At 66.7% G+C, this 54,869-nt stretch carries 53 protein-coding genes and 1 CRISPR repeat array (2 of these 54 cut by a window edge); of the genes, 25 read left to right on the top strand and 28 right to left on the bottom strand.

Annotated features, from left to right (window positions below):
• Positions 1–1,794, bottom strand: the 5' portion of a protein-coding gene (gene ptsP / locus LE197_RS00525; protein WP_151155365.1) for a phosphoenolpyruvate--protein phosphotransferase. 1,077 nt of this gene lie to the left of the window's left edge; the window shows 1,794 of its 2,871 coding nt (coding positions 1–1,794); it begins with the start codon at positions 1,792–1,794; its stop codon lies beyond the left edge, outside the window.
• Positions 1,795–2,121: 327 nt separating this feature from the next.
• Here ptsP and cra point away from each other — a divergent pair, with 327 nt between their 5' ends.
• Together cra and LE197_RS00515 are read left to right on the top strand one after the other, a co-directional pair.
• Entirely contained in the window at positions 2,122–3,111 is a 990-nt protein-coding gene (gene cra / locus LE197_RS00520) for a catabolite repressor/activator (protein WP_003104372.1), read from the top strand.
• A gap of 10 nt (positions 3,112–3,121) precedes the next feature.
• On the top strand, positions 3,122–3,901 hold the full coding sequence (locus LE197_RS00515) for a TatD family hydrolase (protein WP_033943023.1): 780 nt from the start codon (positions 3,122–3,124) through the stop codon (positions 3,899–3,901).
• Here LE197_RS00515 and LE197_RS00510 read toward each other — a convergent pair whose 3' ends face one another.
• Positions 3,902–4,204 (bottom strand): barstar family protein, encoded by a 303-nt coding sequence (locus LE197_RS00510; RefSeq protein ID WP_003111769.1) that lies wholly within the window; start codon positions 4,202–4,204, stop codon positions 3,902–3,904. It lies immediately after the preceding gene.
• Positions 4,189–5,109, bottom strand: a complete 921-nt coding sequence (locus LE197_RS00505; RefSeq protein ID WP_003092132.1) for a LysR family transcriptional regulator — start codon at positions 5,107–5,109, stop codon at positions 4,189–4,191. Before LE197_RS00505 ends, LE197_RS00510 begins: the two co-directional genes overlap by 16 nt.
• Positions 5,110–5,204: 95 nt before the next feature.
• On the opposite strand from LE197_RS00505, the gene LE197_RS00500 reads away from it, so the two are divergent.
• The gene (locus LE197_RS00500) at positions 5,205–5,498 is read left to right on the top strand and encodes a putative quinol monooxygenase (RefSeq protein WP_003104358.1); all 294 of its coding nucleotides are present in this window, start codon (positions 5,205–5,207) and stop codon (positions 5,496–5,498) included.
• Between the two features lie 21 nt (positions 5,499–5,519).
• Positions 5,520–6,533 (top strand): zinc-binding alcohol dehydrogenase family protein, encoded by a 1,014-nt coding sequence (locus LE197_RS00495; protein WP_003104356.1) that lies wholly within the window; start codon positions 5,520–5,522, stop codon positions 6,531–6,533.
• A 57-nt stretch (positions 6,534–6,590) separates the two neighbouring features.
• On the opposite strand, the gene LE197_RS00490 is transcribed toward LE197_RS00495, so the two are convergent.
• From LE197_RS00490 to mmsA, 3 genes are all read right to left on the bottom strand, one after another.
• Positions 6,591–8,477, bottom strand: a complete 1,887-nt coding sequence (locus tag LE197_RS00490; RefSeq protein ID WP_151155363.1) for a propionyl-CoA synthetase — start codon at positions 8,475–8,477, stop codon at positions 6,591–6,593.
• A gap of 101 nt (positions 8,478–8,578) precedes the next feature.
• Positions 8,579–9,475, bottom strand: a complete 897-nt coding sequence (gene mmsB / locus LE197_RS00485; RefSeq protein ID WP_003119529.1) for a 3-hydroxyisobutyrate dehydrogenase — start codon at positions 9,473–9,475, stop codon at positions 8,579–8,581.
• Positions 9,476–9,490: 15 nt separating this feature from the next.
• A complete protein-coding gene (mmsA, locus tag LE197_RS00480; protein ID WP_031633810.1) occupies positions 9,491–10,984 on the bottom strand; it encodes a CoA-acylating methylmalonate-semialdehyde dehydrogenase in 1,494 nt (497 codons plus the stop codon).
• Positions 10,985–11,115: 131 nt separating this feature from the next.
• Here mmsA and mmsR point away from each other — a divergent pair, with 131 nt between their 5' ends.
• Both mmsR and LE197_RS00470 read left to right on the top strand, forming a co-directional pair.
• Positions 11,116–12,039: an MmsAB operon transcriptional regulator MmsR gene (gene mmsR / locus LE197_RS00475; RefSeq protein WP_003122160.1), complete on the top strand. Its 924-nt coding sequence runs from the start codon at positions 11,116–11,118 to the stop codon at positions 12,037–12,039.
• 126 nt (positions 12,040–12,165) lie between these two features.
• Positions 12,166–12,342 carry a hypothetical protein gene (locus LE197_RS00470; protein ID WP_003104346.1) on the top strand — a complete coding sequence of 59 codons (177 nt, stop codon included), beginning with the start codon at positions 12,166–12,168 and terminating at the stop codon, positions 12,340–12,342.
• 7 nt (positions 12,343–12,349) lie between these two features.
• Here LE197_RS00470 and LE197_RS00465 read toward each other — a convergent pair whose 3' ends face one another.
• Complete coding sequence (locus LE197_RS00465) at positions 12,350–13,528, bottom strand: multidrug effflux MFS transporter (protein ID WP_003092150.1); 1,179 nt, start codon at positions 13,526–13,528, stop codon at positions 12,350–12,352.
• Between the two features lie 365 nt (positions 13,529–13,893).
• Between LE197_RS00465 and nalD the strand changes: the two genes are divergently transcribed.
• Entirely contained in the window at positions 13,894–14,532 is a 639-nt protein-coding gene (gene nalD / locus LE197_RS00460; protein WP_003092152.1) for an efflux system transcriptional repressor NalD, read from the top strand.
• Here the strand turns inward: nalD and LE197_RS00455 are convergent.
• On the bottom strand, positions 14,511–14,708 hold the full coding sequence (locus tag LE197_RS00455) for a heavy-metal-associated domain-containing protein (RefSeq protein WP_003092153.1): 198 nt from the start codon (positions 14,706–14,708) through the stop codon (positions 14,511–14,513). The two genes, nalD and LE197_RS00455, sit on opposite strands and share 22 nt — an antisense overlap.
• 182 nt (positions 14,709–14,890) lie before the next feature.
• Between LE197_RS00455 and LE197_RS00450 the strand changes: the two genes are divergently transcribed.
• Positions 14,891–15,421, top strand: a complete 531-nt coding sequence (locus LE197_RS00450; RefSeq protein ID WP_003092155.1) for a cytochrome b — start codon at positions 14,891–14,893, stop codon at positions 15,419–15,421.
• Positions 15,422–15,519: 98 nt separating this feature from the next.
• A complete protein-coding gene (locus LE197_RS00445; protein ID WP_003092157.1) occupies positions 15,520–15,942 on the top strand; it encodes a hypothetical protein in 423 nt (140 codons plus the stop codon).
• 853 nt (positions 15,943–16,795) lie between these two features.
• A CRISPR array of direct repeats spans positions 16,796–18,263; the repeat unit is 28 nt; unit sequence TTTCTTAGCTGCCTATACGGCAGTGAAC.
• 271 nt (positions 18,264–18,534) lie between these two features.
• On the opposite strand, the gene LE197_RS00440 is transcribed toward LE197_RS00445, so the two are convergent.
• The 4 genes from LE197_RS00440 to ybaK all read right to left on the bottom strand — a co-directional run bounded on the left by LE197_RS00440 (position 18,535) and on the right by ybaK (position 22,226).
• Positions 18,535–18,849: a hypothetical protein gene (locus LE197_RS00440; RefSeq protein WP_003113065.1), complete on the bottom strand. Its 315-nt coding sequence runs from the start codon at positions 18,847–18,849 to the stop codon at positions 18,535–18,537.
• 377 nt (positions 18,850–19,226) lie between these two features.
• A complete protein-coding gene (locus LE197_RS00435) occupies positions 19,227–20,012 on the bottom strand; it encodes a PhzF family phenazine biosynthesis protein (RefSeq protein WP_003159513.1) in 786 nt (261 codons plus the stop codon).
• A 195-nt stretch (positions 20,013–20,207) separates the two neighbouring features.
• On the bottom strand, positions 20,208–21,692 hold the full coding sequence (gene glpK, locus LE197_RS00430; protein ID WP_033937536.1) for a glycerol kinase GlpK: 1,485 nt from the start codon (positions 21,690–21,692) through the stop codon (positions 20,208–20,210).
• Between the two features lie 63 nt (positions 21,693–21,755).
• The gene (gene ybaK, locus LE197_RS00425; protein WP_003092163.1) at positions 21,756–22,226 is read right to left on the bottom strand and encodes a Cys-tRNA(Pro) deacylase; all 471 of its coding nucleotides are present in this window, start codon (positions 22,224–22,226) and stop codon (positions 21,756–21,758) included.
• A gap of 264 nt (positions 22,227–22,490) precedes the next feature.
• On the opposite strand from ybaK, the gene glpF reads away from it, so the two are divergent.
• The 5 genes from glpF to LE197_RS00400 all read left to right on the top strand — a co-directional run bounded on the left by glpF (position 22,491) and on the right by LE197_RS00400 (position 28,127).
• Complete coding sequence (gene glpF / locus LE197_RS00420; protein WP_003092166.1) at positions 22,491–23,330, top strand: glycerol uptake facilitator protein GlpF; 840 nt, start codon at positions 22,491–22,493, stop codon at positions 23,328–23,330.
• A gap of 39 nt (positions 23,331–23,369) precedes the next feature.
• Positions 23,370–24,887 carry a glycerol kinase GlpK gene (gene glpK / locus LE197_RS00415; protein ID WP_003092168.1) on the top strand — a complete coding sequence of 506 codons (1,518 nt, stop codon included), beginning with the start codon at positions 23,370–23,372 and terminating at the stop codon, positions 24,885–24,887.
• 205 nt (positions 24,888–25,092) lie between these two features.
• A complete protein-coding gene (locus LE197_RS00410; protein ID WP_003092173.1) occupies positions 25,093–25,848 on the top strand; it encodes a DeoR/GlpR family transcriptional regulator in 756 nt (251 codons plus the stop codon).
• A gap of 278 nt (positions 25,849–26,126) precedes the next feature.
• Positions 26,127–27,665 (top strand): glycerol-3-phosphate dehydrogenase, encoded by a 1,539-nt coding sequence (glpD, locus tag LE197_RS00405; protein ID WP_016852578.1) that lies wholly within the window; start codon positions 26,127–26,129, stop codon positions 27,663–27,665.
• A gap of 132 nt (positions 27,666–27,797) precedes the next feature.
• Positions 27,798–28,127, top strand: a complete 330-nt coding sequence (locus tag LE197_RS00400) for a GlpM family protein (RefSeq protein WP_023082210.1) — start codon at positions 27,798–27,800, stop codon at positions 28,125–28,127.
• Between the two features lie 16 nt (positions 28,128–28,143).
• Here LE197_RS00400 and LE197_RS00395 read toward each other — a convergent pair whose 3' ends face one another.
• Positions 28,144–29,130, bottom strand: coding sequence for an alpha/beta fold hydrolase (locus LE197_RS00395; RefSeq protein ID WP_003098462.1), 987 nt, complete (start codon positions 29,128–29,130; stop codon positions 28,144–28,146).
• Between the two features lie 298 nt (positions 29,131–29,428).
• On the opposite strand from LE197_RS00395, the gene metR reads away from it, so the two are divergent.
• Positions 29,429–30,349, top strand: coding sequence for a transcriptional regulator MetR (metR, locus tag LE197_RS00390; protein WP_003109716.1), 921 nt, complete (start codon positions 29,429–29,431; stop codon positions 30,347–30,349).
• A gap of 5 nt (positions 30,350–30,354) precedes the next feature.
• On the opposite strand, the gene LE197_RS00385 is transcribed toward metR, so the two are convergent.
• From LE197_RS00385 to LE197_RS00360, 6 genes are read right to left on the bottom strand one after another with little or no spacing between them, the layout of a single operon-like run.
• A complete protein-coding gene (locus LE197_RS00385; protein ID WP_226033849.1) occupies positions 30,355–31,605 on the bottom strand; it encodes an OprD family porin in 1,251 nt (416 codons plus the stop codon).
• Between the two features lie 50 nt (positions 31,606–31,655).
• Positions 31,656–32,861, bottom strand: coding sequence for a 3-oxoadipyl-CoA thiolase (locus tag LE197_RS00380; protein ID WP_033968515.1), 1,206 nt, complete (start codon positions 32,859–32,861; stop codon positions 31,656–31,658).
• Positions 32,862–32,883: 22 nt separating this feature from the next.
• Positions 32,884–34,416, bottom strand: a complete 1,533-nt coding sequence (locus LE197_RS00375) for a 3-hydroxyacyl-CoA dehydrogenase (RefSeq protein WP_196752317.1) — start codon at positions 34,414–34,416, stop codon at positions 32,884–32,886.
• Positions 34,413–35,210 carry an enoyl-CoA hydratase gene (locus LE197_RS00370; RefSeq protein ID WP_012613738.1) on the bottom strand — a complete coding sequence of 266 codons (798 nt, stop codon included), beginning with the start codon at positions 35,208–35,210 and terminating at the stop codon, positions 34,413–34,415. The genes LE197_RS00375 and LE197_RS00370 overlap by 4 nt, the downstream gene beginning before the upstream one ends.
• Before the next feature lie 59 nt (positions 35,211–35,269).
• Positions 35,270–36,457: a CaiB/BaiF CoA transferase family protein gene (locus LE197_RS00365; protein WP_003143270.1), complete on the bottom strand. Its 1,188-nt coding sequence runs from the start codon at positions 36,455–36,457 to the stop codon at positions 35,270–35,272.
• A gap of 38 nt (positions 36,458–36,495) precedes the next feature.
• Positions 36,496–38,223, bottom strand: a complete 1,728-nt coding sequence (locus LE197_RS00360) for an acyl-CoA dehydrogenase family protein (RefSeq protein WP_003098471.1) — start codon at positions 38,221–38,223, stop codon at positions 36,496–36,498.
• 113 nt (positions 38,224–38,336) lie between these two features.
• Between LE197_RS00360 and LE197_RS00355 the strand changes: the two genes are divergently transcribed.
• Entirely contained in the window at positions 38,337–39,224 is an 888-nt protein-coding gene (locus LE197_RS00355) for a LysR substrate-binding domain-containing protein (protein ID WP_003092195.1), read from the top strand.
• Between the two features lie 218 nt (positions 39,225–39,442).
• Positions 39,443–40,852 carry an MFS transporter gene (locus LE197_RS00350; RefSeq protein ID WP_073666600.1) on the top strand — a complete coding sequence of 470 codons (1,410 nt, stop codon included), beginning with the start codon at positions 39,443–39,445 and terminating at the stop codon, positions 40,850–40,852.
• Here the strand turns inward: LE197_RS00350 and LE197_RS00345 are convergent.
• The 3 genes from LE197_RS00345 to LE197_RS00335 all read right to left on the bottom strand — a co-directional run bounded on the left by LE197_RS00345 (position 40,849) and on the right by LE197_RS00335 (position 44,349).
• A complete protein-coding gene (locus tag LE197_RS00345) occupies positions 40,849–41,922 on the bottom strand; it encodes a bifunctional transcriptional activator/DNA repair enzyme AdaA (RefSeq protein WP_010793352.1) in 1,074 nt (357 codons plus the stop codon). The two genes, LE197_RS00350 and LE197_RS00345, sit on opposite strands and share 4 nt — an antisense overlap.
• Before the next feature lie 89 nt (positions 41,923–42,011).
• Positions 42,012–43,334 (bottom strand): APC family permease, encoded by a 1,323-nt coding sequence (locus LE197_RS00340; RefSeq protein ID WP_226033848.1) that lies wholly within the window; start codon positions 43,332–43,334, stop codon positions 42,012–42,014.
• Between the two features lie 199 nt (positions 43,335–43,533).
• Complete coding sequence (locus tag LE197_RS00335) at positions 43,534–44,349, bottom strand: carbon-nitrogen hydrolase family protein (protein ID WP_003092205.1); 816 nt, start codon at positions 44,347–44,349, stop codon at positions 43,534–43,536.
• A gap of 127 nt (positions 44,350–44,476) precedes the next feature.
• Here LE197_RS00335 and LE197_RS00330 point away from each other — a divergent pair, with 127 nt between their 5' ends.
• The gene (locus LE197_RS00330) at positions 44,477–45,262 is read left to right on the top strand and encodes a helix-turn-helix transcriptional regulator (RefSeq protein ID WP_003092207.1); all 786 of its coding nucleotides are present in this window, start codon (positions 44,477–44,479) and stop codon (positions 45,260–45,262) included.
• 27 nt (positions 45,263–45,289) lie between these two features.
• Here the strand turns inward: LE197_RS00330 and ykgO are convergent, their stop codons facing one another.
• On the bottom strand, positions 45,290–45,442 hold the full coding sequence (gene ykgO / locus LE197_RS00325) for a type B 50S ribosomal protein L36 (protein ID WP_003092209.1): 153 nt from the start codon (positions 45,440–45,442) through the stop codon (positions 45,290–45,292).
• Positions 45,442–45,705, bottom strand: coding sequence for a type B 50S ribosomal protein L31 (locus tag LE197_RS00320; RefSeq protein WP_003092213.1), 264 nt, complete (start codon positions 45,703–45,705; stop codon positions 45,442–45,444). The genes ykgO and LE197_RS00320 overlap by 1 nt, the downstream gene beginning before the upstream one ends.
• 243 nt (positions 45,706–45,948) lie before the next feature.
• Here LE197_RS00320 and LE197_RS00315 point away from each other — a divergent pair, with 243 nt between their 5' ends.
• Positions 45,949–47,559 carry an FMN-binding glutamate synthase family protein gene (locus tag LE197_RS00315; RefSeq protein WP_003098476.1) on the top strand — a complete coding sequence of 537 codons (1,611 nt, stop codon included), beginning with the start codon at positions 45,949–45,951 and terminating at the stop codon, positions 47,557–47,559.
• A gap of 69 nt (positions 47,560–47,628) precedes the next feature.
• On the opposite strand, the gene LE197_RS00310 is transcribed toward LE197_RS00315, so the two are convergent.
• Positions 47,629–48,000 carry a diacylglycerol kinase gene (locus tag LE197_RS00310; protein ID WP_003092226.1) on the bottom strand — a complete coding sequence of 124 codons (372 nt, stop codon included), beginning with the start codon at positions 47,998–48,000 and terminating at the stop codon, positions 47,629–47,631.
• A gap of 71 nt (positions 48,001–48,071) precedes the next feature.
• Complete coding sequence (gene erdR, locus LE197_RS00305; RefSeq protein ID WP_003092229.1) at positions 48,072–48,725, bottom strand: response regulator transcription factor ErdR; 654 nt, start codon at positions 48,723–48,725, stop codon at positions 48,072–48,074.
• Between the two features lie 132 nt (positions 48,726–48,857).
• On the opposite strand from erdR, the gene LE197_RS00300 reads away from it, so the two are divergent.
• Entirely contained in the window at positions 48,858–49,784 is a 927-nt protein-coding gene (locus tag LE197_RS00300; RefSeq protein WP_003119360.1) for a DMT family transporter, read from the top strand.
• Between the two features lie 3 nt (positions 49,785–49,787).
• Here LE197_RS00300 and LE197_RS00295 read toward each other — a convergent pair whose 3' ends face one another.
• Both LE197_RS00295 and LE197_RS00290 read right to left on the bottom strand, forming a co-directional pair.
• Positions 49,788–50,504, bottom strand: a complete 717-nt coding sequence (locus LE197_RS00295; RefSeq protein ID WP_003098478.1) for a tRNA-uridine aminocarboxypropyltransferase — start codon at positions 50,502–50,504, stop codon at positions 49,788–49,790.
• Between the two features lie 320 nt (positions 50,505–50,824).
• A complete protein-coding gene (locus LE197_RS00290) occupies positions 50,825–51,139 on the bottom strand; it encodes an ArsR/SmtB family transcription factor (protein ID WP_008294929.1) in 315 nt (104 codons plus the stop codon).
• Positions 51,140–51,250: 111 nt separating this feature from the next.
• Between LE197_RS00290 and LE197_RS00285 the strand changes: the two genes are divergently transcribed.
• The 5 genes from LE197_RS00285 to LE197_RS00265 form a co-directional block, all read left to right on the top strand.
• A complete protein-coding gene (locus tag LE197_RS00285; protein ID WP_226033847.1) occupies positions 51,251–51,967 on the top strand; it encodes a permease in 717 nt (238 codons plus the stop codon).
• Positions 51,892–52,284: a permease gene (locus LE197_RS00280; protein WP_008294181.1), complete on the top strand. Its 393-nt coding sequence runs from the start codon at positions 51,892–51,894 to the stop codon at positions 52,282–52,284. The genes LE197_RS00285 and LE197_RS00280 overlap by 76 nt, the downstream gene beginning before the upstream one ends.
• A 12-nt stretch (positions 52,285–52,296) precedes the next feature.
• On the top strand, positions 52,297–53,574 hold the full coding sequence (locus tag LE197_RS00275; protein ID WP_000610830.1) for an ISL3 family transposase: 1,278 nt from the start codon (positions 52,297–52,299) through the stop codon (positions 53,572–53,574).
• 180 nt (positions 53,575–53,754) lie between these two features.
• Positions 53,755–54,846, top strand: coding sequence for an ABC transporter ATP-binding protein (locus LE197_RS00270; RefSeq protein ID WP_019682178.1), 1,092 nt, complete (start codon positions 53,755–53,757; stop codon positions 54,844–54,846).
• A gap of 4 nt (positions 54,847–54,850) precedes the next feature.
• On the top strand, positions 54,851–54,869 hold the beginning of the coding sequence (locus LE197_RS00265; RefSeq protein WP_003159504.1) for an ABC transporter permease. The gene runs 875 nt beyond the window's last position; only the first 19 of its 894 coding nucleotides appear in the window; the start codon lies at positions 54,851–54,853; its stop codon lies beyond the right edge, outside the window.

The following is a 54,869-nucleotide window of genomic DNA, read 5'->3' as shown; positions in this document are numbered from 1 at the left end:
GCCGGCGCCGACCAATGCCGGAATGCCGAGGGCGCGGGCGATGATCGCGCTGTGCGAAGTGGCGCCGCCGCGCGCCGTGAGGATGCCGGCGACCCGCTGGGCGTCGAGGCGGGCGACATCGGAGGGGCCGACCTCGTCCATCACCAGGATGTACGGCTGCTCCGGCTCGCGCGGCGCCTCCACCCCGCAGAGCCTGGCCAACACCCGCCGGCCGAGGTCGCGGAGGTCGGCGGCACGCTCGGCGAGCAAGGCGTCGTGCAGCGCCTCCTGCTGCGCCGCGCTGTCTTCCACTACCCGACTCCAGGCCGCCTCGGCGCTTTCGCCGCGATTCAGGCGCAGTTGCACCTGCTCGGCCAGTTCCGGATCGTCGAGCATCTCCCGGTGGGTGACGAAAATCTCGCGGATCGCCTTCACCGTGCTGCGTTCGACCAGGCCGACGATCTCCTCGTCCACCGCCCGCTTGGCCCGCAGCAGGCGCTCGCGTTCATGGGCCGGCGACTCGCCACGCGGCTGGAACTCGAAGCGCTGCGCCACTTGGACATGCGCCGGACCACTGGCGATGCCCGGCGACGCGGCGATCGCCTGCAGGCGCTCGCCGGCGCGCAGCGGCGCCGGCCGGGCATCCTCTTCCGCCTCGCCGACGGCATCGGGCAAGGCCTCCTCCGCCAGCGCTTCGACCTCCTCGCCGAGCCCCTCGCGCACCGCGGCCAGCAAGGCTGGCAGCGCGTCCTCGGCGATCGCCGGCTCGGCGCTGAACTCCAGCGTCTGGCCGCGTCGCGCGCCGAGGGCGAGCAGCTTGCTCAGGCTCTTCGCCGAGACGGGGGCCGCCTCGCTGTCGGCCAGGCGTACCCGGATCTCGCCGGCGAAGCCCTTGGCCAGCTGCGCCAGCGCCTGCGCCGGGCGGGCATGCAGGCCATGCGGGTTGGCCAGGACCGCTCGCGCGCTGGGCCAGTCCGGCGGCAGCTCGCCACCGAGCGCCGCGAGTACGCTGCGGCTGCTGGTGGCGCGCACCAGCTCGGCGCCACGCCCTTCCAGCAACAGGTCGCACAGGCGTTCGAGCAGCGCCTGGTGCGCTTCGCCCAGGCTGGCCAGGCAGAACAGCCCGGTGACCGGTTGCCCCTGGTGCTGCAACGGTTGCGCCGGAGTGACGAAGGCCAGCCCGGGGCGCTTCACCAATTGTTCGCTGTGCAACCAGCACAGCCCGTCGCCCAGCGGCAACGGTTCGGTCTGCTGGAGCACGGCGGCGAAGCCGTTCTCCACGCAGCCGGCCTTCTTCAACAGGCGCGCGCCGAGCCAGGCCAGTTCGTCGAGGTCCTCGGCGTTCTGGCCGAGGCCGACCAGTTGTGCGTCCAGCGCCAGTTCCTGCGGCGCGCCCTGCAACAGGCCGAGGACTTCCTCGGCGCTGGCGGCCGCGCTCAGCGCCGGTCCCAGGTCGGCCTCGCCGAGGGCACGGGTGAGCAATTGCAGGAGCTGCAGGTGTTCGTCGGACTTCGCCGCGATGCCGATGGCCAGGTAGACCTGCTGGCCATCGCCCCAGTCCACTCCCTCGGGGAATTGCAGCAGGCGCACACCGGTGCTGAAGACCAGCTCGCGGGTATCCGGGGTCCCATGGGGTATGGCGATGCCCTGGCCGAGGTAGGTGGAGCCTTGTGCCTCGCGCGCCTTCAGGCCCTCGGCATAGCCGGGCGCGGCCAGGCCGTCGGCGACCAGCGCCGCGCCGAGCAGGCGCAGGGCTTCGGCCTTGTCCGCGGCGCGCTGGCCCATGCGGATCTGCCGGGTATCGAGTTCGAGCATGGAAACCTCCTCAGGAGCGAACGGCTCCCCGTCTCACGTCCGGATCGTCCCGCCGCGCCGAGGCGCGGGCGCGGGATGTGCCGGCGGTAGCGGAAAGCGGCTCGCGGGATCCTTCCGTACAGCCTGGGGCGGTGATCCGCTTGTTGTCATTGACCTGCCATAGCGTAGGCGGCGCCGCGTTCGGGCTGCGCGAGGCAGCCTGGGGCAGGGGGCGCCGGCTTCGCCGGAATCTTTTGCTGAATCGATTCACTTAATTAAATTGGCACGTTACCCGATAATGATTGATCCTTGAAGCCCAACTTGTCGTCGCCTCCAGTAGAGATCGGTTTGAAACTCAGTGATATCGCCCGCCTGGCCGGGGTCTCGGTGACCACCGCCAGCTACGTCATCAATGGCAAGGCCGCCCAGCGGCGCATCAGCGCCGCCACCGTCGAGCGCGTGCTTGCCGTGGTCGAGGAACACGGCTACCAGCCGGACCAGCAGGCCGCCGGCCTGCGCCGCGGGCAGACCCGCACCCTCGGCTTCATCCTCCCGGACCTGGAAAACCCCAGCTACGCCCGCCTCGCCAAGCAACTCGAACAAGGCGCCCGGGCGCGCGGCTACCAGTTGCTGATCGCCTGCTCCGACGACGAGCCGGAGACCGAGCGCCAGGTGGTCAACCTGTTCCGCGCGCGCCGCTGCGACGCGCTGATCGTCGCCAGTTGCCTGCCGGCCGGGGATGATACCCATGCCCGGCTGGTCGCCGAAGGCCTGCCGGTGGTGGCCATCGACCGCCAGCTCGACCCGCAGCGCTTCGCCTCGGTGATCAGCGACGACCAGGACGCCGCGCGCCGCCTCACCGAAACCCTGTTGCAACCGGCGCCGCGCCATATCGCCCTGCTCGGCGCGCGGGCGGACCTGATCATCAGCCACGACCGCGCCGCCGGCTTCCGCCAGGCGCTGAAGGACTTCCGCGGCGAGGTCATCGTCGAGCATGCCGAGGTGTTCAGCCGCGAGTGCGGACGCCGCCTGATGGAGCAATTGCTCGAGCGCCTGGGCTACCTGCCCGACGCCCTGGTGACCACTGCCTATGTACTCCTCGAAGGCGTCTTCGATGTGTTCCAGGCGCGCGCCGACGGTTGGCCCGAAGGCTTGCGGGTGGCGACCTTCGGCGACACCCAGTTGCTCGACTTCGTGCCGCTGAAGGTCAACTCGATCTACCAGCAGCACGCGCTGATCGCCGCCAACGCCCTCGAACTGGCGCTCCGCGCGGTCGAGGAGAACGACTACCGGCCGGGCCTGCACGCCGTCCCCCGGCAACTCAAGCTGCGCGACTGAGCCGGCCGCCATGCGCCTGGTCGACACCCACAACCACCTCGACTTCCCGGACTTCGACGCCGACCGCGCCGCGCTGCTGCAACGCAGCCGCGCGCTGGGGGTCGAGCGCCAGGTGGTGCTCGGCGTCTACCGCGAGAACTGGCAACGGGTCTGGGACCTGGCGCAGGCCGAGGATGGCCTGTACGCGGCGCTCGGCCTGCACCCCGTCTACCTGGCGCGGCACCGCCCGCAGCACCTGGACGACCTGCACCAGTGGCTGCAACGCCTGCGCGGCGAGACGAAGCTCTGCGCGGTCGGCGAGATCGGCCTGGACTACTACCTGGAACACCTCGACCGCGACGCCCAGCAGGCGCTGTTCGAGGCCCAACTGCGGCTGGCCGCGGAATTCCGCCTGCCGGCGCTGATCCACGTGCGCCGCGCCCACGCGGCGACCATCGCCACCCTCAAGCGCATCCGCCTGGAGCGCCGTGGCATCATCCATGCCTTCGCCGGCAGCCGCGAGGAAGCCCGCGAGTACCTCAAGCTCGGCTTCCGCCTCGGCCTCGGCGGCGCGCCGACCTGGCCGCAGGCCAACCGCCTGCGCAAGGTGGCGGCGGAGCTGCCGGCCGAGGCCATCGTGCTGGAAACCGATGCGCCGGACATGGCGCCATCGATGCATCCCGGCCAGCGCAACAGTCCGGAGCACCTGCCGGACATCTGCCGCGCCCTCGCCGAGCTGCGCGGGGTCGACGCCGAGGAACTGGCGGCGAGCAGCAGCCGCAACGCCGCCGAGCTGTTCGGCTGGGACTGATCAAGCGTCGCGCAGGACTTCCGGCGCCAGTTGCGGGTACGTCTCGCGCAACGCCTCCAGGCAGGCCGAAAGCTGCGCCGCTTCCTCCGGCAGGCGCCGGGCGAAGTCGCTCCAGCCTTGCAGACGCAATCGCCGGGGCATCGGCACCAGGCCGCTGATGGCGTCCCAGAAGGCATCCCAGTTGCATCCGTACCACGGCGGCAACGCCAGGGCCTCGCGCAGGCGTTCGTGCAAGCGCGCGGCGCTGTCCACGTCCGCCAGCTCGATGGCCAGGCTCGCCGCCCGGTTCAGTTCCTCGTCCATGGAGCCTCCGCCAGCAATGCGTCGCAACGCTCGCGCACGAACGCGCGCAAGAGGGTCACCGGACGGGTCAACTGGGCGCGGTGGGTACACAAGAGGTTCATCGGCGTCGCTTCGCCCTGCCACTCCGGCAGCAGCAGGCGCAGGCGCCCGGCGCGCACGTCCTCGGCCACGTCCAGCCAGGACTTGTAGACCAGCCCCTTGCCGGCCAGGGCCCAGCGCCGCACCACGTCGGCGTCGTCGCAGACCCGGTCGCCGGCGACCGTCAGGGTCAGGCTGCGGCGGCCCCGCTGGAACGCCCAGCGGTCGTGTACCCGGCCGCCGAGTTGGTAGAGCAGGCAATTGTGCTCGCGCAGGTCGTCCGGCTGGCGCGGCTCGCCGCGCTCCGCCAGGTAGCCCGGCGCGGCGCAGAGCACTCGCCGGTTGTCCGGCGCCAGCGGCAGGGCGACCAGGCTGGAGTCGGCCGGTGCGCCGTAGCGGATCGCCACGTCCACCGGTTGCCGGTAGAGATCGGTCACCCGGTCGCCGAGCAGCAGGCGCAGGCTCAGTTGCGGATAGCGCGCCTGGAACTCGTCGAGCCATGGCAGCAGCAGGTTGCGGCCGAAGTCGGAGGGCGCGGAAAGCTGCAGTACCCCGGCGATCTGGTCCTTGCCGCCCTGCAGCAACCGGCGCCCCTCCTCCAGGCTGCGCAACGAGGCGCGGGCATGCAGGAGGAACGCGTCGCCCTCGGGAGTCAGGCGCAGGCTGCGGGTGGAGCGGGCGAACAGGCGTACCTCCAGCTCGCTTTCCAGGCGCTTCAGCGCCGCGCTGGCCACCGCCGGGGAAATCTCCAACTGGCGCGCGGCGGCGGACAACGAGCCGCTGTCGCTGGTGTGGACGAACACCTGGAGGTCGTCGTAACGCAGCATTTTCAAGATTCCTTTGAAAGAGTCTTCCCTGATAGCCTGTTTTTCAGCGATTTGAAATAGCCCATCCTGACTCCGCCCCATCGAAGGAACCCACCATGAGCACACCCCTCACCCTGATCGCCACCATCACCGCCGCCCCCGGCCACGCCGAGGCCCTGGAACGCGAATTGCGCGCCCTGGTCGCCCCGTCGCGCGCCGAGGCTGGTTGCCTGCAGTACGACCTGCATCAGGACCGCCACGACTCCCACCTGTTCTACATGATCGAGCAGTGGCGCGACGACGCCGCCCTGGAGCGGCACCAGAACACCGAACACTTCCTGCGCTTCAGCCGCGGCAACGAAGCCCTGCTGCAGAACGTGAAGATCGACCAACTCTATCGCCTCGCCTGAGGCCCGTTTCCCGGAGTTCCCATGAAAGCTGTCGGTTACTACCAATCCCTGCCCATCGACCATCCCGACGCCCTGCTCGACCTCGAACTGCCCGAGCCCACGCCGGGCCCACGCGACCTGCTGGTGGAGGTCCGCGCCATCTCGGTCAACCCGGTGGATACCAAGGTCCGCCAGCGCGCCCAGCCGGAAGCCGGCCAGGCCAAGGTGCTGGGCTGGGACGCGGCGGGCGTGGTGCGCGCGGTCGGCAGCGAGGTCAGCCTGTTCCGTCCTGGCGATCGGGTCTGGTACGCCGGGGACATCACCCGCCCCGGTAGCAACAGCGAGCTGCATCGGGTCGACGAGCGCATTGCCGGGCACCTGCCGAAAAGCCTCGACTTCGCCCAGGCCGCGGCCCTGCCGCTGACCACCATCACTGCCTGGGAACTGCTCTTCGAGCGCTTGCAGATCGCCGAAGGCAAGGCCGACCAGGGCCAGAGCCTGCTGGTGGTCGGCGCCGCCGGCGGGGTCGGTTCGATCCTGGTCCAACTGGCCCGGCAACTGACCGGCCTGAACGTGATCGGCACCGCTTCGCGCGCAGAGACCCAGGCCTGGGTCCGCGACCTCGGCGCGCACCATGTGATCGACCACGGCAAGCCGCTGGCCGAAGAGCTGAAGCGGATCGGTGTCGCCGAGGTCAGCCACGTCGCCAGCCTGACCCACACCGACCAGCACCTCGAACAGATCGTCGCCGCGCTGCGCCCGCAAGGCCGCCTGGCGCTGATCGACGACCCGGCGTCGCTGGACATCGGCAAGCTGAAGCAGAAGAGCCTGTCGCTGCACTGGGAGTTCATGTACACCCGCTCGATGTTCCAGACCGACGACATGATCGAGCAGCACCGGCTGCTGGAGCGGGTCGCCGGGCTGATCGACGAAGGCGTGTTGAAGACCACCGTCGGCGAGCATTTCGGCCGCATCGACGCGGCCAACCTGCGCCGCGCCCACGCGCTGCTGGAGAGCGGCCGGGCCAAGGGCAAGATCGTTCTCGAAGGGTTCTGAACGGCAGGACCACGGGGCGCGGCGTTTTCCACCCTACCGCCGTGCCCCTGGCCTTTGCTATCCCGCCTTGCGCACCCTCAGCGCAGCCTCGATCTCGCCAAGGATCGTCGGGTCGTCGATGGTCGATGGCGCCGCGTAGTCCTCGCCATCGGCGATCTTGCGCAGCACCGCGCGGAGGATCTTCCCGGAGCGGGTCTTCGGCAGCCGCTTGACCACCACCACCCGCTGGAAGCAGGCCAGCGCGCCGATCTGTTCGCGGACCAGCGCCACCAGCTCGCGCTGCAGTTGCTCGGCGGCGATCCCGGCATCGTCCTTGAGCACCACCAGGCCCAGCGGCACGTGGCCCTTGAGTTCGTCCCGCACGCCGATCACCGCGCACTCGGCAACCGCCTGGTGCTGCGCCACGCGTTCCTCCATCTCGCCGGTGGAGAGGCGATGCCCGGAAACGTTTATCACGTCGTCGGTGCGCCCCATGATGTAGACGAAGCCGTCCTCGTCGAGATAACCGCCGTCGCCGGTGTGGTAGTAGCCGGGATAGTTGCCCAGGTAGGCCTGCAGGTAGCGCGGGTGGTCGCCCCAGAGGGTCTGCGCGCAGCCCGGCGGCAACGGCAGGGCGATGACGATCGCGCCCTGGCGGTTCGCTCCCAGCGGCCGGCCTTCGTCGTCCAGCACCTGCACGTGGTAGCCGGGCACCGCGCGGTTGGTCGAGCCGGCCCGCAGGTCGTGGCCGGCGATCCCGATGCAGGGCGCGGTCACCGGCCAGCCGGTCTCGGTCTGCCACCAATGGTCGTGGACCGGCCGCCCGGTGTGCTCCTCCAGCCAGTGCTGGGTGCTGCTGTCGAGCTTCTCGCCGGCCAGGAACAGGTGGCGCAGCGAACCCAGGTCGTAGCGCTTCACCCGTTCACCATGCGGGTCTTCCTTGCGGATCGCGCGGATCGCCGTCGGCGCGCAGAACAGGCTGTTCACCCTGTGCTCTTCGATCACCCGCCAGTAGGCGCCGGCGTCCGGCGTGCGCACCGGCTTGCCTTCGTAGAACACTGTGGTACAGCCGCACATCAGCGGGCCGTAGACGATCAGCGAGTGGCCGACCACCCAGCCGACGTCGGAGATCCCCCACCAGACGTCGCCGGCCTGCATGCCGTAGATAGTGCGGACCGCGTAGCGCACCGCGACCGCGTGGCCACCGTTGTCGCGGACGATACCCTTGGGCTTACCGGTGGTGCCCGAGGTGTACATGATGTACAGCGGATCGCCGCTGGCCACCGGCACCGGATCGGCCGGCTCGGCGGCGGCGAGGCAGTCCTGCCAGTCCAGGTCGCGGCCCGGGTGCAGGCGCGCGGGCGCCTGCGGGCGCTGCCAGACCATGACGTGGGCAGGCTGGTGGATCGCCAGTTCGAGGGCCTTGTCCACCAGCGGCTTGTATTCGATCACCCGGTCGAACTCCAGCCCGCAGGAAGCGGTGAGCACCAGCTTCGGCGTGGCGTCGTCGATGCGCAGGGCCAGCTCGTAGGGAGCGAAGCCACCGAACACCACCGAATGCACCGCGCCCAGGCGCGCGCAGGCGAGCATCGCCATGGCCGCCTGCGGCACCATCGGCATGTAGATGATCACCCGGTCACCCTTGCCGACCCCGAGGGCCTGCAGGGCGCCGGCCAGGCGCGCCACTTCGTCACGCAGCCGCAGGTAGCTGTAGCGGTCCTGGGTGCCGGTCACCGGCGAGTCGTAGATCAGCGCGGTCTGTTCGCCGCGCCCCTCCTCGATCTGCCGGTCGAGGGCCAGGTAGGCGCTGTTCAGACGGCCATCGGCGAACCAGCGATGGGTGCCGTCGGGCAGGCTTTCGAGGATGTTCGCGGGCGCCTGGTACCAGGCCAGGGAACGGGCCTGTTCGGCCCAGAACGCGGCCGGCTCGGCGATCGAGTGGGCGTGCTGCTGCAGGTACGTCATGTTCCAGCCCTCTGATTGTTCTTATTAGGGATGAAGCAGTGAGTGAGCCTTGGAGTATGGGCGGGCGCCGGGCACCCGCCATCAACCTTTGGTCGTAGGGGTCAGTCCTTGCCGCGGTAGAGCTTCTGGATGCTGGAGAAGTCCAGCCCCTCGTGCTCGGCATCGGCCTGGGCGTGCAGGCTGAACAGGTTGCGCGCCAGCGCGCCGAGCGGCGTCGAGGCCTGCACCGCCTGGGCGTTGGCCAGCGCCAGGCCGAGGTCCTTGTTCATCAGGCGCACCTGGAAACCGCCGGCATAGCCGTTGCTCGCCGGCGCCTGCGGCATCACCCCGGGCCAGGGGTTGTAGAGGTTCAGCGCCCAATTGCCACCGGAACTCTGCTTCATCACCTCGGACAGCACCGCCGGGTCGAGGCCGTTCTTCACCCCCAGCGCCAGGGCCTCGGCGGTGCCGGCCATGAGGATGCCGAGGAGCATGTTGTTGCAGATCTTCGCCACCTGGCCGGCGCCGTGATCGCCGGCGTGGAAGATGTTCCGGCCCATGTTCTCGAGGACCGGCCGGGCCCGCGCGAAGCCTTCGGCGGGGCCGCCGACGATGAAGCTCAGGGTGCCGGCGCGGGCGCCGCCGACGCCGCCGGAAACCGGCGCGTCGAGCAGGGTCAGGCCCTTCGCCGCGGCGGCCTCGGCGACCTTGCGCGCGGTCTCCGGGGCGATGGTCGAGCAGTCGATCAGCAGGGGCTTGCCGGCGACCCGCGCGAGTAGGCCGTCGTCGCCGAGATACAGGCTTTCCACGTGCTGCCCGGCCGGCAGCATGCTGATCACCACTTCGGCGCCTTCGCAGCACTGCAAGGCGCTATCGGCGCCCTGCGCGCCCTGCTCGACCAGGCTCAGCACGGCCTTGGGCTGCAAGTCGAAGACATTCACCCGGTGGCCGGCCTTGAGCAGGTTGGCGGCCATCGGCCCACCCATGTTGCCCAGGCCGAGGAATGCGATGTCGGTCATCGGTCCGTCTCCCTTTCAGCGCATCTGGATCGAGAAGTTGGTCCCGGCCACGCTATCGCTGTCGAACCAGCGCGCGGTCACGGTCTTGGTCTCGGTGTAGAAGCGCACGCCCTGCTTGCCGTAGGCGTGCAGGTCGCCGTAGAACGAGCCCTTCCAACCGGTGAAGGAGAAGAACGGCAGCGGTACCGGGATCGGGATGTTGATGCCCACCTGGCCGACCTCGATGTGGTGCTGGAAGGTCCGCGCCGCGGCGCCGGAGCTGGTGAAGATCGAGGTGCCGTTGCCGTAGGGGCTTTCGTTGATCAGGCGGATCGCCTGCTCCAGGCTGTCGACCTCGGCCAGGCAGAGCACCGGGCCGAACACCTCTTCGCGGTAGATCGCCATGTCCGGGCGCACCCCGGCGAACAGCGTCGGGCCGACCCAGTTGCCGTCCGGGTATCCCTCGACCTTGTAGCCGCGGCCATCCAGCAGCAGTTGCGCGCCCTCCTCCACGCCCTGGCCGATCAGGCGCTCGATGCGCGCCTTGGCCTGCGGGTTGATCACCGGGCCGTAGCTGGCGCCGCTGTCATCCCATGGGCCGGGGCGGACCTTGGCCAGCGCGTCGCGGATTTCCGGAATCCACTCGCGGGCGGCCCCCACCAGCACCGCCACCGAGATCGCCATGCAGCGCTGCCCGGCCGCGCCCACCGAGGCACCGACCAGGTTGCTGATGACCTGTGCCTTGTCCGCGTCGGGCATGATCACCATGTGGTTCTTCGCCCCGGCGAAGCTCTGCACGCGCTTATTGTGCGCGGTGCCGGTGTGGTAGACGTGCTGGCCGACGGCGACCGAGCCGACGAAGGACACCGCCTTCACCTGCGGGTGCTTGAGCAACTGGTCGACCTGTTCCTTGCCGCCATGCACCACCTGCAGCACGCCCTTCGGCGCACCGGCCTCGAGGAACAGCTCGGCGAGCCGCACGCTGGTCAGCGGCACCTGCTCGGAAGGCTTGAGGATGAAGGCGTTGCCGCAGGCGATGGCCAGCGGGAACATCCACAGCGGGATCATCGCCGGGAAGTTGAACGGGGTGATGCCAACGCACACGCCCAGCGGCTGGGTGATGCTGTAGGTGTCGATGTTGCGGGCGACGTTCTCCACCGTCTCGCCCATCAGCAGCGAGGGCACGTTGCAGGCGTGCTCGACCACCTCGATACCGCGCCAGACGTCGCCCTTGGCGTCCTCGAAAGTCTTGCCCAGCTCGCTGGAGACGATCTTCGCCAGTTCGTCGTGGTGTTCCTTGAGCAGCGCCTGGTAACGCAACATCACCCGCGCGCGCTCGGAAACCGGGGTTTCCTTCCAGCTGGCGAAGGTTTCGCGGGCACTGGCCACCGCCTGCTCGACCTGCTCCGCGCTGGCGCAGGCGATCTCCGCCAGGGTGCTGTTGTCGAGGGGATTGCTGACCGGGATGCGCTGGGCGCCGAGACCTTCGACGAAGGCTCCCGCGATGAGGTGGCGGACTGGGACTGACATGAACCCTCCTGCACCGGCCAGGCCGGCTTTTATTGTTGTGGCGGACTGGTACGAGGTCGATTCGGACCTCGCTTTGGCCAAGAAGCTATCACTGGGCGGAAGGTCGCGAGATCGACTAAATTGTGTTGTTCATGGACTATATTGCGGAGCCGGCTACCGACATGTCGCACACCTCCGACTGGCCCCTGCCGGCCGACAGCCTGCGCTTGCCGATCCCGGCGGCGCTGCTGGAGAAACTGGCGGTCCACCCGCTCAGCCGCGACCTCTACCCCACCTCCCTGGGCCACTACCGGCGCGCCCGCGACCACCGCATGAGCCGCGAGCGCCATGACGAGCACCTGCTGATCTATTGCAGCGAAGGCCAGGGCCTGTTGCGCGTGCGCGAGGGCGAGGCCTGGCGCGAATACCGGGTCGGCAGCGGCGACCTGCTCTGGCTGCCGCCGGGCATGGCCCACGACTACGCCGCCGACGACCGCCAACCCTGGACCATCTTTTGGACCCACCTGCGCGGCGACAGCGCCACCTGGCTGCAACACAGCGCCGGCTACCGCGACACCCCGCTGCGCCATTGGGGCCTGCAACACGCCCTGCTCGGCGGCTTCGAGCAACTGCTGGAGGTGCGCCACAGCGGCTACCGCTTCCAGCACTTCCTGCTCGCCGCCAGCCGCCTGCGCAGCCTGCTCTGCCAGCTACCGCTGCTGCGCCCGCTGCGCGAGGGCAGCCTGGACCTCGACGGGCTGCACGCCTACATGCGCGAACACCTGCATGCGCGCCTCGAACTGGAACGCCTGGCGGCCTTCTGCAACCTGTCGAAGTTCCATTTCGTCAGTCGCTACAAGGCGATCACCGGCCGTACGCCTATCCAGCACTTCCTGCACCTGAAGATCGAGTACGCCTGCCAGTTGCTGGACAGCAGCGACCAGAGCGTGGCCCGGGTCGGCCAGGCGGTCGGCTACGACGACAGCTACTACTTCTCGCGCCTGTTCAGCAAGGTCATGGGTTTGTCGCCGAGCGCCTACCGGCAGCGGGTAAGGCAGGGCGAGGGAGGAGCCTGAAGCGCTCTGCGGCGGGGCTGTAAACGAAGCGGCGACCAGTTGTCGGCAAACTGATCCCGGTCAGTGTTTTCCGGGCCGACAGGACTAGACTGAAGCTCCCTTTCCAGCCCCGATGGATGAATCGCCATGAACATCCTCGTCCGCCCGTCGCAAACCCCGAAAGGCCAATGCTGGCAAGTCTGCCTCGACCAGCAGGCCGTCAACTTCCGTAGCGAAAGCGAGGCCCGGCGTTTCGTCGACCGCCTCGAGGCGCGCCTGCGCGCGCCCCATGTGCTGCCCGAACTGAAACAGCGAACGGCCTGATCCGCGCTCAGGCGGCCTGGCGCTCCAGGCGCCCGGTCTGCCAGGCGAGCAGGGTCGCGACCGCGCCGCAGACGGCGATCACCAGAGTCATGGGGATCGCCGTGCCGTCGTGGAGCACGCCGACCAGCGCCGAAGCGCCCGCCGCCACGCTGAACTGCAGGCTGCCCATCAGCGCCGAGGCGCTGCCGGCGTGCTGTCCCTGTCCGGCCATGGCGCAGGCGGAAGCGTTGGGAATGATGCAGCCGAGGCTGGCCACGCATCCGAACAGCGGAACCAGCAGCGGCCACAGCGTGGCCGGTTGCAGCGAAGCGATGCCCAGCAGGGCCAGGCCGCACGCCAGGTAGCCCCAGATGATCCGCCGCAGCCAGAACGCCGGCCCGCGATAGCGCAGCAGCCGCGCGTTGACCTGTGCCATGACGATGAAGCCCGCGGCATTGCTGCCGAACAGCCAGCCATAGTGCTCGGCGGGAATCCCGTAGAGCTGGATGAACACGTAGGGCGAACCGGCGATGTAGGCGAACATCCCGGCCATCGCCACCCCGCCGGAAAGGCCATAGGCGAGAAACAGGCGGTCGGCGAACAGCCGCCGGTACTGCCCCAGCGCGCCGGACAGCGGCGGTCGCTCGCCGTCGGCCGGGATGGTTTCCGGCAGCCACAACGCCACGCCGAGGCCGGCCAGGGCGGCGAACAGGGTCAGGCAGACGAAGATCGATTGCCAGCCCTGCCAGTCCAGCAGCAGGCCGCCGGCCACGGGGGCGAGGATCGGCGCCAGGCCCATCACCAGCATCAACTGGGAAAACGCCTTGGCGGCGCCGATCGGATCGCACAGGTCACGCACCACTGCCCGCGAGATGACCATCCCGGCGCAGCCGCCGAGGGCCTGGACGAAGCGCGCGGCGATCAGCCACTCCAGGCTCGGCGCCAGGGCGCAGGCGGCCGAGGCCAGGGTGAAGATACTCACCCCCACCAGCAGCGGCAGGCGCCGGCCATAGCGGTCGGCCACCGGGCCGTAGAGCAACTGGCCGATGGACAGGCCGGCGAAGTAGGCGGCCAGGCTCAGCTGGACGTGCTCGACGTCGGTGGCGAAGGCCTTGGCCAGGGTCGGGAAGCTCGGCAGGTAGAAATCGATGGCCAGTGGCCCGAAGGCGCTCAGGGCTCCCAGTATCAGCAGGATGCGCAGGTTCATGGATCGCTCGGCACGGGGCGCGTCGGTGGCAGGCAAGGCACTTCCCTGCGCGGCTCCCGGCAAGCGGGACGACGACGCCTATCATTGAATCGTCTGTGAGGGCGGGCGGCTCCAGGCCTGAAGGCCGGTACTGGCGGGAAGATGCTACGGACAGCCGGGGAGTCGCCGAAAAAGCAGCGCGCAGCATAACACCGAAGACGCCCGCCGATCATGGCCGGAGACCGTGGAACCGCGGAATCCACGACTCATGAATGAGCAGCATTAGACAAAGGTGGTGTCGAAATACTTCGAGTCCGCCCGAGCGCGGCTAAAATCGGTACACTCCCCGCCCCGTTGCCGAGACCCATTCGACTATCCAGCACAGCATGCGACGCACAAAGGAAGATTCTGAAAAAACCCGTACGGCCATCCTCCTGGCCGCCGAGGAACTGTTCCTGGAAAAAGGCGTGTCCCATACCAGCCTGGAACAGATCGCCAGGGCCGCCGGGGTGACCCGTGGCGCCGTCTACTGGCACTTCCAGAACAAGGCCCACCTGTTCAATGAGATGCTCAACCAGGTACGCCTGCCGCCGGAGCAACTCACCGAGCGCCTGTCCGGCTGCGATGGCAGCGACCCGCTGCGCTCGCTCTACGACCTCTGCCTGGAGGCCGTGCAATCGTTGCTGACGCAGGAGAAGAAGCGCCGCATCCTGACCATCCTGATGCAACGTTGCGAATTCACCGAGGAACTGCGCGAGGCGCAGGAACGCAACAACGCCTTCGTGCAGATGTTCATCGAACTCTGCGAGCAGTTGTTCGCCCGCGACGAATGCCGTGTGCGGCTGCATCCGGGCATGACTCCGAGGATCGCCTCGCGCGCCTTGCACGCGCTGATCCTGGGCCTGTTCAACGACTGGTTGCGCGACCCGCGCCTGTTCGATCCGGATACGGACGCGGAACACCTGCTGGAGCCGATGTTCCGTGGCCTGGTGCGCGACTGGGGTCAGGCCAGCTCGGCGCCGTAGCCCTCCTCGCGGATCGCCTCGAGTACCTGGGTGCTGTCGAGCCGGCTGGCGACCCGGACTTCGCCGGCGCCAAGATCCACCTGGACGTCCGCCGCCGAATCCTTCGCCTGCACCGCATGGGTGATCGCCCGTACGCAGTGGCCGCAGGTCATGCCCTGAACCTTGAAGACTTGCATGGTATTGCCTCCTGTTGGTCATCGATGGGGCGATTTTCGACCTTGACATGGTGTCAAGGTCAATCCTCGAAATATCCGGTAACCGACAAAGCGTCAAGAACGGGTAAAGGCGGAGTAAAGAGGCTTAAACCCTACAAAGCACATGGTTAACATGTTCACCTTGTTCTTCACGAGGTAGAACCATGTCCATCCGCCGCTATTCCCCGTCACAGATCGCCCTGCACTGGCTCAGCGCCGTCGCGGTCCTGCTGATCATCGCCCTGCCCTACGGCGCCGACTTCTTCGCCGGCCTGCTCGGCGGCAAGGGCAACGTCTTCACCCTGCACAAGTCGCTGGGCGTGGCGGTACTCCTGCTGACCCTGACACGCCTGGCGCTGCGCCGCGTCCAGGGTGTCCCGGATACCCTGGAGGGGAACCCGGACTGGCAGCGCGCGGCCGCCAAGGCCGGGCATTTCCTGCTGTACGCGGTGCTGATCGTCATGCCGCTCTCCGGCATGCTCGCCGGCAAGCGTCCGCTGGACCTGTTCTGGCTGGTGCAGATCGGCCCGTTCGACCTGCCGGAAGCCTTCAAGGCGTTCGCCGGCGGCACCCACGTCACCGTCCAGTACCTGCTTTTCGCGCTGATCCTCGGCCACGCCGCCGCGGCCATCTGGCACCACCGCGTGCAGAAGGACGACGTACTGCGCGCCATGCTGCCGCAACGCGGCGCCTGACCCCAGCGACGGACGGGCACGCGGATGCCCGTCCCGACTTGTCCCGGGCCCCGGCTTCGGCCAAGCTTTTCCCTACGCCCCCGCCGCCGAGGCCCGCCATGTTCCCCATTCTTCGCCCGCTGCTCCATACCGCCGCCCTGGCCTGCGCCCTCCCGGCGCTCGCCGCGGACCCGCAACCGGCCAGCGGTGGCTGGGCGCAACCCGACCCGGCGCCGATCGGCTATGCGGTGCTGAACGTTTCCCGCGAGCGGGTCGAGTCCGGCACTGCCTGCGATGTCGGCCTGTACGTCCACGACGAACTGGTCGGCAACCTGCAACCGGGCGCCAGCCTGGCCCTGAACCTGCAACCCGGCGCGGTGGACGTGCGTCTTGCGCCGAACGGTCCTGGCGACGCCTGCCGGAACGGCATGACCATCCTCGCCGGACAGACCCTGACCCTGCGCGCCGGGGAGATCCGCAACCTGCGCATTGCCCTTGGTGCGGGCGGGCTCTACCTGGCGCCGGTGGCGGATGGGTACTGAGGGGTAGCGACTTGCCGTGGGGCATTGGCCATGACTCAGGGCACGAAGGTGGCGTTTCGGCACCGGGTGCACGGGGACTGCCTGGCGGGCCGTGAATGCGTGCACTGGCCCCCAGCTCCCGTCGCTACCTGCACGGCACTAAGGGGGGAAGCTGTTGCTTAGCGCTTGAGCGGGCGTCGTGCTTGCCTTGGCCTCTTGTTTCGCCTTTCCAGGCGAGCTCCTTCTGCAAGCGTCCAAAAGACTCGCCCTGCCACTCGGAGGGCATGCCAGGAGCCCGATCCGTAGGGCGAATGACCGCTTGCGGTTATCCGCCGGCTCTCCGGGGCATCGGCGGATACCGCCTGTGGCGGTATTCGCCCTACGGGACTATATCGCTCGCGACTTCTTAGCTACACGGCAGTGAGGGGGGACGCTGTTGCTTAGCGCTTGAGCGGGCGTCATGTTTGGTGGTCAAGCTGTTCTTTGTGCCTGCCTTGGTCTCTTGTTTCGCCTTCCCAGGCGAGTTCCTTTTGCAAGCGTCCAAAAGGAACCAAAAGACTCGCCCCGGCATCCGGCCCCAGCCGCTTCTCGGCTGGGGTGCCCTCGCTGCATCGTTGCTCCCGGCGGCACGCCGCCACGGTCCTTCGTGGACCGAGGCGGCTCTCGCGGCATCCTGCCACTCGTCCCCCTCCGCAACGATTCCGCTCGGCCTCCTGACGGGGCGGGTTTGCCGCCCCACCACTCGGAGGGCAAGCCTCACTTCGTGCATGCCAGGAACCCGATCCGTAGGGCGGATACCGCCTATGGCGGCATTCGCCCTACGGGACTACACGGCAATGAACGGCGCAGGCTGGCCGTTCTGCTCTTTCTTGAGTTTCTTAGCTGCCTATACGGCAGTGAACGACCGGCAGCAAGCCAAGGTGCAGTCGCTGCATTTCTTAGCTGCCTATACGGCAGTGAACAGATCGTCCTGGGCGGCAGGTCCGGATTGTCTTTTCTTAACTGCCTATACGGCAGTGAACTGGCCTCGCACCACTCGCATTGCTTTTCTCCATTTCTTAGCTGCCTATACGGCAGTGAACCAAGTCTTCGGACTCCTCGGGCCGCTGCTCGATTTCTTAGCTGCCTATACGGCAGTGAACATCGCAATCGTGTTCGGCCTGCTGGCCTTCATTTTCTTAGCTGCCTATACGGCAGTGAACATTATGCGGACCCTTGGCGGCATCCTGATGAATTTCTTAGCTGCCTATACGGCAGTGAACTGCATGTACCTCCAGTGGTTCGGGTATCTGCTTTTCTTAGCTGCCTATACGGCAGTGAACGATTCGACCGTCAGACCACGGCGACGCACAGCTTTCTTAGCTGCCTATACGGCAGTGAACAAGCCGACCACCCCACGCCGCGATCTGGTCAATTTCTTAGCTGCCTATACGGCAGTGAACGCGCCGCAGCCGAGATCGGCAAGTCTATGGGATTTCTTAGCTGCCTATACGGCAGTGAACCGGTGGAGGGCGGCGGTGGCTCTTTCGTCATCTTTCTTAGCTGCCTATACGGCAGTGAACGAGGACTTCGCCGATCCATATCCCGTCTACCATTTCTTAGCTGCCTATACGGCAGTGAACGACCTGGAGCCACTGAGCAGGCACGCCACCCATTTCTTAGCTGCCTATACGGCAGTGAACGCGACACGGTGCCGGTAGCGCTTGGCGGAACATTTCTTAGCTGCCTATACGGCAGTGAACGCGGCCGGATGGACTGACAAAAACCCGGTGGATTTCTTAGCTGCCTATACGGCAGTGAACGTACCTCGTCGCGGGCAGATCGGCGCCGGCCTTTTCTTAGCTGCCTATACGGCAGTGAACTACATCACCTCAACCGATAATCGGGATACGCCTTTCTTAGCTGCCTATACGGCAGTGAACCCGTCGCGGCATTGCTGCTCGGCTTCGCGCCATTTCTTAGCTGCCTATACGGCAGTGAACGCCATGATGGCATCAGTCGGCTGTTCGAAATTTTTCTTAGCTGCCTATACGGCAGTGAACGGTGGTCCTGGGCTTCCTGCGGCGCTGATCGATTTCTTAGCTGCCTATACGGCAGTGAACGTGGCGATGGTGGTGGCGGCACGCCTGGAACGTTTCTTAGCTGCCTATACGGCAGTGAACGCGGTGGTACCGGTGGTGGAACTGGCCTGGAATTTCTTAGCTGCCTATACGGCAGTGAACGGTCTCAAACACTGGAACCTTTGACTACCATATTTCTTAGCTGCCTATACGGCAGTGAACATCCCACAGACCCGACCGACCCGAAAGACCCTTTTCTTAGCTGCCTATACGGCAGTGAACTAGCCCCGAAAACCTATAACCATTTGAAGGAAAAGGAAATACCGAGTTTTTCCTGCCAGAAACCCTCTTTTTTCGAGGTCTCGTAACTTGCTGATTTATAAGGGCGTAAGAAATCGTCCGAAAAAAGGGTCGGAAGTTTCGGGCAATTGGAGGCCGTTTCGCGAGGACCGGGACGGGCGGTGAGCCTCGCCGTTCGGGCGCGAAAGGTCTTGTGATGGGCGATGCCGCAAAGCCCCCGGCCAGGCCGGGGGCGTCGCGCCAGGGAGCGGCGCTACAGGCTCGGGTGGCCCGCCTCGATTTCGGACAAGGCATCGCTGAGCAGCGACAGCAACGCACCGTTGATGTAGGCCAGGGTGCCGCCGGGCTCTTCTTTCTCATCGAGCAAACGGGTCATGGCCAGGATGTTGATTGCCGACCTCAAGCGCACTTTCGCGTTGTCGAACAAGTGCGTGGGGAGTGCATGGGTGTCCACGTACAGGGTGGCGCTACGCGGACACATGTCGGCCTGGGAGGTGGGTAGCAGTGGGACGAAGCGGGGGGACGATTCTGTTACCTCGGGGTTGGACGTATCATTCGGCTTAGCCATGGGTCAGCTCCTTAGTAAGCTGGGTTGTGGTTAGCGGGTCGTAGGTGTTCCACCACCTGCGGCCCGCGTCCTTCCGCCCTCAAAAACAGAGGGCAGTGCCGTTCGTCCTGTCCCTGCGGGATGGATTTGCCGGCCCCTCCATCATCCTCCTACTGGGTTTTTATCCAATTCCCGGGCTTCTGAGAGAGCCTGCGGAAATGTCCGGGGGAGCTGTCCGGCGTTTCTAGGGCCTGTAGGGCGAATACCGCCACAGGCGGTATCCGCCGATACCCCGGATAAGCGGCGGATAACCGCGAGCGGTTATTCACCCTACGGATCAGGGCTTCAGTATGTGGAGGTCTGGCATGCACGAGGTCATCCCCCTCCTGAAGCGCCCCTCAGCCCAATCGAATCCTTCCGCTCGCCACCAGCACCGCATGCCCGGCGATACTCACCCGCTCGCCCTCCAACCGGCACCACAGCTCGCCGCCGCGCGCCGAGCACTGCTGGGCGGTCAGCGACAGTTTGTTCAAGCGCTGGGCCCAGTAGGGAATCAGGCTGCAATGCGCGGAGCCTGTGACCGGGTCTTCGTCGACGCCCATCGCCGGGGCGAAGAAGCGCGAGACGAAATCCTTCTGCAGACCCCGCGCGGTGACGATCACTCCACGCCAGGGCAGCCGCGCCAGGGCCGCGAAGTCGGGGCGACAGGCGCGCACCGCCTCTTCGGACTCGAGCAGCACCAGCAGCTTGTCGGTGGAGCCCAGCACGTCCACCGGCGGCAGGCCCAGGGCCTGCTCCAGCTCGACGGTGCTACCGACCTCGCTCGGATACTGCGCGGGGAAATCCAGGACCAGCCGCTCGTCCTCGCGGTTGACCCGCAGCGCACCGGAGCGCGAGATGAATTCCAGGCGCTCGCCCGGCTCGTCGTAGACCTCGAACAGTACGTGGGCCGCAGCCAGTGTGGCGTGGCCGCAGAGCGCCACCTCGACGCTCGGGGTGAACCAGCGGATCCGCCAGGCCTCTCCTTCACGAACGACGAAGGCGGTCTCGGAGAGGTTGTGCTCGGTCGCGATCATCTGCATCAGCTCGTCCGCCAGCCAGGCGTCGAGGCGATAGACCACGGCGGGATTGCCGCTGAACGGACGGGAAGAAAACGCGTCGACCTGGTGGAACTCGAGCTGCATGGCAGACCTCCTGGGAACGATCGCCACAGCATGCCGCCGCAGGCTCCGGGATGGGCGATACAGTGCGATCTTTTCCGATCGTAACAGTGGGACTTCGCCCTGCCTTCGACCCATTGCCCGAGCGGGCGTTTGCGGCGACCTGCCGGCGTTGTGAAGCCGCCGGCAAAAACGCCGCCTTTTTCCGCGAAACGCCGCTCAGGCCTCGCTGCGCACCCGTCGCACCGCGTTCTGCCAGCCGGCGTAGAGTTCGCCGCGGCGCTCCTCGGCCATGTGTGCGGCGAAGCGGCGCTGCAGGTGCCAGTGGCTGGCGATGTCGTCCAGGTCGCGATAGAAGCCGGCCTTCAGCCCGGCCATGTAGGCCACGCCGAGGGCGGTGGTCTCGGTGACTTCCGGGCGCTCCACGGTGACACCAAGGATGTCGGTGAGAAATTGCATCACCCAGTTGTTCACCACCATCCCGCCGTCCACCCGCAGCGCGCTGGGCGGCGTGCCGTCCTGGCGCATCGCTTCGAGCAGGTCGCGGGTCTGGTAGCAGACCGATTGCAGACCGGCGGTGACGATCTCCTTGATTCCGGTGTCGCGGGTCAGGCCGAAGATCGCGCCGCGCGCCTTCGGGTCCCAGTAGGGCGCGCCGAGGCCGGTAAAGGCCGGCACCAGGTAGACGCCGTTGGAGTCGCCGGCCTGGATCGCCAGGGCTTCGCTCTCGTGGGCGTGGTCGATCAGCTTGATGCCGTCGCGCAGCCATTGCACCGCGGCGCCGGCGACGAAGATGCTGCCCTCCACCGCGTAGCTGACCTTGCCGTCCAGACGGTAGCCGACCGTGGTGAGCAGGCGGTTCTTCGAGGTCACCGGCTGCTCGCCGGTGTTCTGGATCATGAAGCAGCCGGTGCCGTAGGTGCTCTTCACCATGCCCGGCTGGAAGCAGGCCTGGCCGATCAGCGCGGCCTGCTGGTCGCCGGCCATGCCCAGCACCGGGATCGCCGCGCCAAGCAGCGACGGCTCGCTGACGCCGAACTCCGCCGCGCAGTCGAGTACCTCCGGCAGCAGGCTGCGCGGGATCTCGAACAGCGCCAGCAATTCCTCGTCCCAGTCCTGGCTGTGGATGTTGAACAGCAGGGTGCGCGAAGCGTTGGTCGCGTCGGTGCGATGGGAGCGGCCGCCGGTCAGGCGCCAGAGCAGGAAGCAGTCGACGGTGCCGAAGCGCAGCTCGCCGCGTTCGGCGCGCTGGCGGGCGCCGGGCACGTTGTCGAGGATCCAGCGCAGCTTGGTGGCGGAGAAATACGGATCGATCAGCAGCCCGGTGCGCGCGCTGACGTTCGCCTCGTGGCCGGCGGCCTTGAGTTCGGCACAGTAGTCGGCGGTACGACGATCCTGCCAGACGATGGCCGGGTGGATCAGGTCGCCGCTGGCGGCGTCCCAGACCAGCGTGGTCTCGCGCTGGTTGGTGATGCCGATGGCGGCGATGTCGGCCGCGCGCAAGCCCTTGCGGGCGAGCGCGTCGCGACAGACCTGGAGGGTGGTCAGCCAGATTTCCTCGCCGTCGTGCTCCACCCAGCCGTCCTTCGGGAAGTACTGCTTGAATTCCTGCTGGCAGCTCGTCACCGGCAAGCCCTGGGCACTGAACACGATGGCGCGGGAGCTGGTGGTGCCCTGGTCGATGGCGAGGAGATAGTGGGACATGGAAAACCTGACAGATTGAAAAGTAAGACGAATGCCGACCGCTAGGCCGGCGGGATTAGCGGCTCATTCGCGGCCGATGGCGGCGAACGAACCCTGAGTCAGCTGGGCCAGCACCTCGGCCGCCAGCTCCACTTCCAGCCCGCGCCGTCCTGCGCTGACATGGATGCTCGGGTACTGCCGCGCGCTTTCATCGATGAAGGTACGCAGGCGCTTCTTCTGCCCCAGCGGGCTGATCCCGCCCACCAGGTAGCCGGTGGCCCGCTGCGCCGCCTGCGGATCGGCCATGTCGGCCTTCTTCGCCCCCGCCGCATGGGCCAGGGCCTTCAGGTCGAGACTGCCGATCACCGGCACCACCGCCACCAGCAGCTCGCCCTTCTCCGTGGCGGCGAGCAGCGTCTTGAACACCCGCTGCGGGTCCAGACCGAGCTTTTCCGCGGCCTCCAGGCCATAGGAAGGTGCCTTGGGGTCGTGGCTGTAGCTGAGCACCTTGTGCTCGGCGCGGGCCTTTTTCAGCAGGTCGATGGCAGGGGTCATGGTCACTCCCGGAGAAGAACGTTGGCTGAAAACCGGCGCCTACCTTAAGCCATCGCCGCCCCTGCTGCACGGGCGCCGATGCCGCGGCCCGCGTGCCTCGGTAGCGATATTCGATTGGCCGCGAAAACGAAACCGGAGGGTCGTTTTTCGGACAAACGTTCATCTTCGCGCTTTGACAGCATTCCTTTGTGAATATATTTTTTCGAAACTGAACAATTTTCACGGCTGCCCGCCATAATTACAAGAACAGACAAGAGAGGCCCCATGACCACCGCCGCCCCGACCCCGTCCCTGTTCGGCCAATGCCTGGCCGAGTTCCTCGGCACCGCCCTCCTCATCTTCTTCGGCACCGGTTGCGTCGCGGCCCTGAAGGTCGCCGGCGCCAGCTTCGGCCTGTGGGAAATCAGCATCATCTGGGGGGTCGGCGTGAGCATGGCGATCTACCTCAGCGCCGGCGTCTCCGGCGCCCACCTGAACCCGGCGGTGAGCATCGCGCTATGGCTGTTCGCCGGCTTCGAGGGGCGCAAGCTGCCGTTCTATATCACCGCCCAGGTGGCCGGTGCGTTCTGCGCCGCAGCGCTGGTCTACACCCTCTACAGCAGCCTGTTCATCGAGTTCGAACAGGCGCAGAACATCGTCCGCGGCAGCCAGGACAGCCTGGCCCTGGCCTCGGTGTTCTCCACCTATCCGCACCCGGCGCTGTCGGTCGGCCAGGCGTTCCTCGTCGAAGTGGTGATCACGGCCATCCTCATGGCGGTGATCATGGCTCTTACCGACGACGGCAACGGCCTGCCGCGCGGTCCGTTGGCGCCGCTGCTGATCGGCCTGCTGATCGCCGTGATCGGCAGCGCCATGGGCCCGCTGACCGGTTTCGCGATGAACCCGGCGCGCGACTTCGGCCCCAAGCTGATGACCTACCTGGCCGGCTGGGGGCCCATCGCCTTCACCGGCGGCCGCGAGATTCCCTACTTCCTGGTGCCGATCTTCGCCCCGATCCTCGGTGCCTGCCTCGGCGCCGGCGGCTATCGTGTACTGATCGCGCGCCATCTGCCGAGCGCCGCGGCGCCCGCCGAAGCCGAGCCGGAGAAGGTTCGCGCTTCCTGACCGCCCGCTCTTTCCTGCCATAGCCACAAGGCCACAGCCATGACCGACAAGCACAACAAGAAATATGTCGTCGCCCTGGACCAGGGCACCACCAGCTCCCGCGCCATCGTCTTCGACCGCGATGCCAACGTGGTCAGCCAGGCCCAGCGCGAGTTCGCCCAGTTCTATCCGCAGGCCGGCTGGGTCGAACACGATCCGATGGAAATCTGGGCCACGCAGAGTTCGACCCTGGTCGAGGCCCTCGCCCAAGCCAGCATCGAGCACGACCAGGTGGCCGCCATCGGCATCACCAACCAGCGCGAGACCACGGTGGTCTGGGACCGTCACAGCGGTCGGCCGATCCACAACGCCATCGTCTGGCAGTGCCGGCGCAGCGCGGCGATCTGCGCGCAGCTCAAGCGCGACGGGCTGGAAGACTACATCCGCGAAACCACCGGTCTGGTCACCGACCCGTACTTTTCCGGGACCAAGCTGAAGTGGATCCTCGACAACGTCGAAGGCGCCCGCGAACGCGCGCGCAACGGCGACCTGTTGTTCGGCACCATCGACACCTGGCTGATCTGGAAGCTCACCGAAGGCAAGGTCCACGTCACCGACTACACCAATGCCTCGCGGACCATGCTGTTCAACATCCACAGCCTCGACTGGGACGCACGGATGCTCGAGGTGCTCGACATTCCCCGCTCGATGCTGCCCGAGGTGCGCAACTCTTCGGAGGTCTACGGCAACGCCCGGATCGGCGGGGTCGGCGGCGGCGAGCTGCCGATCGCCGGGATCGCCGGCGACCAGCAGGCCGCCCTGTTCGGCCAGATGTGCGTGGAACCGGGCCAGGCGAAGAACACCTACGGCACCGGCTGCTTCCTGCTGATGCACACCGGCGACAAGGCGGTGAAGTCCACCCATGGCCTGCTCACCACCATCGCCTGCGGCCCGCGCGGCGAGGTCGGCTACGCCCTGGAGGGCGCGGTGTTCAACGGCGGCTCCACGGTGCAGTGGTTGCGCGACGAACTGAAGGTGATCAACGACTCCTTCGATTCCGAATACTTCGCCACCAAGGTCAAGGACAGCAACGGCGTCTACCTGGTACCGGCCTTCACCGGACTCGGCGCGCCCTATTGGGACCCCTATGCGCGCGGCGCAGTGTTCGGCCTGACCCGTGGAGTCAAGGCCGATCACCTGATCCGCGCCACCCTGGAGTCCATCGCCTACCAGACCCGCGACGTGCTCGACGCCATGCAGCGCGATGCCGGCGAACGCCTGCGCGCTCTGCGCGTCGACGGCGGGGCGGTGGCCAACAACTTCCTCATGCAGTTCCAGGCCGACATCCTCGGCACCCGCGTGGAACGTCCGGTGATGCGCGAGACCACCGCCCTCGGCGCCGCCTACCTGGCCGGCCTGGCCTGCGGCTTCTGGAGCAGCCTCGACGAGCTGAAGAGCAAGGCGGTGATCGAGCGGGTGTTCGAGCCGGAGTGCGACGAGCCCCGGCGCGAAAAGCTCTATGCCGGCTGGAAGAAAGCAGTGGAGCGCACTCGCGGCTGGGACGACGGCGAACTGTGACGAACTGGCGCCATTCGTCCGCCGCGATGCGGCGAATGGCGTGTTCCCCGGCGCCGCTCTGGCATGCCCTGGGTAACGTTTGCGCGCGGCGGCCGGGTGCCGCCGCGGCGCCCTCTACGACTCATGCACGGCTGACAACGGCCCCCCGCGTGCGGCATTCTTGGCGACTTTCCAGGGTCCCGGCCCGGCAGCACGAGAACAACCCATGAACCTGCCCCCCCGACAGCAAAGCATCATCGAGGAGGTCCGCGAGCGCGGTTACCTGAGCATCGAGGAGATGGCGCAGATGTTCGCGGTCACCCCGCAGACCATCCGCCGCGACATCAACCAGCTCGCCGAACAGGGACTGCTGCGCCGCTACCACGGCGGTGCGGCCTACGATTCGAGCATCGAGAACACCGCCTACACCATGCGCGCCGACCAGATGCGCGACGAGAAGCAGCGCATCGCCGAAGCCGTGGCCAGCCTGGTGCCGGACAACGCCTCGCTGTTCATCAACATCGGCACCACCACCGAGGCCATCGCCCGCGCCCTGCTCAACCACCGCAATCTGAAGATCATCACCAACAACCTGCACGTGGCCGCCACCCTCAGCGCCAAGGAAGACTTCGAAGTGCTGGTCGCCGGCGGCACCGTACGCAGCGACGGCGGGATCGTCGGCCAGGCCGCGGTGGATTTCATCCAGCAGTTCCGCGTCGACTTCGCCCTGGTCGGCATCAGCGGCATCGACGAGGATGGCAGCCTGCTCGACTTCGACTACCAGGAAGTGCGCGTATCCCAGGCGATCATCGACAACGCGCGGCAAGTGTTCCTGGCCGCCGACTCGAGCAAGTTCGGGCGCAACGCGGTGGTCCGCCTGGGCCCGATCTCGCTGGTCAACCGGGTCATCAGCGACAGCCCGCCGCCCGCCGCCATCGCCCGCCTGATGGCACAGCACAAGGTTCACCTGGACCTGGTCTGAGGCATTTCTCCTGCCACGGCGCCGTTCGGCGCCGTGAATGTTCGTTTCAGAAAAACCACCTGCCGCCCCCTCTCCATGCGCCACGACCCTCGGCGGCCGCTTTCCCGCATGCGGAAGAGGGGCTGTTCCCGCGCGGACGGGCAAACCGGTAGCGCCCGGGCAACCCTTCGAAATTGAAAAAGCCTGGTGAATCGGGCTGGTCAATAACTGCGCAATCGACTAAGCTATTTTCGAATTCGAACAAAACTACGTTCACTTTCGACTTCAGGGCCTTTCACATGAGTCAAGCGCACACCCCCTCCGCTCCACTCGCCGAAGTCTACGATGTCGCCGTGGTCGGCGGTGGCATCAACGGTGTAGGGATCGCCGCCGACGCAGCCGGGCGCGGCCTGTCCGTGTTCCTTTGCGAACAGCACGACCTGGCCCAGCACACCTCCTCGGCCAGCAGCAAGCTGATCCACGGCGGCCTGCGCTACCTCGAACACTACGAATTCCGCCTGGTCCGCGAAGCCCTGGCCGAGCGCGAGGTCCTGCTGGCCAAGGCGCCGCACATCGTCAAGCCGCTGCGCTTCGTCCTGCCGCACCGTCCGCACCTGCGCCCGGCCTGGATGATCCGTGCCGGCCTGTTCCTCTACGATCACCTCGGCAAGCGCGAGAAGCTGCCCGCCTCGCGCGGCCTGCGCTTCACCGGCAGCAGCCCGCTGAAGGCCGAGATCCGCCGCGGCTTCGAGTACTCCGACTGCGCGGTGGACGATGCGCGCCTGGTGGTGCTCAACGCGATCTCCGCCCGCGAGCACGGCGCCCACGTCCATACCCGCACCCGCTGCGTCAGCGCCCGTCGCAGCAAGGGACTCTGGCACCTGCACCTGGAGCGCAGCGACGGCAGCCTGTATTCGATCCGCGCCCGCGCCCTGGTGAACGCCGCCGGCCCCTGGGTGGCGCGCTTCATCCAGGACGACCTGAAACAGAAGTCGCCCTACGGTATCCGCCTGATCCAGGGCAGCCACATCATCGTGCCGAAGCTGTACGAAGGCGAGCACGCCTACATCCTGCAGAACGAAGACCGCCGCATCGTCTTCGCCATCCCCTATCTGGACCGCTTCACCATGATCGGCACCACCGATCGCGAGTACCAGGGCGACCCGGCCAAGGTGGCGATCAGCGAAGAGGAAACCGCCTACCTGCTGCAAGTGGTGAACGCCCATTTCAAGCAGCAGCTTGCGGCCGCCGACATCCTGCACAGCTTCGCCGGCGTGCGTCCGCTGTGCGACGACGAGTCCGACGAGCCTTCGGCGATCACCCGCGACTACACCCTGTCGCTCTCCGCCGGCAACGGCGAGCCGCCGCTGCTCTCGGTGTTCGGCGGCAAGCTGACCACCTACCGCAAGCTGGCCGAATCGGCGCTGGCGCAGCTCCAGCCGTTCTTCACCAATCTCGGCCCGGCCTGGACCGCCAAGGCACCGCTGCCGGGCGGCGAGCAGATGCAGAGCGTCGAGGCGCTCACCGAGCAACTGGCCAACCGCTACGCCTGGCTCGACCGCGAACTGGCGCTGCGCTGGGCGCGCACCTACGGCACCCGGGTGTGGCGCCTGCTGGACGGGGTCAATGGCGAAGCCGATCTCGGCGAGCACCTGGGCGGCGGCCTGTATGCCCGCGAAGTGGACTACCTGTGCAAGCACGAGTGGGCCCAGGACGCCGAGGACATCCTCTGGCGCCGCAGCAAGCTCGGCCTGTTCCTCTCGCCGAGCCAGCAGGTGCGCCTCAGCCAGTACCTGCAGAGCGAGCATCCGCATCGCCCGCGGGTGCATGCGGCCTGATCGCCAGCCAGAAACGTCGAGGCCCGCTTTTGCGGGCCTCGTTCGTTATGGAAGGGTACGGGACGATCCGGGCATAATGCGCGACGCCACCAAGCCGGTGGCGCCGCCGCAGTCGAGAATCCCGTGGACCTGATGTTCAAGGCGCTGATCGGCGCCGCCGTGGTCGTGCTCCTCGCCATCCTGTCGAAGACCCGCAACTACTACATCGCCGGCCTGGTGCCGCTGTTTCCCACCTTCGCCCTGATTGCCCACTACATCGTCGGCAAGGGCCGTTCGCTGGACGACCTGAAGACCACCATCGTCTTCGGCATGTGGTCGATCATCCCCTACTTCGTCTATCTCGCCGCGCTCTACCTGCTGGTCGAGCGCTTCCGCCTGGAGACCTCGCTGGCCCTGGCGGCGCTGGCCTGGCTGGTGGCGGCAAGCGTGCTGGTGGGCCTCTGGGTACGCCTGCACGCCTGAGACCGCGAGCGCGGCTTCAGAGCTGGACGACGCTGGCCTGCCGATGGGCCTTCAGGTAAGGCACCACCGCCGCCAGCAACGGCTCCTTGAAGGCTTCCTGGAAGCGATGGGCGAGACCGGGGATCAGCTTCAGCTCCGAGCCACGGATATGCGCCGCCACGTGCACGCCGTGCATCACCGGCAGCAGCGGATCGGCGGTGCCATGGATCACCAGGGTCGGCACCTGCAGACGGTTCAGCAGCGGCACCCGGCTGGGTTCGGCGAGGATTGCCAGCAATTGCCGCTGCACGCCTTCCGGGTTGAACGCGCGGTCGTAGGAACGTGCGGCCTGCAACAGGAGCTGCTGGCGATCGTCGCGCACTTCCGGGCTGCCCAGCGCCGCCAGCAGGTCGGCCTGCTGCTCGACCGCCTGCTCGCGGCTGGCCGCCTCGCGCCGCGCCAGCAGGCGCAGCAGCGACTCGCTGGGCGCCGGCAGGCCTTCGGCGCCGGAGCTGGTCATCACCAGGGTCAGGCTGAGCAGGCGCTGCGGCGCCATGTCGGCGATGTGCTGGGCGATCATCCCGCCCATGCTGGCGCCGAGCACATGGGCCTGGGGGATATCCAGCGCGTCGAGCAGATGCAGGGCATCGCCGGCCATGTCGGTGAGGGTATAGGGCGCGCTGACCGGCAGGCCGAGGCGATAACGCACCACTTCGTAGGTCAGCCGCGAACTGGGCACCGGCACGTTCCAGGCCGACAGGCCGACGTCGCGGTTGTCGTAGCGGATCACCCGGAAGCCTTGCTCGCACAGGGCGCTGACCACCTCGTCCGGCCAGTGGATCAGTTGCCCGCCCAGGCCCATCACCAGCAGCAGGGCCGGATCGCTGTCGCGGCCGATGCTCTGGTAGGCCAGGCGCACGTCGCCCAGTTCGACCGTCTCGGTAGGTACGCGTGCGTCGCAACGCGCCGCCGCAAAGGAGGAGAGGCTGCACAACAAGGCGGCCAGGAAGATGAAAGCACGCATGAAGAAAACCCAGAACGCAAAACCCCAGTGGAGCGCGATTCTGATTAAATTTCGTCCAGCGCGCTGCCACAGTAGCGTGACAGTTTGATGAATGCCGCCAGGCGGTCGTGGCGTTGTGGCTCTGCGGCGTTGCGCCGCTGCTCCGTGCCGCCGTCCCGTGTGCCGGGCTCTTCTCCCCGTCGCTCCACGATCGCACGCTCTGCGGGATCGAGGCCATCGCTTGTCGACAGCCCCTGGCGTATGAGACAAACTCAACGAATCCGCACCGCTATCAAGTTTTGCTCATACAGAGGCCGCCATGCTCGAACTTCGCCACCTCAAGACCCTGCACGCGCTGCGCGAAGCCGACAGCCTGGTGGAAGCCGCCGAGCGCCTGCACCTTACCCAGTCGGCGCTGTCGCACCAGTTCAAGGAACTGGAAGAGCGCCTGGGCATGCAGTTGTTCGTGCGCAAGACCAAGCCGGTACGCTTCACCAGCGCCGGGCTGCGCCTGCTGCAACTGGCCGACTCGCTGCTGCCCCAGCTGCGCACCGCCGAGCGCGACCTGGCGCGGCTCGCCGGCGGTACCGCCGGACGCCTGCACATGGCCATCGAATGCCACAGTTGCTTCCAGTGGCTGATGCCGACCATCGACCAGTTCCGCGACGCCTGGCCGGAAGTCGAACTGGACCTGGCCTCGGGCTTCTCCTTCGCGCCGCTGCCGGCCCTGGCCCGCGGCGACCTCGACCTGGTGGTGACCGCCGACCCGATCGAGTTGCCCGGCATCACCTACGTGCCACTGTTCACCTACGAAGCGCTGCTGGCGGTGGCCAACCAGCATGCCCTGGCTGGTCGACCGTACGTCGTCCCGGAGGACCTGGAGCGGGAAACCCTGATCACCTATCCGGTGGAACGCGATCGTCTCGACGTCTTCACCCGCTTCCTCGACCCCGCCGACGTGGAGCCGGCGCAGGTGCGCATAGCCGAGCTGACCGTGATGATGATGCAGCTGGTGGCCTCCGGTCGCGGCGTCTGCTGCCTGCCGAACTGGGCCCTGCACGAGTACAGCTCGCGCGGCTACGTGACGGCCCGGCGCCTCGGTGAAAAGGGCCTGTACTGCACGCTCTTCGCCGCCATCCGCACGGACATGTTCGATGCGCCATTCATGCGCGACTTCCTGCTCACCGCCAAGGACACCTCCTTCGCCACCCTCGAAGGGGTCAGCGCCGCCAAGGGCTGAGCGGCTCAGAACAGCGGCAGCTCATAGGTCAGGTACAGGCGGTTCTCGTCGATGTCGCGGCTGAAGGCCGAACGGTAGGTAGCGTTGCGCCAGACCAGCCCCAGTCCCTTCAGCGCACCGCCCTGCAACACGTAGCGCAGGTCGCTGTCGCGTTCCCACTCGCGACTGCCGTCGGCGCCCTTCGGTTTCGCGCCGTGGCCGCTGAAATAGCGCGTCATCAGGCTCAGGCCGGGCACCCCGAGCGGCGCGAAGTCGCAGTCGTAGCGCAGTTGCCAGGAGGATTCGCCAGCCTCGGCGAAGTCGTTGTACTGGCCGAAATTGACCAGGTACGGATCGGTCCCCTCCAGGTAGGGGAAACCGTGGTCGCCGCTCATCCGCTGGTAGCCCAGGCCGAAGGCCTGGCCGTTGCGCAGGCGGTAGGTGAGCGACCCGCTGAAGGAACGGTTGTCGATGCGCCCGCCGCGAGCGCCGCCGGTATCCCGGCTGAGCGCCAGGCGCAAGTCGCTCTCCAGGCTGTCCGCAGCGATGCCGATGCGCCCCTTGAGACCGAGGAAATGCTGGGCGTAGACCTGCTCCAGTTCGCCATAGTGGTAGCTGCCGGTCCAGTCCGGGGCGATACGGTAGTCCAGGCCGGCCAGGTCGAAACGGTCCGCCTGCGCCGCGCCGGCGAAACGCCGGTTGCGGTTGAACAGCGCCAGGTCGCTGGTGCCCGCCTCGTTGCGCTGGCTGACCTCGGTCAGCCGTCCCAGGTTCAGGCTCAGTCCGCTCAGTTCACCGGAAGTCAGCAGCGCGCCCTGGAACACCTGGGGGAATAGCCGCCCGTAGTTGGGCTGGATGGTCGGTAGCTTCGGTACCAGGCCGCCGACCTTCAGTTCGCTGCGCGACAGGCGCAGCTTGGCGGTCGCGTCCAGCCGCGCGTAGTCGCCCGCCGCGCTGCCATCGTCGCGAAGCGGAAGCAGGCCGGTGCCGCTACGCCCCGCGCCGGAATCGAGCCGGACGCCGAGCTTGCCCAGCAGGTCGAGACCCACGCCGAGGGTGCCCTCGATATAGCCCGAGCGGTAGTCGAAGAGAAAGCCCTGGGCCCACTCCTCGCTTTTCGCACGTCCCGCGCCATCGCGGAAGTCGCGGTTCATGTAGAAGTTGCGCAAGGCCAGGCTGGCCCGCGAGTCTTCGAGGAAGCCCTCGGCCAAGGCGGGAACGCTATCGCCGGCAAGGATCGGCAGCAGGCAAAACGCGCATTTCTTGTTGTTGTTCATACGCACTCCGAACGGGCGCCTGGGCGCCTCTTTTTCTAGGGGGAACGGTCTCATCGGCAGCGCTCGATCACCATCGCCACGCCCTGGCCGAGCCCGACGCACAGGCTGACCACCGCGTAGCGCCGCTCGATGCGTTGCAGCCCGCGGGCGGCGGTGAGCACCAGGCGCGCACCGGAGGCGCCGAGCGGATGGCCGAGGGCAATGGCGCCGCCATGGGGATTGACCCGCGGGTCCTCGTAGTCCAGGCCGAGCAACTTCAGGCAGGCCAGGACCTGCGGCGCGAAGGCTTCGTTGATCTCGATCAGGCCGACCTCGTCCAGGTCGATGCCGGCGCGTTGCCACGCGCGGAGGATCGCCTGCTGCGGGCCGATGCCCATCAACCGGGGCTCCACGCCGACGCTGGCGCTGGCGAGGATCCGCGCCAGCGGCCGGATGCCCTCGCGCTCGCCGATCGCGCGATCGCCCAGCAGCACTACCGCCGCCCCGTCGTTGATCCCAGACGCATTACCGGCGGTCACTACCCCACCGGCGAACAACGCCGGCAAACGCGCCAGGGCCGCCAGGTCGGCCTGCGGTCGCGGATGCTCGTCGCGCTCCACCAGCCGCGTCTCGCCCTTGCGTCCGGCACGCACCTCCACCGGAAGGATCTCGCCGAGGAAAAAGCCCTCCTCCAGCGCAGCCTGGTAGCGCGCCTGGGAAGAAGCGGCGAAACGGTCGGCGTCTTCGCGGGCGATGCCGAAGGCGCGGGCCACGTTGTCGCCGGTCTCCGGCATGCTGTCGTTGCCATAGCGCTCGACCAGCCTGGGGTTGGCGAAGCGCGCGCCGATGGTGCTGTCGAAGACCTCCAGCGTGCGGCTGAAGGCGCTCTCCGCCTTGCCCATGACGAACGGCGCCCGGGACATGCTTTCGGCGCCGCCGGCTAGGTACAGCCGACCCTCGCCGCAACTGATCGCGCGCGCCGCGTCGATCACCGCCGACAGTCCGCTGGCACACAAGCGGTTGACCGTCTGCCCGGGCAGCCGCGCCGGCAGGCCGGCTGCGAGCAGCGCGTTGCGCGCCAGGTTGCGGCTGTCTTCGCCGGCCTGGTTGGTGCAACCGAGGATCACATCCTCCAGGTCGTCGACGGCGAACCCGGAGGTTTCCGCGAGACGCGCCAGCAGCAGGCCGGCCAGGTCGTCCGGACGCACCGTCGAGAGTGCACCGGCATGCCGGCCGAAAGGCGTACGCAGGCCGGCGTAGATATAGGCATCGAGCATGGTGTGTTTCTCCGCGAAGGGATCAGGAGGCCAACGGGCTGTCCGGCTGGCGCAGGGAAAGGCCCAGTTGGGCGCGCCGGCGCAGCCAGGGAATGGGGCGATAGCGCGGGTCGCCGCTGAGCGCATGCAGGCGTTCGAGGATGCGCAGCACGCGCCCGGCGCCCAGTCGGTCGCCCCACTCCAGCGGCCCCAGCGGATAGCCGAGACCGAGGCGCACCGCCAGGTCGATGTGCTCCACCGAAGCGATACCCTGCTGGGCGATGTCGCAGGCGAGATTGACGATCGAGGCGAGGGTGCGCTGGACGATGAACCCGGCGCTGTCGCGAATCAGCGTGACGCCCACGCCGTCCCGTGCGAACAGGGTGCGAGCGGCCTGCTGCAGCTCCGCTCGGGTCGCCGGGCAGGCCATCAGGCAGCGGTGTCGCTCCAGGTCCGACAGCACGTCGATGGCCAGGCTGCGCGTCGGATCGACGGCGAACCGCCGCGCTGCGGCGCTGACGTCGGCGCCCAGTGGCGCAAGCAGGCACAACGCCGCCCCGGAAGGACGCTCGCCGCTCTCCACCTCGGCGCCCAGACGTTGTAGCAACATCAGCAATGGCGCGCGGTCATGTTCGTCGTCGACGCCCAGCCACACCGGCGGCAACGCCGCGCCTGGCGCAACCGCCGGGGCGGCGACGGGCACCTGCCCAGCGCCGTCGTAGCGGTAGAAGCCCTGGCCGCTCTTGCGCCCCAGGCGGCCGGCGGCGAGCATCTGGCGCAGCAAGGGATGCGGACGATAACGCGGCTCCTCGTAGTACTGCCGGTAGATCGACTCCATCACCGGCAGGCTGACGTCCAACCCGACCAGGTCGAACAGCTCGAACGGGCCCATGCGGAAGCCGGCACCCTCGCGCAGGACTTCGTCGATCGCCGCCACCGGCGCCACGCCCTCGCCGAGGATACGCAGCGCCTCGGTGCCGAAGGCCCGTCCGGCATGGTTGACGATGAAGCCGGGGCTGTCCGTGGCACGCACCGACTGGTGGCCGAAGGTCGCCACCAGGGCGCACAGTCGCTCGGCGATGCCGGTGCGGGTGGCGAGACCGTCGATCACCTCCACCAGACGCATCAGCGGCACCGGATTGAAGAAGTGCAGACCGGCGACCCGGCCGGGATCGCGACAGGCCGAGGCGATCGCGGTAACCGACAGCGAGGAGGTATTGCTGGCGAGGATCGCTTCGTCGCCGACCACCTCTTCCAATTGGCGGAACAACGCCTGCTTGGCCTCCAGGTTCTCGACGATCGCCTCGATCACCAACTGGCAGCCGCGTAGGACCCGCAAGTCCTCGACCACCCGCAGATTGCCCATCGCGCGCTCGACAGCCTCCGCCTCCAGCCGGCCCCGCTCCACCTGCCGGGCAAGGACCGTGGCGATCTGCTCGCGCGCTTGCAGCGCCGCCCCCTGGCGGCTGTCGTAGAGCAGCACCGACAGCCCGGCACAGGCAGCGAGCTGGGCGATGCCCTGGCCCATGGCACCGGTACCGACGATACCGATGAGAACGATCGGTGGCTCGCTCATTTTCCCAGGTACTCCGCTGTGCGTTTTTCCAGGAAGGCACGCATGCCCTCCTTCTGGTCGTGGCTGTCGAACAGCAACTGGAAGGCCTTGCGCTCCAGCGCCAGGGCCTGGTCCAGCGGCAGGTCGGCGCCGGCCAGGACCACTTCCTTGATCTGCGCCAGCGCCAGCGGCGGCAGGCCGGCGATCTGGCGAGCCAGTTCGAGGGCGCGTTCCAATGCCTGGCCATCCGCCGCCACCTCGCTGACCAACCCTATGGCCAGGGCCTCCGGCGCCCGTACCGTGCAACCGGTAAACAGCATGCGCAGCGCCTGGAACTTGCCCACCGCTCGCACCAGGCGCTGGGTGCCGCCGGCGCCGGGCATCACGCCGACACGGATTTCCGGCTGGGCGAAGCGCGCCGAGGCACCGGCGACGATCAGGTCGCAGTGCATCGCCAACTCGCAGCCTCCGCCCAGGGCATAGCCCTCCACGGCGGCGATCAGCGGCTTGCGGCAGGCGGCGAGGGCCTGCCAATGGCGCTCCACCCCGCGCTGCTGGATCTCCAGCGCGGACGCCTCCGCCAGTTCGTTGAGATCGGCGCCGGCGGCGAACGCCGTGCCATTTCCGGTGAGGACGATGACCCGGGTATCGGCGCACTCGTCGAGGCGCCGTACGTGCTCCGCCAGAGCCTCGCGCAGGCGCATGTTCAGGGCGTTGAGCACTGCCGGGCGGTTCAGTCGCAACAGGGCCACACCCTGCTCCGGCCGCTCCAGCAGCACGAGTTCGGGGCGCACCGCCCCAGGGGAGGAATCCATGGCCATCTCCAATTGCCCGGGGATTGAGTTGCACGGCGCAGGCCGTGCCGTGAGGGGTTTCAGGCGCGGACGATGCCGCGCCGGACCAGCGCGTCGATCGCCTCGGCGCTCAATCCCAGTTCCGCCAGGACTTCCCGAGTGTCTCCGCCCAGCACCGGCGGCGCGGCGCGGTAGCTGGCCGGGGTGCGCGAAAGCTTCACCGGCGAGGCGATGCCGCGATAGCCCTCGAGTTCGACGACCATCCCGCGATGGCGGGTGTGCGGGTGTTCCACCACCCGCTCCACCGTGGCGATGGCTCCGCAGGGCACGCCGAGACGGATCAGCCGCTCGGCCAGCTCACGGCCGTCGTGGGCCGCCAGGTAGTCCTCCAGAGCGCGCTTCAGCGCCTCGCGGTTGACCGAGCGCTTGCCGTTGTCGGCGAAGCGCGGGTCCCCCGGCAGTTCATCCGCTCCCAGGTACTCGCACAGGCGGGCGAACTGGCGGTCGTTGCCGACGGCGAGGAAGATCGGCTCGGTACCGGTGCGGTAGCTGTCGTAGGGCGCGATGTTCGGGTGGGCGTTGCCGCTACGCCGGGGCGTACGTCCGGAAGCGAAGTAGTTCGGCAGGTGCGGGTGCAGCAGGGAGATACCGCAGTCGTACAGGGCGATGTCCACCGACTGCCCGCGCCCGCTGACCTGGCGCTCGTGGAGGGCGAGGAGGATGCCGGCCATGGCGTTCAGCCCGGTGACCATGTCGACGATCGGCAGGCCGATGCGCAACGCCTCGCCGCCGGCCTCGCCGTTCACGCTCATCAGTCCGGCCATCGCCTGGATCGCCGCGTCGTAGCCGGGCAGGCCGCCGAGCGGGCCGTCGGCGCCGAAGCCCGATACCGCGCAGTGGACCAGCCGCGGGAAGCGCTGGCGAAGCACCTCCTCGTAGCCGATCCCCCAGCGCGCCAGGGTGCCGGGCTTGAAGTTCTCCAGCAGTACGTCGGCGTCCTCCAGCAAGCGCAACAGCAGCTCGATGCCCTCCGCCGTCGCCAGGTCGACGGCGATGCCCTTCTTGTTGCGGTTCACGCCCTTGAAGTAGGACGCCGTGTCGCCCTCGAAGGGCGGCCCCCAGCCACGGGTCTCGTCGCCGCCGAGGGGTTCCAGCTTGATCACCTCGGCGCCGTGGTCGGCCAGCGCCTGAGAGCAGTAAGGTCCGCCGAGGACCCGGCTGAGATCGATGATTTTCAGGCCACGCAGGGCGCCCGTCTGATTGGTCATGGCGACTCTCTGGTTGTTGTGAGCGGGAATGCGGGCAGTCAGGCCGGCAGCAATTGCATGGCTTCGGCCTGGCTCAGCGGCACCTCGCCGACCACCCTGGCCAGCAATTCGGCCTGGTCGGTCCAGCCCTCCAGGTGCAGCGGGTCGCGCGGCAGCAGCTTGTGCCGGGCGACCAGGAAGGCCAGGGCCAGGCGGCGCTGGTCGGGTGCCTGGCGGCTGGCTTCCCAGGCCATGAAGATCGCCGTGCACAGGTGGTAGAGGGCGCTGCCGGCCTGGCGCACCTGTTCATCCTGGCGGCGCTCGGCGACGTCGGCCATGGTCGCGACCACTCGCACCAGCAGTTCGTCGAAGAGGTCGCGGGCGTCCCCTGGCAGGTCGCTGTCATCCAGCAGCCGGCGCAGGTGGCGCTGCAAGGGTTCGAGTGCCTGTTCGCGGCTCACCGCACGGGCGACGTCCAGCGCCACGATGTTGCTGGTGCCCTCCCAGATCGACCCCAGGTGGGCGTCGCGCACCAGCCGCGGGTCGCTCCACTCCTCGATGTAGCCGACCCCGCCGCGCACCTCCATGGCGTCGCCGGTGACCCGTCGCGCATCGCGGCAGGCGCGGAACTTGATCAGCGGGGTGAGGATCCGCACGCATTTCTGCGCCTCGACCTCGCCGCCATCGGCGCGCGGCAGCAGCGTGGCGATCTGCATGAACATCGAGCGCGCCTGTTCGGTGGGCAGCATCATCTTCAGCAACTGCTTCTGCATCAGCGGCATGTCGATCAGGTGCTTGCCGAAGGCGCGCCGATGGCGGGCGACGAACAGCGCCTCGCTCAGCGCCCGGCGCATCAGCCCGGCGGCGCGCACGCCGTTGGACAGGCGCGACATGTTGACCATGTCGGCCATCTGCTGGAAGCCGCGGCCGATCTCGCCGATCAGGTAGGCGCTGGCGCCTTCCAGGCGGACTTCGCCGCTGGCCATGGAGCGGCTGCCCAGCTTGTCCTTCAGGCGGACGATGCGATAGGCGTTGCGCGTGCCGTCCTCGCGGACCTTCGGCAACAGGAACAGGGTCACGCCCTTCATTCCTTCCGGCGCGCCTTCGGGGCGGGCCAGGACCATCGCCAGGTCGGCGTCCGGGTTGGAGCAGAACCACTTGTCGCCGTAGAGCTTCCACTCGCCGCCCTGCTCCCGCGCCACGGTACGGGTCCGCGCCACGTCGGAGCCGGCGGCCTGCTCGGTCATGAACATGGCGCCCTGGAACAGCTCGTCGAAATCCCGCGAGGCGAGGGACGGCAGGTAGCGCTCGACCAGTTCTGGCGCGCCGAACCTGCGCAGGGTGCGGGTCAGCGAGTCGGTCATGCTGACCGGGCAGCAAAGGCCGAACTCGGCCTGTACGAACAGGTGGGTGAGCGCATACTTCACCAGCGGCGGCGGGCCGTCCGGGCGATGGCTCATGGAAGCCAGGCCAAGTTCGGCATAGGCCACCCGTTCGAGGGCGACGTAGTCCGGATGCTTGCGAATGCTCTGCAAATCCTCGCCGCGGCGGGTGCGCGGCGCCAGCACCGGCGGGTTCTTGTCCGCCGCCAGCGCCAGCACGTCCAGCTCGCCGCCGGCACGGGCGCCGAGCCGTTCGAGGAGCGGCCGCCATTCGGCGAGCAACGCCGGCGGCAGGTATACCTCCAGCAGCCGCTCCAGGGCCGGATCGCAGGTGTAGAGATTCAGCCCACGGCTGTCGGGGATGTTCAGCGTATCTTCGCGAAGTACTTCGGGCATGGCGGTCATGGCGCGGCTCCTGCTTGTCTTGCGCCGAGACTAGGCGAGTGCTTCGATAAGCATCCAATACAAAAAAAATCATCGACGATAAGAAAAACAGATCGTAGAACCAGGTGCCTGCCATGGATCTCAGACAGCTTCGCTACTTCATCGCGGTCGCCGAGGAACTGCATTTCGGTCGCGCCGCGGCTCGCCTGTTCATCTCCCAGCCGGCGCTGAGCTTCGACATCAAGAAGCTGGAGGAACAGCTCGGAACCCAATTGCTGCTGCGCAACAACAAGTCGGTGAAGCTCACCGGCGCCGGCCAGGTCCTGCTGGTGGAAGCGCGCAACCTGCTGCTGCAGGCAGAGAAGGTGAAACGCCTGACCCAGCTATCCGCCGAGGGCGACGTCGGCCAACTGCGCGTCGGCTTCGTCAACTCCATGCTCTACCGCGGCCTGCCCAGGGCCATGTCCCGCTTCGAACGGGAGCACCCGAACATGGAGGTGGTGCTCGGCGAAATGAACAGCGCGGAGCAGGCCCAGGCGTTGCAGCGCGGGCAGATCGACCTGGGCTTCGTGCACTGGGGCAGGCTGCCGGCGGAAATCGTCTCCGAACCCTTGATCAGCGACCCGTTCCTCTGCTGCCTGCCCGCCGGGCACCGCCTGGCAGGCCAGGCGCGTCTGGACCTCGCCGAACTGCGCGACGAAGACTTCATCCTCTTCCCGCGCCATGTCTCCCCGCACTACCACGACCTGATCATCGCCCGCTGCGTGGACGCCGGCTTCAGCCCGCGCATCCGCCACGAGGCGCGCCTGTGGCAGACCGTCGCCGCCATGGTCGGTCTCGGCATGGGCGTCGCGCTGATCCCGGAGACCCTCTGCCTGGCCTGGCGGAACGAGGTGCGCTACCTGGAAATCGAGCCGGCCGGCGCGCGTTCGGAGATCCACGCGATCCTTCCGGCCAGCGAACCTTCCCGGGCGGCGCAGGCGTTCCTGGCGACGCTGAAGAGCGGCCTGGACGACGCCTGAGCGAGGGCTGACGGAAAACGTCGATATGGAATCCCTTATCGAGCCATAAGATTAAAAGACTATTGATTTGCGGGGGTGCCACCTAGACTCCGAGGCACCCGGGTCAACACCGACGCACGCTTTCCCTCCACGGAAACCAGCGTTTCCGCCCCGCCTTTCAGCGAAGGGCGGTAGGGCGCGGCGTGTCGGCGAGAACAACAATAAACAGGACTCGACCCATGCCGCGCACGCCCTCTCCCGAAGACGCCGACCTGCACAAGAAGGCCCGCAGGGCCGGTATCGCCTCCTTCATCGGCACCACCATCGAGTGGTACGACTTCTACATCTACGGCCTGGCCGCCGCCCTGGTGTTCGGCAAGATATTCTTCCCCGCCGACATGGATCCGGGCCTGGCCACCCTGCTGTCCTTCGTCACCCTCTGGTCGGGCTTCATCGCTCGCCCGCTGGGCGGGATCATCTTCGGCCATCTCGGCGACCGCATCGGCCGCAAGACCACCCTGGTGATCACCCTGATCATGATGGGCATCGCCACGACCTGCATCGGCCTGTTGCCGGTCTATACGCAGATCGGCATCTGGGCGCCGATCTCCCTGGTGGCGCTGCGTATCGTCCAGGGCATCGCGGTCGGCGGCGAGTGGGGCGGCGCGATCCTGATCGCCAGCGAAAGCGCGCCCAAGGGCAAGGGCATCCTGTACGCCGCCTTCGCCCAGCAGGGCTCGCCCACCGGCAACCTGCTGGCGACCCTGGCGTTCTTCGCCCTCAGCGCCCTGCCCGCCTCGGACTTCATTCTCTGGGGCTGGCGCGCGCCGTTCCTGCTCTCCGCAGTGCTGGTCATCGTCGGCATGGTGATCCGCCTGAAGCTGGAGGAGTCGGAAGACATGAAGCGCGTGCTGGCGCAGAAGCGCACGGTGAAGCTGCCGCTCGCCGAGGTGCTGGGCAAGCACTGGAAGATCGTCCTGCTCGGCGCCGGCGTGCTGCCGATCATCCACGTCACCTACTTCAAGAGCACCTTCGCCCTCTCCTGGGCGACCAAGACCCTCGGCTACAGCCAGGGCACCTTCCTCAGCATCATCGTGGTCGCGCTGGTGGTGCAGTTCCTCAGCCAGCCACTGGGGGCGCTGCTCACTTCGCGCATCGACATGCGCAAGGCGGCATGCCTGATGGTGCTGCCGGAGTTTATCCTGATGCCGGCGATGTTCTTCGCCGTGGAAACCAAGGTCTACTGGATCGCCGCGGTCGGCATGTGCCTGGCCACGGTGCCGCACGCGATGTTCTACGGCGCGGTGGGCGGTATCCTCGCCCGAGCCTTCCCGGCGCGGGTGCGCTACACCGGCCTGTCGCTGGCCTACCAGCTCTGCTCGCTGCTGGTCGGCGGCGGTACACCGGTACTGGCCCAGTGGATTCTCAACAGTACCGGCAGCATCGTCGGCGTGGCCCTGGCCTCGGCCTGCTACGCGCTGGTCTCGCTGGCCTGTACCCTGGCCCTGTTGCGGATCACCGGGTTCCACGCCAGCGACCTGTCGACCGCCGAGCGCGCCGACGCCGAGGACTTGCAGCGGCCCGTAGCGGTCGAGCGGGAACCGGTGTTGCGCGCCCCCGCCCGGCTACTGGGCGGCGATCCCGGCTAGCCGGCAGCGCCCATGCGCCGCTCGTGCTCCAGCAACCAGCGCTTGCGCCACAGGCCACCGCCATAACCGGTCAGGGAACCGTCCGAACCGATGACGCGGTGGCAAGGAATCACGATGGCGATCTGGTTGGCTCCGTTGGCGCGGGCCACGGCGCGCACCGACAACGGCGAGCCGATGGACCTGGCCAGCCCGGCGTAGCTCTGCGTGCTGCCGCACGGTACCTCGCGCAGCGCCTGCCAGACCGTGCGGGTGAAGGCCGAGGCGTTCAGCGCCAACGGGGTCTGGAAGCGCACTGGAGTACCGTCGAAGTAGCCGGCGAGTTCCGCCTCGATCCTGTCGATGGGGGCGAAACGGCCGAAACCGATGCTCGATCCGCTGTTCTTCTGCAGGCGTTTCAGCTCCCCGCTCAACGCCGGGCGGTCGAAGAACTCCAGCAGGTGCAGGGCCTGCGCATCGGCCACCGCGAGCATGGCGCCGAGCGGGGTCTGCAGCCAGTCCGCCTTGAGCAGCTCGCGCCCGCGCAACTGCGACGGCGGCTCGCCCAGCAGGCGCGCGAAGGCGCTACGGAAGCCGCTGTCGGAGTCGAAGCTGGCATCCAGTTGCGCGTCGATTACCCGCGCGCCCGAGGACAGCCGCTCGGCGACCTGGCCAAGACGGCGCAGGCGAGCCATTTCCAGAAAGGTCACGCCGAACTCGCGCTTGAAGGCACGGCGCACGGTGGACGGGTCATAGCCCAGCGCCGCCAGGTCGTCTTCGAACCAGCGCCGCTGCGGTTGCCGACCGAGGCGCTGGAGCAGGTCGCTGACCAGCGGCCCCTGCGTGCCGAGCCGTTCCAGCGGCCGGCAACGCAGGCAGGGCCGGAAGCCGGCCTCGACGCAGCCCTTGATCGAATCGAAGAACAGGGTGTTCTCGCGCTTCGGCTTGCGCGCCGGGCAGGTCAGGCGGCAGAACACCCCGGTGCTCTTCACCCCGACGAAGGCGAAGCCATCGTAGGCGGGGTCGCGCGCCAACAGCGCGGCATACAGGGTGTCGTCATCGGGAAGGGGAAGGAACAACGCTGCATGGGACATGGCCGGCTCCGGAACCAGGGAGGCGATGGATAGCCACTCTAGGCCAGGAGCCTGCGCCTTGCCGCCGCGAAACGGGCGTCGATTCTTTCTCAGCCCTCCTCGAAACGCATCTCCGGCGGCGGCTCGCGGAAACCGTGGGTGATCGCCGCCAGGTACACCGCGCCCAGCGCCAGCCAGCAGAGGCCGAGGATGATCGCCAGATGGTCGAGGCTGGCCATCAACCACAGGTCGGCGACCAGGCCGATGCCAGAGAATACCAGGAACAACAGGGTTTCCCGTGGACCGCGGCGCTCGGCGCCAAGGTAGTAGTGGAAGACCACCGACAGGTTGACCAGGCTGAAGGCGAGGAAGGCGCCGAAGTTGATGAACGACGTGGAGGTGGTCACGTCCATCTGTAGCGCCAGCAAGGCCACCACACCGCACAGGACGATGCTGTTCACCGGCGTCTCGAAGCGCTTGCCGAGACGACCGAAGAACGGCCGCGGAAGGACGCCGTCGCGGCCCATGGCGAAGAGCAGGCGCGAGGCGCTGGCCTGGGCCGAGAGACCGGAGGTGAACTGGCCGACGATCAGGCCGACCAGGAAGAAGGTCACGAACAGGTCGCCACCGATGTTGCGGGCGATCTCGTAGGCCGCCGAGTCCGCGCTGTCGAAGGCGAACGACGGGTGCGCCAGTTGCACGAAGTACGAGGTGACGATGAAGATCAACCCGCCCAGCAGGGTGATCAGCAGGATCGCCCGCGGGATGTTGCGCCGCGGGTCGCGGGTTTCCTCGGTCAGGGTACTGACCGCGTCGAAACCGAGGAACGAGTAGCAGGCGATCGCCGCACCGCTCATCACCAGCGGCACCTGCAGGTCGCCACCGAGCAACGGTTGCAGTGACCATAACGGCTTGCCCGGGTCGCCCAGCACGTAGTGCACGCAGAGTGCGACGAAGGCGCCGAGGACCAGGAACTGCACCAGCATCAGCAGGCCATTGACGTTCTTCGCCAGGCGCAGGCCGACGATGTTGATCGTCGTGGTCACGCCGATGAACGCCAGCACCCAGACCGCGTTGGGTACCGCGGGAAAGGCCGAGTGCAGGTAGGCGGCGCCGATCAGCCAGATCGCCATCGGCAGGAACAGGTAGTCGAGCAGCACCGCCCAGCCGGCGATGAAGCCGAGCCGGGAATCGATGGCCTTGCGCACGTAGGTATAGGCCGAGCCGGCCACGGGGAAGGCCGCGGCCATGCGCCCGTAGCTGAGGGCGGTGAAGAGCATCGCCAGGGAAGCGGCGATGTAGGCGGCGGGGACGTGTCCCTGGGTGGTCTCGGCGAGGATGCCGAAAGTCCCGAGGACGATGATGGGGGTCATGTAGGCGATGCCGAACAGCACCACGGAACCCAGCGACAGGGTGCGCTTGAGTCTGGCCATTACTGCTTACTCCGGAATTATCGTTTGTTATGGCAGTGGCCCGCAGCCGGCCGGGCCGCGGGGCGCAGGGGCCTCCCCTCACCCGGGAGACCGGCGGACGCTCGGGCGCCCATCGTTGTGCTACGGCTTTCCGGGCCCATCCTCGCCCGCTCGCTGGCGGACGGAGGACGACGCGACGCTCCTGTCGCGCCGCGGTGAATCAGGGAATCAGCAGCTCGCGCAGGCCGTCCGGGTGCTCGCGGCGCTCGCCGGGCAGGACCAGGCGACGCTCTTCGAGGTAACGGTAATCCCGACGCGCATCCTGCAACCGGCCGAGGTCCAGTTCGACGATCTGCCGGCATTCTTCGCGCCCGGCCTCGCAGAGCAACTGGCCGTAGGGATCGACCACCGCGCTGCCGCCGGCGAAGACCAGCCCGCCGTCGCCATGCCCGACGCGGTTGACCATCACCGCGTAGGCCTGGTTTTCCATGGCGCGGGCCATGATCGCGGTGCGATGGGTCGGGCCATAGGGGTCCATGTTGCCATTGGTCACGATGATCAGTTCCGCACCCAGTTGGCCGAGGGCCCGCGCGCTTTCCGGGAACTCGATGTCGAAGCACACCAGCAGGCCGACCCGGATGCCGTTCCACAGGGCGGTGGCGTAGCGGTCGCCAGGCGTGAAGATGCCGCGGTCGGAGGCCCACAGGTGGGTCTTGCGGTATTTCAGGGCGATGCCGTCGGGAGCGATCAGCAGGGTGGTGTTGTAATAGCGGCCGGCGTCCGCCTCGGCGATGCCGATCGCCACCGAAACGTTACGTTCACGGGCGACGCGCTGCACCGCGCTGACCGTCGGGCCGTCGAGCGGCTCGGCGAGGGCGGCGATGTTGTCTTCGCTGGGGAAGCCGGTCAGGTGGGTTTCCGGGAACACCACCAGTTCGGTGTCCGCCGCACAGTCGGCGATGGCCGCCAGGGCGCGTTCCAGGTTGTGCGCGGTGTCGCCATCGCGACCGGCGATCTGGACGAGTTCGACTTTCATCGGAATTCCTTGTTGTTCTCGGCGCTGTTCGGCACGCGCGCTGTTCGTATGCAGGGGTCGGCACAGTATGCTTGGCGTTCCCCGCGCCGATAATTACGTCCGAGGGTTAACCCAACAGGGGTAGAAGATGAGTTTCACCTTGCAGGACATCGCCTGGCACCGCTCCGTCGGGCAACTGGTCGAGGCGCTGGATGCGCCGGACTTCTGGATTCGCCTGGTACGCCTGCTCGAACAGTACGTTCCGTTCGACAGCTGGGTGGCCCTGCTGTTCAGCCAGGGCCGGCCACAGGTGTTCGCCGAATGCCCGGGCGCCGACGGCGGGCCGGATCCGCTGTTCCAGGACTACCTGCGAGGCCTCTACCTGCTCGACCCGTTCTACATCGCCAGCCGCGAGAACCCGTGCAGCGGCCTGTTCCGTCTGGCCGACGTGGCACCGGAATGCTTCGAGCAGACCGATTACTACCAGCGTTACTTCCGCCTCAACGTGGTGGCCGATGAAATCCAGATCAACGTCCAGCTCTCCGGCGAACGCACCCTCTGCCTGTCGCTCGGCTCGCGGCGCCGCTTCACCCCCGAGCAACTCGCCGTGCTCGGCCTGGTGCGGCCCTGGGTGGCCGGGCTGATGCGCCAGCGCCTGGCCTTCGAGGACGAAGTGTTGAACAGCCCCGCGGCGCCGGAGCCGGGCTGGCAGGGTTCGCTGGAGAAGGTCGCGGAGCAGATGGGCACGCCACTGACGGCGCGCGAACTGGAGGTCGGCAGGCTGATGCTCAGCGGCTGCTCGAGCAAGGAGATCGCCCGCAAGCTGGCGATCTCGGCGGAAACCGTGAAGGTCCACCGCAAGCACATGTACGGCAAGCTCGGCATCAAGTCGCAGTCCGAGCTGTTCGGCCTGTTCCTCCAGGCCCAGGGCTGACGGGACGGGCGACCGTCCCGTCGCCGCTCAGCGGCGCTTGATCTTCGGCTTCGGCCGGCCCTGCACGCACTTGAAGCGCGGATTCGACTTGCAGATCACGTAGAGCCGGCCACGGCGCTTCACCACCTGGCAATCGCGATGGCGCAGCTTGGCCTGTTTCAGCGAGGCGAGGACTTTCATCAGGCCCCCTTGCCGCCGACGAAGCCGGCGAAACGCTTGTTGAACCCGGCCACGCGGCCTTCGCTCTTGGTCTTGCGCTGTTCGCCGGTGTAGACCGGGTGCGAGGCGCTGGAAACGTCCAGCGTCACGTAGGGATAGGTCTTGCCGTCGGTATGGGTATGGGTCTTGTCGGTCTCCGCGGTGGAGCCGATCAGGAAGTACACGTCGGCCGAGGTGTCATGGAACAGGACGGGACGGTATTCGGGATGGATGCCGGGTTTCATGGGGATGCCTCCTACATAATGTTATATAGTTACATATTACTCCGATAAGAATAATTCGCAACTCCGGAAAGAGTTCCCGGCGACCATTCGGCTGCTCGACCATCCAGACACAATTATTAGCTTGCTTTCTATCCCCGTTTGTTTCCCATAATCAGCGCTTGGTTAGCGCGGGGGGAACCCGTCGTAGACGCCTCGAAGAAGGTGACTACCATTTTGAACCGAAGCCTGAAGATTGGAGACATGATGAATCTGTCGCTACTCAGTCGCTATGCGTTTTTCGCCTGTATCGCCCTGTTCACCTTGGTCAGCCTGCCGTTCCTCGGCAGCACCGAATGGCTCTGGCCGTTCACCCTCCTGGGCGTGGCCCTGAGCCTGCTCGGCCTGTTCGACCTGATCCAGACGCCCCACGCGGTGCGCCGCAACTATCCGATCCTGGGCAACATCCGCTATCTGGTGGAAGGCATCCGCCCGGAGATCCGCCAGTACCTGCTGGAAGCCGACGGCGACGCCCTGCCCTTCTCCCGCGCCCAGCGCTCGCTGGTCTACTCGCGGGCGAAGAACGAAAGCTCGGAGAAGCCCTTCGGCACCCTGATCGACGTGTACACCGCCGGCTACGAATTCATCAGCCACTCGATGCGTCCGGCGCCGCTCAGCGATCCCTGCGAGTTCCGCGTCGACATCGGCGGGCCACAATGCAGCAAGCCGTACTCCGCTTCGCTGTTCAACGTCTCGGCGATGAGTTTCGGCGCCCTCAGCGCCAACGCCATTCGCTCGCTGAACCGTGGCGCGCAGATGGGCAACTTCTACCACGACACCGGCGAGGGCAGCATCAGTCCCTATCACCGCGAGAACGGCGGCGACCTGGTCTGGGAACTGGGCAGCGGCTACTTCGGGTGCCGCACCCGCGATGGCAAGTTCGACCCTGAGCGCTTCGCCGCCCAGGCCCTCGACCCGCAGGTGAAGATGATCGAGATCAAGCTCAGCCAGGGCGCCAAGCCGGGACACGGCGGTATCCTGCCCAAGCACAAGGTCACCCCCGAGATCGCCGCCACCCGTGGCGTGCCGATGGGTGAGGATTGCGTTTCGCCGTCGCGCCACAGCGCCTTCTCCACGCCGATCGAGCTGATGCAGTTCATCGCCCAGCTGCGCGAACTGTCCGGCGGCAAGCCGGTCGGCTTCAAGTTCTGCCTGGGCCATCCATGGGAGTTCATGGGCATCGCCAAGGCCATGCTGGAGACCGGCATCCTCCCCGACTTCATCGTCGTCGACGGCAAGGAGGGCGGCACCGGCGCGGCGCCGCTGGAGTTCACCGACCATATCGGCGTGCCGCTGCGCGAAGGCCTGCTGTTCGTCCACAACACCCTGGTCGGCCTCAACCTGCGCGACAAGATCAAGGTCGGCGCCAGCGGCAAGATCGTCAGCGCCTTCGATATCGCCAGCGTCCTGGCCACCGGCGCGGATTGGGCCAACTCGGCGCGCGGCTTCATGTTCGCCATCGGCTGCATCCAGTCGCAGAGCTGCCATACCAACAAGTGCCCGACCGGCGTCGCCACCCAGGACCCGCTGCGCCAGCGCGCGCTGGTGGTGCCGGACAAGGCCGAGCGGGTGCGCAACTTCCATCGCAACACCCTCAAGGGCCTGGCCGAGATGCTCGCCGCGGCGGGCCTGGAACATCCCTCGCAGCTCGAAGCCAAGCACCTGGTGCGACGCATCACCGACACCGAGATCCGCCTGTTCTCGCAGCTGCACTACTTCCTCAAGCCGGGCGAACTGCTTTCCGGCAAGATCGAGGGCGAGTTCTACGAGCGCATGTGGAACATGGCGCGGGCCGACAGCTTCGACGCGGCGGCCTGAGCCGCCGCCCTCGCACGCAAGAAAAAGCCGGAGGCATCGCTGCCTCCGGCTTTTTCATGTCCGCGTAGATCAGCCCAGCAGGATGGTCGCCCAGGTCACGGTGATCACGGTGAGGGCCACGAACTGCGCGGCGCTGCCCATGTCCTTGGCATTCTTCGACAGGGGGTGGCGTTCCAGCGAGACGCGGTCGACGGTGGCCTCGATCGCCGAGTTGAGCAGCTCGACGATCAGCGCCAGCAGGCACACCGCGATCATCAGCGCGCGTTCGCCGCGACTGACGTCGAGGAGGAAGGCCACCGGGATCAGCACCACGTTGAGCAGCACCAGTTGGCGGAAGGCGGCTTCACCGCGGAAGGCGGCGAGGAAACCTGCGAGGGAATAGCCGGTGGCGTTGAGGATACGCTTGAGGCCGGTCTGGCCTTTGAAGGGGGAAGGCGACACGTCGGGTTCTCATCGATTCGGAAGGCCGGCAGTCTAGCCGCCGGCTGGTCAAAAAAGCGTTAAGCCGTCTCTCAATGAGAAGCGGGAACCGTCTCCATTTGTTGCAGCAGCAGCGCGGCCTGGGTCCGGGTGCGCACGTTGAGCTTGCGGAAGATCGCCGTGACGTGGGCCTTCACCGTCGCCTCGGAAACGTTCAGGTCGTAGGCGATCTGCTTGTTCAGCAACCCTTCGCAGACCATGGTGAGTACCCTGAACTGTTGCGGGGTGAGGCTGGCGAGCCCGGCGCTGGCGGCCTTGGCCTCCTCGCTGAGGGCTTCGGCGGCGGCATCCTGCGGCGGCCACCAGGTGTCCCCGTCGAGCACCGCGCGCACCGCCTGCTGCAGGGTTTCCAGCGGACTGGACTTGGGTATGAAGCCGCTGGCGCCGAACTCGCGGGAGCGCTGCACCACCGCGGCCTCCTCCTGTGCCGAGATCATCACCACCGGCACCTGCGGGTATTGCCCGCGCAACAGCACCAGGCCGGAGAAGCCATAGGCCCCCGGCATGTTGAGGTCCAGCAGGACCAGATCCCAATCGGCCTTCTCGTTCAGCCGCGCTTCCAGTTCGGCGATGCTGGCGGCTTCCACCAGGCGCACGTCGGGGCCCAGCCCGAGGGTGAGGGCCTGGTGCAAAGCGCTGCGAAACAGGGGGTGATCGTCGGCGATCAGGATCTCGTAAGAAGCCATGACATGTCCTAGTTTGTTCGGCCCAGCCGAGGCGGCGCTCAGGATGCCGACCGAGGGCGGACCGGTCAAGCCGAATGAGGGATACCTCGTACACCGCGTTCGTCTTTTCAAACACCCCGGCTTGCTGGCAGAGTGGCGGACCCTCCCCGCCCCGTCGAGCGAGCCATGCGAAGCCAAGCCCTGCGTGCCGATGTCCTGATGCTGATCACCGCCATGATCTGGGGGGTGTCGTTCGTCGCCCAGCGCCTGGGGATGGACGCCATCGGGCCGTTCCTCTATACCGGCCTGCGCTTCGTCCTCGGTGCCCTGGTGCTGGTGCCACTGCTGATGCTGCGCTCGCGACGCGACGGCGCGCAACCCTTCAATCGCGGACAGTTGCTCGCCGGTGTGATCCTCGGCGTCGCCCTGACCACCGGGATCAACCTGCAGCAGGTCGGCCTGCTGTTCACCAGCGTGACCAACTCCGGCTTCATCACCGGGCTCTACGTGATCGTCGTGCCGTTGCTCGGCCTGCTGTTCGGCCAGCGCACCGGCGCGGGCACCTGGCTGGGGGCGTCGCTGGCGGTGCTCGGCATGGCCCTGCTGAGCATCGGCCCGGGCTTCCAGGTCGCCTCCGGCGACTGGCTGCAACTGGCCGGCGCGGTGGTCTGGGGCGCGCACGTCCTGCTGGTAGGCCTGTTCGCCAGCCGCTACGACCCGATCCGCCTGGCCTTCCTGCAGTTCGCCACCTGCGCGGCGGTCAGCCTGCTGCTGGCACTGGTCTTCGAGGAAATCCACTGGGACGCCATCGTCCAGGCCGGTCCCGCCCTGCTATACGGCGGCCTGCTCGGCGTCGGCACCGGCTTCACCCTGCAGGTGGTGGCGCAGAAGCACGCCATCGCTTCCCATGCGGCGATCATCCTGTCCCTGGAAGCGGTGTTCGCCGCCATCGCTGGCGCCCTGTTCCTCGCCGAGACCCTGCACCTGCGCGGCTATTTCGGTTGCGCGCTGATGCTGGCGGGCATGCTGGTGGCGCAGTTGTGGCCGCGCAAGCTCGCCGCCGAAGCGCGCCCGGCCTGACGCTCAGCCACGGAACGGCGCCAGGGCACGGTGCGCCGGGCTGGCCTCGTCCAGCGGAATGTGCCGCTTGGCGCCCAGGTAGCGCTCGCTGAACACCTCCAGGTAGGCGCCGAGCGCCTCGCCCGCGGCCTCGTCGCCAGCCAGCTCCAGGCACAGCGCCGCCACTTCGGCGGTGCACAGGTGCTCGCCACGGGTCGAGCGACGCAGGCGATAGCGCGAGAGCTGCTCGGGCAGCAGGCTGAGCACCGGGAACGGCTCCAGGTAGGGACTCTTGCGGAACATCTTGCGCGCCTCGGTCCAGGTCGCGTCGAGCAGGATGAACAGCGGTCGCTTGCCTTCCACCAGCGGGGCGACCTCGTTCACCACCCGCTCCGCCGCCACGTATTCGCCGGGGAACACCAGGTATGGCTGCCACTGCGGGTCGGCCAGCAACTCCAGCAAGCGCGGGTCGACCTCGGTGCGCGACCAGCCGAAGGCGAAGGTGTCGGCCACGGTATCGGCGATCAGCCAGCCGGTGTTGGTCGGTTTCAGCGCCTCGATGTCGTGCATAACCAGGCACATGCCGGCGCGCGCCTCGACCCGCGGCCGCCAGGCGCACATGCAATAGCTCGGCAGCAGCCGACAGCCTTCGCAGCGCGGCATGCGCGAACCGCGCGCGACGAAGGGTTTCAGGCTGCGCGCCAGGCGCTCCTGGCGCAAGCGGGAAACGGCATGGCTCATCGGGCAGGCTCCCGATACGGAAAGGACGGGCGAAGGAACATCGAAGACTCGAGGAAACGGGCTGGAAAGCGACCGCGAAATTCTATCAGAGCCCGCGTGGCTCCTGCTTTGTCGGACAACTTCCGAGGCCGCGAAAAAAAATTCGGGTATCCGGAATTTCTGGTTGATAAAATGCCAAAGATGTAAAGAAGAAAATCTTTCTCAGCGGATTATCTGATTGATCCTCTTCAGCCTACTCTACTGCCAATTTTCTGTTTCCACCTTCGCCTGAGTCTTCATAGCGATGCTGACTAGGGAGGACAGCGAGAGCTGGGCAAGCGTCAAAGCGGTTCTGGTTCATGCGCAATCCGGACACCTGCACAACATTCCTCTTGTAAGAAACCGATCAAATTCTCTAGGTGCCCATACTCGGATATACAGACAATCGTGCGGCTATGTTTCTCCTGCCGGATCAGCCCTACCTTGGCCATGCGCGCAAGGTGATGTGATAGCGTCGAAGCAGGAATACCCAGCCCCTTCTGGATATCTCCGACCGAAGCCCCATCATGGCCAGCTTTGACCAGAAAGCGGAACACGGACAGTCGGTGACTATTCCCTAGCTCAGCTAAGCTGGCTGCAACCTTTTCGTGATCCATAGCACGCCCCAATAATTCGATGTTTCTAGAATTATAGTTGACAGGTCGGATAAACGCAAGTAGGCTGCGTACATCATTTCGACAATACTAGAAATATAGGAGTAATATTGAATGTCATCTCAACTCCAAGACGCTCTAGGCATGTTCGCCTTTCTCGCTATCGAGCTATCGGTTTTATTCATTGGCATTAGCTTGCTGGTCGGAGTTCTTCAACGTCACATCCCACCATCCAAGGTGGAAGCGTTACTGACTTCCAGTGGGAAGCGAGGCTATTTTCTTGCTGCTGGTTTAGGAGCTATAACGCCCTTCTGTAGTTGCTCGACTATCCCCATGTTGAAAGGGTTGATTCGGGCACGGGCCGGTTTTGGGCCGATGATGGTGTTTCTTTTCTCATCTCCGTTGCTGAATCCTATCGTCGTCGGCCTGCTGGTTGCCACGTTTGGATGGACACTTACTGCTATCTATGTGCTCGCCGCTTTGGTGGTCGCGGTAGGTGCCGGATGGCTGCTTCACACGCTTGGCTTCGAGCGTTATGTGCGCCGGACGGCGACACAAGAGAGCAGTGGATGTAGTTCATCAGCAAGCCCGTGCAGTGCTACATCGACCGCATCGAGTTGCGGCACCAACAGCTGCGACACCACTCCGAAGACGGCTTCTTGCGGGGCTGATAGGAAGACAACAGTCTCTACGTCTAGCGAATGCTGTGACAGTCAACCCACTGTCACGGTTAAGAAAGAAGGAAGTACAGTGGTGTGTGGCGGGAAGCTTGGTCGGACTTTATCGATGTGTTGCCTTACCTGCTCATCGGTATTGCGATTGGCAGCGTGATCTATGGTTTCATGCCCACTGACTTATTGGAGCAGTATGCAGGCCCAGATAATCCCTTTGCCATTCCAGTTGCCGCTGTCATCGGCGTGCCGTTGTATATTCGCGCTGAAGCCGTCATACCTCTGGCAGCGGCTCTGATGGCCAAAGGCGTGGGTGCCGGGACGGTGCTAGCGTTGATCATCGGCAGTGCCGGAGCCAGCCTGACTGAGCTCATTCTGTTGCGCTCTTTGTTCACGCTGAAGCTTTTAGCGGCGTTTTTAGCAGTCATTTTTGCTATGGCGATGATTGCCGGTTACGCCACCTACCTGTTTTTCTGATCAAGGCGGGAGATGATTAATTCGTTAAGCCTTCCTGGGTACCAGTTGGTGGATTCTGATGAGCAGAATGAAGACATACATTTTCGGCTTGAAGCACCTACACCAGTAGCCTGCGAGGGGTGCGGCGTGCAGGGTGAGTTCGTGCGGTTCGGCAAGCGTGACGTTCCCTATCGTGATCTGCCCATCCACGGCAAGCGGGTCACTCTCTGGGTGGTCCGCCGCCGATACACCTGCCGGGCCTGCAAGACAACATTCAGGCCCCAGCTACCGGAGATGGTGGACGGATTCCGTATGACACTGCGGCTGCATGAGTACGTGGAGAAGGAATCCTTCAACCACCCCTACACCTTTGTGGCGGCACAGACCGGCCTGGACGAGAAGACGGTGCGCGACATCTTCAACGCCCGCGCCGAGTTCCTGGGGCGCTGGCACCGCTTCGAGACGCCCCGCATCCTGGGCATTGACGAGCTATACCTGAACAAGCGCTACCGCTGCATTCTGACCAACATTGAGGAGCGAACCCTGCTCGACCTGCTGGCCACCCGCCGCCAGGACGTGGTGACCAACTACCTGATGAAGCTGAAAGACCGGCAGAAGGTCGAGATCGTCAGCATGGACATGTGGAACCCCTACCGGGCAGCGGTCAAGGCTGTGCTGCCCCAGGCCCGTATCGTGGTCGATAAGTTCCATGTGGTGCGCATGGCCAACGATGCCCTAGAGAGAGTGCGCAAGGGCCTCAGAAAGGAGCTGAAACCGTCCCAGAGCCGGACTCTCAAGGGAGACCGGAAAATCCTGCTGAAACGCGCTCACGAAGTCTCAGACCGGGAGCGCCTCATCATGGAGACCTGGACAGGCGCGTTCCCGCAACTGCTGGCCGCCTACGAGCACAAGGAGCGCTTCTACGGCATCTGGGACGCCACCACACGGCTCCAGGCAGAAGCCGCCCTGGACGAGTGGATAGCCACCATCCCGAAGGGCCAAAAGGAAGTCTGGAGCGATCTGGTCAGGGCAGTGGGAAACTGGCGCGAAGAGACCATGACCTACTTCGAGACGGACATGCCCGTCACCAACGCTTACACGGAGTCCATCAACCGACTGGCCAAGGACAAGAACCGTGAAGGGCGCGGTTACTCCTTCGAGGTGATGCGGGCACGAATGCTCTACACCACGAAGCACAAGAAGAAGGCACCGACTGCGAAGGTCTCTCCTTTCTACAAGAAAACCATCGGTTACGGACTGCCGGACTTCGCAGAGGAACTCAACTACGGAGTCGATCTATCAACCATCTGATAATGGTATCAGGTTGGTGGGGTAAAGGTGCCCCATCAACCATTAAATCCGTATACCCAAAAATTCTTCACAGGGGCCTCAGACGTCTAGTTAGAGCGGGATGCGATCCCTATAATCCGCCCCCTTTTTCGACACCGGGCAGCCGGCTCCGCCCGCTGACCTTACTGCCTCTCCAGACGAGTGACGCCCCCCTTGCTCGAGATCCGCAACGTGACCCGCCGCTTCGGCGACTTCACCGCCGTCGACAATGTCAGCCTGACGATCAACACCGGCGAATTCTTCACCCTCCTCGGCCCTTCCGGGTGCGGCAAGACCACCCTCCTGCGCATGCTCGCCGGCTTCGACCAGCCGGACAGCGGCGAGATCCGCCTCAACGGCCAGGACCTCGCCGGCGTCGAGCCGGAGAAGCGCCCGGTGCATACGGTGTTCCAGAGCTACGCGCTGTTCCCGCACATGAGCGTAGCGCAGAACATCGCCTTCCCGCTGAAGATGGCCGGAGTGGCGAAGAGCGAGATCGACGCCCGCGTCGAACAGGCCCTGAAGGACGTACGCCTGGCGGACAAGGGCGGGCGTATGCCGACACAGCTTTCCGGCGGCCAGCGCCAGCGCGTGGCGATCGCCCGCGCGCTGGTCAACCGGCCGCGCCTGCTGCTGCTCGACGAACCGCTGTCGGCGCTGGACGCCAAGCTGCGCGAAGAAATGCAGATCGAACTGATCAACCTGCAGAAGGACGTCGGCATCACCTTCGTCTATGTCACCCACGATCAGGGCGAAGCCCTGGCGCTGTCGCACCGCATCGCAGTGATGAACCAGGGCCGGGTGGAGCAACTGGACGCCCCGGAAACCATCTACAGCTTCCCGCGCAGTCGTTTCGTCGCCGACTTCATCGGCCAGTGCAACCTGCTCGACGCCACGGTCGAGGCGGTCGACGGCGAACGCGTGCGCATCGACCTCCGGGGCCTGGGCGAGGTCCAGGCGCTGAAATCCTTCGACGCCCAGCCCGGCGAGGCCTGCGTGCTGACCCTGCGGCCGGAGAAGATCCGGCTGGCGCAGAGCGTCACCGCCGACAGCAACGAGGTGCACTTCCGCGGTCGCGTCGCCGAACTGCTCTACCTGGGCGACGTGACCCTGTACATCGTCGAACTGGAGAACGGCGAGCGCCTGGAAACCCTGCTGCCCAACGCCACGCCCGGCCGAGCCAAGTTCTTCGAGGTGGGCGACGCGGTGGAAGCCGCCTGGCGCTTCGATGCCGGCCATCTGGTCAGGGCCTGACACGATGAGAAAGAACCTCGGCA

The organism is Pseudomonas sp. PS1(2021), from assembly GCF_020405165.1.
GTDB lineage: Bacteria > Pseudomonadota > Gammaproteobacteria > Pseudomonadales > Pseudomonadaceae > Pseudomonas > Pseudomonas aeruginosa.
Note: the sequence above shows the minus strand (reverse complement) of the source record. Positions and strands in the feature narration are given on the sequence as shown.

What these genes read in the sequence shown, in the direction of transcription:
- LE197_RS00435 (WP_003159513.1), bottom strand. Translation starts at nt 20,012, where the DNA reads ATGCAGCTCGAGTTCCACCAGGTCGACGCGTTTTCTTCCCGTCCGTTC.
- LE197_RS00450 (WP_003092155.1), top strand. Translation starts at nt 14,891, where the DNA reads ATGTCCATCCGCCGCTATTCCCCGTCACAGATCGCCCTGCACTGGCTC.
- mmsR (WP_003122160.1), top strand. Translation starts at nt 11,116, where the DNA reads ATGGACTATATTGCGGAGCCGGCTACCGACATGTCGCACACCTCCGAC.
- LE197_RS00440 (WP_003113065.1), bottom strand. Translation starts at nt 18,849, where the DNA reads ATGGCTAAGCCGAATGATACGTCCAACCCCGAGGTAACAGAATCGTCC.
- glpK (WP_033937536.1), bottom strand. Translation starts at nt 21,692, where the DNA reads ATGTCCCACTATCTCCTCGCCATCGACCAGGGCACCACCAGCTCCCGC.
- LE197_RS00385 (WP_226033849.1), bottom strand. Translation starts at nt 31,605, where the DNA reads ATGAACAACAACAAGAAATGCGCGTTTTGCCTGCTGCCGATCCTTGCC.
- LE197_RS00495 (WP_003104356.1), top strand. Translation starts at nt 5,520, where the DNA reads ATGAAAGCTGTCGGTTACTACCAATCCCTGCCCATCGACCATCCCGAC.
- LE197_RS00505 (WP_003092132.1), bottom strand. Translation starts at nt 5,109, where the DNA reads ATGCTGCGTTACGACGACCTCCAGGTGTTCGTCCACACCAGCGACAGC.
- LE197_RS00275 (WP_000610830.1), top strand. Translation starts at nt 52,297, where the DNA reads ATGATTAATTCGTTAAGCCTTCCTGGGTACCAGTTGGTGGATTCTGAT.
- LE197_RS00350 (WP_073666600.1), top strand. Translation starts at nt 39,443, where the DNA reads ATGCCGCGCACGCCCTCTCCCGAAGACGCCGACCTGCACAAGAAGGCC.
- LE197_RS00320 (WP_003092213.1), bottom strand. Translation starts at nt 45,705, where the DNA reads ATGAAACCCGGCATCCATCCCGAATACCGTCCCGTCCTGTTCCATGAC.
- LE197_RS00380 (WP_033968515.1), bottom strand. Translation starts at nt 32,861, where the DNA reads ATGCTCGATGCCTATATCTACGCCGGCCTGCGTACGCCTTTCGGCCGG.
- LE197_RS00285 (WP_226033847.1), top strand. Translation starts at nt 51,251, where the DNA reads ATGTCATCTCAACTCCAAGACGCTCTAGGCATGTTCGCCTTTCTCGCT.
- LE197_RS00335 (WP_003092205.1), bottom strand. Translation starts at nt 44,349, where the DNA reads ATGAAAGTCGAACTCGTCCAGATCGCCGGTCGCGATGGCGACACCGCG.
- LE197_RS00410 (WP_003092173.1), top strand. Translation starts at nt 25,093, where the DNA reads ATGAACCTGCCCCCCCGACAGCAAAGCATCATCGAGGAGGTCCGCGAG.
- LE197_RS00395 (WP_003098462.1), bottom strand. Translation starts at nt 29,130, where the DNA reads ATGCGTGCTTTCATCTTCCTGGCCGCCTTGTTGTGCAGCCTCTCCTCC.
- mmsA (WP_031633810.1), bottom strand. Translation starts at nt 10,984, where the DNA reads ATGTCAGTCCCAGTCCGCCACCTCATCGCGGGAGCCTTCGTCGAAGGT.
- LE197_RS00400 (WP_023082210.1), top strand. Translation starts at nt 27,798, where the DNA reads ATGTTCAAGGCGCTGATCGGCGCCGCCGTGGTCGTGCTCCTCGCCATC.
- LE197_RS00510 (WP_003111769.1), bottom strand. Translation starts at nt 4,204, where the DNA reads ATGGACGAGGAACTGAACCGGGCGGCGAGCCTGGCCATCGAGCTGGCG.
- LE197_RS00375 (WP_196752317.1), bottom strand. Translation starts at nt 34,416, where the DNA reads ATGAGCGAGCCACCGATCGTTCTCATCGGTATCGTCGGTACCGGTGCC.
- glpF (WP_003092166.1), top strand. Translation starts at nt 22,491, where the DNA reads ATGACCACCGCCGCCCCGACCCCGTCCCTGTTCGGCCAATGCCTGGCC.
- mmsB (WP_003119529.1), bottom strand. Translation starts at nt 9,475, where the DNA reads ATGACCGACATCGCATTCCTCGGCCTGGGCAACATGGGTGGGCCGATG.
- LE197_RS00360 (WP_003098471.1), bottom strand. Translation starts at nt 38,223, where the DNA reads ATGACCGCCATGCCCGAAGTACTTCGCGAAGATACGCTGAACATCCCC.
- LE197_RS00340 (WP_226033848.1), bottom strand. Translation starts at nt 43,334, where the DNA reads ATGGCCAGACTCAAGCGCACCCTGTCGCTGGGTTCCGTGGTGCTGTTC.
- LE197_RS00365 (WP_003143270.1), bottom strand. Translation starts at nt 36,457, where the DNA reads ATGACCAATCAGACGGGCGCCCTGCGTGGCCTGAAAATCATCGATCTC.
- LE197_RS00355 (WP_003092195.1), top strand. Translation starts at nt 38,337, where the DNA reads ATGGATCTCAGACAGCTTCGCTACTTCATCGCGGTCGCCGAGGAACTG.
- LE197_RS00295 (WP_003098478.1), bottom strand. Translation starts at nt 50,504, where the DNA reads ATGAGCCATGCCGTTTCCCGCTTGCGCCAGGAGCGCCTGGCGCGCAGC.
- LE197_RS00500 (WP_003104358.1), top strand. Translation starts at nt 5,205, where the DNA reads ATGAGCACACCCCTCACCCTGATCGCCACCATCACCGCCGCCCCCGGC.
- LE197_RS00330 (WP_003092207.1), top strand. Translation starts at nt 44,477, where the DNA reads ATGAGTTTCACCTTGCAGGACATCGCCTGGCACCGCTCCGTCGGGCAA.
- ybaK (WP_003092163.1), bottom strand. Translation starts at nt 22,226, where the DNA reads ATGACCCCTGCCATCGACCTGCTGAAAAAGGCCCGCGCCGAGCACAAG.
- LE197_RS00370 (WP_012613738.1), bottom strand. Translation starts at nt 35,210, where the DNA reads ATGGATTCCTCCCCTGGGGCGGTGCGCCCCGAACTCGTGCTGCTGGAG.
- glpK (WP_003092168.1), top strand. Translation starts at nt 23,370, where the DNA reads ATGACCGACAAGCACAACAAGAAATATGTCGTCGCCCTGGACCAGGGC.
- ykgO (WP_003092209.1), bottom strand. Translation starts at nt 45,442, where the DNA reads ATGAAAGTCCTCGCCTCGCTGAAACAGGCCAAGCTGCGCCATCGCGAT.
- glpD (WP_016852578.1), top strand. Translation starts at nt 26,127, where the DNA reads ATGAGTCAAGCGCACACCCCCTCCGCTCCACTCGCCGAAGTCTACGAT.
- metR (WP_003109716.1), top strand. Translation starts at nt 29,429, where the DNA reads ATGCTCGAACTTCGCCACCTCAAGACCCTGCACGCGCTGCGCGAAGCC.
- LE197_RS00490 (WP_151155363.1), bottom strand. Translation starts at nt 8,477, where the DNA reads ATGACGTACCTGCAGCAGCACGCCCACTCGATCGCCGAGCCGGCCGCG.
- LE197_RS00345 (WP_010793352.1), bottom strand. Translation starts at nt 41,922, where the DNA reads ATGTCCCATGCAGCGTTGTTCCTTCCCCTTCCCGATGACGACACCCTG.
- LE197_RS00465 (WP_003092150.1), bottom strand. Translation starts at nt 13,528, where the DNA reads ATGAACCTGCGCATCCTGCTGATACTGGGAGCCCTGAGCGCCTTCGGG.
- LE197_RS00455 (WP_003092153.1), bottom strand. Translation starts at nt 14,708, where the DNA reads ATGCAAGTCTTCAAGGTTCAGGGCATGACCTGCGGCCACTGCGTACGG.
- LE197_RS00445 (WP_003092157.1), top strand. Translation starts at nt 15,520, where the DNA reads ATGTTCCCCATTCTTCGCCCGCTGCTCCATACCGCCGCCCTGGCCTGC.
- LE197_RS00515 (WP_033943023.1), top strand. Translation starts at nt 3,122, where the DNA reads ATGCGCCTGGTCGACACCCACAACCACCTCGACTTCCCGGACTTCGAC.
- erdR (WP_003092229.1), bottom strand. Translation starts at nt 48,725, where the DNA reads ATGGCTTCTTACGAGATCCTGATCGCCGACGATCACCCCCTGTTTCGC.
- LE197_RS00470 (WP_003104346.1), top strand. Translation starts at nt 12,166, where the DNA reads ATGAACATCCTCGTCCGCCCGTCGCAAACCCCGAAAGGCCAATGCTGG.
- LE197_RS00315 (WP_003098476.1), top strand. Translation starts at nt 45,949, where the DNA reads ATGAATCTGTCGCTACTCAGTCGCTATGCGTTTTTCGCCTGTATCGCC.
- nalD (WP_003092152.1), top strand. Translation starts at nt 13,894, where the DNA reads ATGCGACGCACAAAGGAAGATTCTGAAAAAACCCGTACGGCCATCCTC.
- LE197_RS00290 (WP_008294929.1), bottom strand. Translation starts at nt 51,139, where the DNA reads ATGGATCACGAAAAGGTTGCAGCCAGCTTAGCTGAGCTAGGGAATAGT.